The sequence below is a fragment of the Hydrogenophaga sp. NFH-34 genome, from assembly GCF_021401345.1.
GTDB lineage: Bacteria > Pseudomonadota > Gammaproteobacteria > Burkholderiales > Burkholderiaceae_C > Hydrogenophaga > Hydrogenophaga electricum.
Map to the genome: position 1 here is coordinate 110,347 of NZ_JACBGE010000008.1, position 54,179 is coordinate 164,525.

Here is a 54,179-nt window from a genome sequence, read left to right on the forward strand (position 1 = left end):
GGGGCCGACCGGGGATCTGCAGCCGCAGGTATTTGGCGAGTTGGGAAAAGTGGTTGGGAAAGTCACCCGGCAGGAACTCGCTGCCGCGTTCGATCACGAGCACCCGGTACCCTTTGCGGGCCAGCCGGAGCGCGGCCACCGCGCCCCCGTAGCCGGAGCCGACCACCGCCACATCGAACGCCACCGGGTGAACGGATGGCGGGACCGGCAGGGGGGCCGGCAGCGGCAGTTGCTCGATCCATTCCCGCCATGGCACCGAGAGCGGGGCGAGCGGGTTGGGCGGGGGGCGGTGCCGGGGCGGCGGGTCCGGCGGTTCGTCGGAACTGGCGTCCGGCTCAGCGGCCGGCATGGAGCAGTTCCTGCACCGCCCGTGCCAGCGCCGGGGCTGACAGGGGTTTGCGCAGCACCACGCCCTGAACATGGGTCAGCGCAGCCGATCCTTCGCCGGTGACGATGATGCAGGGCAACTGCGGAAAACGCTGCTGCAGCCGCACGGCGACGTCGCCGCCGTTGAGCGCCTCGTCCCCCAGGTTGTAGTCGGCAATCAGCAGGTCGGGGCGGCCGGCCTGGTCGGGGGCGGCCATTGCTTCCTGGTCGGAGGCGACCGCCGTGACCGAGGCGCCGGCCTCGCGCAGCCAGTGCGAGGTGGCTTCGCGCGCCAGTTGGTCGTCTTCGACCAGGAGCACGTTCAGGCCGGCCAGCGAGGCATTGACGGTGGATTCGACCGGCACTTCGGCCGCACGCCGCTCGCGCGACAGGGTCAGCGCGAAGACGCTGCCGTAGCCCGGGGTCGCGTCCACCTGCAGCGTCATGCCCATCAGGGCCACCATGTGGCGCACGATGGCCAGGCCCAGCCCGAGGCCGGGAACGCCCAGCGACTGGGCCTGCCGACCCCGGGAAAAGGGCTTGAACAGGGCGTCGAGCTCGGCCGGTTCGATGCCCGGGCCGGTGTCGGTCACGCTGAGGATGACCGAGTCGCCCCGTTCGGCAACCTCCACCGTGACCCCGCCGGTCGTCGTGAACTTCAAGGCGTTGTCGAGCAGGTTGCCCAGCACCCGCTGCAGCAGCAGCGGGTCGGCACGCACCACGGGGGCGCCGTTCACACGCAGGGCGAACGTCACGCCCTTCTGGGCACACAGTTCCGGGTAGCCGGCCAGCGTGGTCTTGAGCAGGGGCACCAGGTCGACCCCGGTCAGGTGGGCGCGGAGGTTGCCGGCGTCGATCCGCGCCATGTCCATCAGGCCGGAGAACATGGAATCGATCGACCGGCTCGCGTGTTCGATCTCGTGCATGACCTGTTGCCGGCGCGTTTCGTCGGCCGACCGGCGCAACACGTTGACCAGCAGCGACAGGGCGTGCACGGGCTGCTTGAGGTCGTGGCTGGCCGATGCGAGAAAGCGCGAGCGCAACTCGAACGCCTGCCGCGTTTCGTGCAGGGCCTGTTCGAGCTGGCCCGCCAGGGTTTCGCTGCGCATGCCCTCGGCCACGGCTTCGTTGAGCAACTGCCGGATGCCATGGGCCAGGCGGTACATCATCAAGCCGCCCAGGGGCAGGGCCAGCGCCAGCACGTTGATTTCGGTCGGGCCGAAACGCTGCCACAGCGCGAAGGCCACGGTGCTCAGACACGCGATCAGGTAACCGAGGTAGACCCGGGGCTGCACGGCCAGCACCGAGACGGCCCCTGCGATCCAGGCCAGCATCAGCCCCACCAGCAGAATGAATTCGTGGGCCGAGATCCGGGGGCCGAATATCGGCAGCGAGAGCATGACCAGCCAGCCCGTGAAGGCCGAAAGGGTGGTGACCCACGTGACGCGGCGCTCGTCGGGGGTGTCCGGGCGTTTGCGCAACTGCTCGAACCACACCTGGCGCCCGATGAAGCCGACCAGCACCGGTACCCACCAGAGCAGAAACAGCCCGATACCCGCTGCGGGCACGAAGATCGAGCCCAGGGCCGAGGTCATCACCAGCACCGTGAGCAGGCCCAGGCGGCTTTGCTCGATGACGTAGGACAGGCTTCGCGCGCGGATGAGCTGGTCCAGCGATGCCCGGGAAGGGGTTTCCCGGGTGGGCATGGGTTCTAGAGGCGCGAGCGAAGGCATCTCACCAGATTACCCCAGCTTGCCACGGATTTCGATCACCCATTTGGGTGAGTCGGTGCGTGGTGCACCGGCTTTCAGCCCCGTCGCGCGGTCTCGTACAGGCCTTGTACTTTGGGCAGATTGGCCTCGAGCTCGCGAATGCGGTTGGGGCCGCTGGGGTGGGTGGACAGGAACGCCGGGCCACCGCCCTGGGTCGCCTGGGCCATTTTCTGCCACAGGCTGACGCTGGCGCGGGGCAGATAGGCGCCCCGGGCCGCCAGTTCCAGGCCCACCAGGTCGGCCTCGCTTTCGTCTTCGCGGCTGAACTTCAGGGTCAGCAACTGCGAGCCGAGATCGGCCGCCATGGCGCCGAGTCCGCCGAGCCCCAGCAGTTCGGCGCCCAGCCGCAGCCCGAGGCTGGTGGCGCTGCTCTTGGCCAGGCGCTCGCGCGCGTGCTCGCGCAGGGCGTGGGCCATTTCGTGCCCCATGATCATGGCGGCTTCGTCATCGGTCAGCTTCAGCTGCTGCAGGATGCCGGTATAGAACGCGATCTTGCCGCCGGGCAGGCAGAAGGCATTGATCTGGGGGCTGTCGATCAGGGCCACTTCCCAGCGCCAGTTGGCGGCGCGCGGGTTCCACGCGGTGGCGAAGGGGATCAGGCGCCGGGCGATGCCGTGCAGGCGCTGCACCCGCGGGTCGCCGCTGGCGACCAGGGCCTGCTGCTGCCGGGCCTGCTGCACGGTGGCCGTGAACTGCTGCGCCCCGGCCTGCTCGATCTGTTCGGCCGGCACCAGCTTGCGCAGGCTGGAGGATTTGCCCACCGCCACCTGGGCGGTCGCCGGCAGGGCCGCCGCCGAGGCCGCCGCCAGCACAAAAGCCCGTCGCGCCTGCCAGGGGCTGGCGTTGGCGGGCGGGCGTGTCTTCAGGTCGCACAACAAGCACATGGTCCAATAATAGGCAAAGCCCCGCCGCGCTGCCGTCTGGCCGGGACAAACCCTCATGTCCGAAGCCATGACCGAGCCATCCGTCACACCCGTGTCTGCCGACGCCCCGCGAAAACCCACCTGGGGCGAGACGCTGCGGGTCTACCTGGAGCCCGCCAGCCTGCGCATGTTCGCGCTGGGTTTTTCGGCCGGTCTGCCGCTGCTGCTGGTACTGGGCACGCTGAGCTTCCGGCTGCGGGAAGCGGGGCTGGACCGCACCACCATCGGCTACCTGAGCTGGGTCGGCCTGGCCTACGGGTTCAAGTGGGTGTGGTCGCCGCTGGTCGACCGGCTGCCGATTCCGTTGCTCACCCGCTGGCTGGGCCGGCGCCGCAGCTGGCTGCTGCTGTCGCAACTGGCGATCATGGCCGCACTGGCGGGCATGGCGCTGGCCGATCCCCGCAGCGAGCTGACCCTGGTGGTCTGGTGCGCCCTGGCGGTGGCATTCGCCTCCGCCACGCAGGACATCGCGCTCGACGCTTTCCGCATCGAGTCGGCCGATACCGCGCACCAGGGCGCCCTGGCGGCCACCTACCAGACCGGCTACCGCCTGGCCATGATCTGGGCCGGCGCCGGTGTGCTCTGGTTGGCTGCGCGCTCCGAAGTGGCGGTGACCCTGCCGATGGCTGGCGGGCCCGGTGCGCTCTACCAGCAAGGCGCCTGGATGACGGCCTATCTGGTCATGGCCGCGAGCATGGTGGTGGGGGTGGTCACGGTGCTGTTTTCGCGCGAACCGGCACGGATCGAACTGCCGCCCGCGCGCAACGCCGCCGAGTGGCTGCGCGGCGCGCTGATCGAGCCGTTCGCCGATTTCCTGCGCCGCTATGGCCGGCACGCGCTGCTGGTGCTGGCCCTGATCGGCGTGTACCGCATCAGCGACGTGGTGATGGGCATCATGGCCAACCCGTTCTATGTGGACATGGGCTACACCAAGGACGAAGTGGCCGCCGTCACCAAGGTCTACGGCGTCATCATGACCCTGGCCGGCGCCTTCATCGGCGGCGCGCTCTCGCTGCGCCTCGGGGTGATGCGGGTGCTGCTGCTGGGTGCGCTGCTATCGGCCGCCACCAACCTGCTGTTCGCCTGGCTGGCTGGCCACGGGCACGACGTGCCGGCGCTCATCGCCGTGGTGTCGGCCGACAACCTCAGCGCCGGTGTGGCTTCGGCCGCCTTCATCGCCTACCTTTCGGGTCTGACCAATGTGCGCTATTCGGCCACGCAGTACGCGCTGTTCAGCTCCATGATGCTGCTGGCGCCCAAGTGGCTGGCGGGGTATTCCGGGGCGTTCGTCGATGCCTACGGTTACCAGGCGTTTTTTGTCGGCACGGCCCTGCTGGGGCTGCCGGTGCTGCTGCTCATCTTCTGGGCCGCGCGCCTGACCGCCACAGGGCGCTAGCCACGCCTCGGTGGGCGGTGCCCGCCGGCCAGGGTGACAGACCGCCACCGGCTTTACACAAACGATACAAACGCTTGATGGGCGCGTGACGTGGGCCATCGATCATGGCGGCATGGACGTCGCTACACTGGATCACATGAACGCGCGATTGCTGATGATCGAAGACGATGCGCGGCTGGCACAGATGGTGACCGCCTATCTGGGCCAGTCGGGCTTTGAAGTGACCCACGCGGCCGATGGCGAAGCCGGGCTCGAACAGCTGGCCCTGGTGCAGCCCGAGCTGGTGATCCTGGACCTGATGATGCCGGGCATCGACGGGCTGGAAGTGTGCCGGCGCATCCGGGCGCTGCCCAACGGCCAGGCGCGGGTGCCGGTGCTCATGCTCACGGCCAAGGGCGACCCGATGGACCGCATCATCGGGCTTGAGCTCGGCGCCGACGACTACCTGCCCAAACCGTTCGAACCGCGCGAGCTGCTGGCCCGCATCCGCGCGGTGCTGCGCCGTCGCAGCGATGCCGGCACCACCACCGCCGCCACCCGCACCACACCGCTGCTGCGTTTCGGCTCGCTCGACATCGACCGCGACGCCCGCACCGTCACCGTGGCCGAGCAGCCCTGCGAGCTGACCTCCTACCAGTTCGACCTGCTGGTGGCCATGGCCGAGCGCGCCGGTCGCGTGCTCACACGCGACCAGATCATGGAAGCCGTGCGCGGGCGCGAACTCGAAGCCTTCGACCGGTCCATCGACGTGCACATCGGCCGCATCCGCAACGCCATCGAGGCAGACAGCAAGAACCCCAAACGCATCCTCACGGTGCGTGGCGTGGGTTACGTGTTTGCCAAGCAGCAGGAATGAACAGCCGCCTCGGGCAGAAGCTGTACCTGCGCATCTGGGCGGCCATCGTGCTGGCCGTCGCGGTGCTCACGCTGGTGGTGGGCTGGCTCTGGCAGCTCGCGCTGGATCGGGAGCGGCAGCAGAACGAAAGCCGGCTGGCCGAACGCGAGATCATCCTGCGCGACGCGGCGGGTGAGGTGGTGGGCCAGGCGCCGGCGCGCGCGGTCCGCGTCCCCGGGGAAGGCTGGGAATTCCAGGTCATCATGCGCGATGGGCAGACGCTGTATGTGCAGTTGCCCCGGCCACCGCGCCCGGCCGGTGCGCCGCCTTCGAGCCGGCGCACACAGGCCTGGCTGCAGTCGCCCCCGGGTTTTGCCTGGACGCTCGGCCTGGTCGGGCTGGCGGTGGCGCTGGGGGCCTACCCCATCGTGCGGCGCCTGACGAAACGGCTCGAAGGCCTGCAGAAAGGGGTGGAGCGCTGGGGCGATGGCGATCTGTCCACCCGCCTGCCGGTCCAGGGGCACGACGAGGTGGCCTTTCTGGCCGAGCGCTTCAACGCCTCGGCAGAGCGGGTGCAGAGTCTGTTGCTTTCGCACAAGACCTTGCTGGCCAACGCCTCGCACGAATTGCGCTCGCCGCTCGCGCGCATCCGCATGGGGCTGGAACTGCTCGGGCGCGACCCGTCGACGGCCGTCCAGCGGGCCGAGATCTCGCGCAGCATCGAGGAGCTGGACCAACTGATCGACGAAATCCTGCTGGCCAGTCGTCTGGACATGCGCGACGCCAACGACGCGTCGGCGGTCGGGCCCACGGAAGAGATCGATCTGGTCGGGCTGGCGGCGGAAGAGTGCGCCCGGACCGGAGCCGACCTGGAGATCGCCAGCGGTGCCACCCCGGTGCTGGTGCAGGGGCATGCCCGCCTGTTGCGCCGGCTGGTGCGCAACCTGCTGGAGAACGCCCGCCGCTACGGCACCCCGGCCGAGCCGCTGCCCGAAGGGCAGGCGGCGGTGAGCCTGGGCATTCAGGTCGAGCCGCCGGCTGGCGCAGGGGTGGCACACGCCGTGCTGACGGTTGACGACCACGGGCCGGGCGTGCCCCCCGCGCTGCGCAGCCGGATCTTCGAGCCGTTCTACCGCTTGCCCGGTGCCAGCGAGCGCGAAGGTGGGGTGGGTCTGGGTCTGTCTCTGGTGCGCTCGATCGCGCAGCGGCATGGGGGTTCGGTGCGTTGCGAAGCGGCGGCCAGCGGGGGTGCCCGCTTTGTGGTGACCCTGCCCCTGACCTGATCGCTGAGGCGGTGGTGATGCGGCCGCAGGGGCGTTATATGCATCACAAAGTATTCATAAATCCCCCAAATGGGGGATGTTCGCGCCGGCGAAGCCGAAGCACAATGGCTCCGTTGCTGTCACAACGCCCAAGCAGAACAGAACCGGCAAACCTTTCGTGTCGACGACAGCGTTCGTTTGATCAGGTCTCCCAACGACGTCCTTCCAAGGACTTACAGCCACCTTCGGGTGGCTTTTTTTTGCCCCGACGCGGGTACGCGGCCAAAAAAAAGACGCCCGAAGGCGTCTCTGGAGCGATGGCGCAGCCGCCTCAGTGGCCGTGGGCGACCACTTCGCCCGCCTTGAGCCGGTAGACCGTGCCGCAATACGGGCACTTGGCCTGTCCGGTGCGTGCCACATCGAGGAACACGCGCGGATGCCCGTTCCACAACTTCATGTCGGCTTTGGGGTTGGGGCAGAACACGCCACCATGGGCGTTGAGGTCCTGGGCGGTCAGTTCGACGTCGAGCTTGCTCATGGCGGGACTCCGTTTCAGACCTTGGCCAGCCAGTGGGCGTACTGGGGATTGCGGCCGTTGACGATGTCGAAGAACGCGCTCTGGATCTTCTCGGTGATCGGGCCGCGGCTGCCGGTACCCAGTTCGATGCGGTCGAGTTCGCGGATGGGCGTGACTTCGGCGGCAGTGCCGGTGAAGAAGGCTTCGTCGGCGATGTAGACCTCGTCGCGGGTGATGCGCTTCTGGATGATCTCCAGGCCCAGGTCCTTGGCGATGTGGAAGACGGTGTTGCGGGTGATGCCGTTGAGCGCACCGGCCGACAGGTCGGGGGTGTAGATCACGCCGTTCTTGATCACGAACAGGTTCTCGCCCGCGCCTTCGGAGACGAAACCGGCCGAGTCCAGCAGCAGGGCTTCGTCGTAACCCTCGTCGGTGGCTTCCATGTTGGCCAGGATCGAGTTGGTGTAGTTGCTCACCGCCTTGGCCTGCGTCATGGTGATGTTGACGTGGTGGCGGGTGTAGCTGCTGGTCTTGACGCGGATGCCGCGCTTCATGCCTTCCTCGCCGAGGTAGGCGCCCCAGGACCAGGCGGCCACCATCAGGTGGATGGTGTTGCCCTTGGGCGAGACACCCAGCTTCTTGTCGCCGATCCAGGTCAGCGGACGCAGGTAGGCGCTCTCGAGCTTGTTCTCGCGAACCACGGCCTTCTGCGCCTCGTTGACCTGCTCCATGGTGAAGGGGATCTTCATGCGCAGGATCTTGGCGCTGTTGAACAGGCGCTCGGTGTGCTCCTGCAGGCGGAAGATGGCGGTGCCATCGACCGTGTTGTAGGCGCGCACGCCCTCGAAGGCGCCGCAGCCATAGTGCAGGGTGTGGGTCAGCACATGGATCTTGGCGTCGCGCCAGTCGACCATCTGGCCGTCCATCCAGATCTTGCCGTCACGGTCGGACATCGAGGGAATCACGGGGCTCATGGGGGTCCTTGTCTGCTCGGGTGGGTGGCCAGACACCGGCGCGGCGCGGCCAAAACCCCCATTTTAGGGCGGCTGGGCGGGTCTCAGGTGCCGTCGGATTCCGGGGGCTCGGGCGGGCGCACCAGTTCCCAGTCGAGCACCTTGCCCTGGTGCACGCGCACGGTGACCGAAGATTGGCCGTTGTCGGTCCAGCGGTAGCGCTCGGGCTGTTCACCCTCGGCCGAGACCTGTTCGCCCAGCGCACGGGTCAGGCCGATCACGTGCATCAGGCTCATGCCGGGCTTGAGCTTGGCGTTGAGCATGACCGCGCTGGCGACCCAGCCCACCGGCTTTTCCGCGGCGCGCTTCATGACCGACATGAGCCGGGTGAAGTGCAGCAGCAGCCACATCAGCACGCCACCACCGGCGGCGGCCACGCCGGGCCAGCCCCAGTTGTGCCAGGCCATCACGAGCAGGCCGATCACAAGCAAAGGAACCAGAAAACGCTGGAAATTCATGCCGGTATTGTCGTGGCAGCCGGCACGGCCGGGTCTGCGGTTTCTGCTTAGGGATCAGCCCAGGCTGCGCACCAGGTTCATGGCGTCTTCGATGCGCTCGACCGCGTGGATGGTCAGCCCCTCGAAGGCCTTGTCGTTCTTCTTGGGCGCATTGGCCTTGGGCACCACCGCCACGCTGAAGCCGAGTTTGGCCGCTTCCTTCAGGCGCTCCTGACCGCGCGGGGCCGGGCGCACCTCGCCAGCCAGGCCCACTTCGCCGAAGGCGATAAAGCCTTTGGGCAGTGCCTTGCCACGCAGGCTGGAGGTGATGGCCAGCATCACCGCGAGATCTGCCGCTGGCTCGCTGATGCGCACGCCGCCCACGGCGTTGACGAACACGTCCTGGTCCATGCAGGCCACGCCGGCGTGGCGGTGCAGTACTGCCAGCAACATCGCCAGGCGGTCGCGGTCCAGCCCCACCGACAGGCGCCGCGGCGAGGGGCCGCCGCTGTCCACCAGCGCCTGGATTTCCACCAGCATCGGCCGCGTGCCTTCGAGCGTGACCAGCACGCAACTGCCGGGCACCGGCTCGGCGTGTTGCGACAGAAAGATCGCGCTCGGGTTGCTCACGCCCTTGAGACCTTTTTCGGTCATGGCGAACACGCCGATCTCGTTGACCGCGCCGAAGCGGTTCTTGATGGCGCGGATCAGGCGGTAGCTCGAATGCGTGTCGCCCTCGAAGTACAGCACGGTGTCGACCATGTGCTCCAGCACGCGCGGACCGGCCAGCGCACCCTCCTTGGTCACGTGGCCCACGAGCACGATGGCCGTGCCCGAGGCCTTGGCCGCGCGCGTGAGGTGGGCCGCGCATTCGCGCACCTGGGCCACCGAGCCGGGCGCGCTGGTGAGCTGTTCGGAATACACGGTCTGGATCGAGTCGATGACCGCGATGGCCGGTTGCTGGGCCTGCAGCGTGGCCAGGATCTTTTCCAGCTGGATTTCGGCCAGCACCTTCACCTGCGAGCCGTCCAGCCCGAGCCGGCGCGAGCGCAGCGCCACCTGCGCGCCGCTTTCTTCGCCGGTCACATACAAAGTGTCGCCCCCACGCTCCCCCGCTGCGCGTGGTCCGCTGCCCCCCGAGGGGGCTGCCACGCCTTGGGGCGGCCCGGCGGCGTGGCGCGCGCCGAGCGACTGCTTCTGCAGCGCATCCAGCGCCTGCAGCAGCAGGGTCGATTTGCCGATGCCCGGGTCGCCGCCGATCAGCACCACGCCGCCCTCGACCACACCACCGCCGAGCACGCGGTCGAGTTCGCCCAGGCCGGTGGGCGTGCGCTGCACGTCGGTGGCTTCGATGTCGGCCAGGGTGGTCACGGCGCTGGCCGGTGCCAGCGAGGCAAAGCGGTTCTTGCCGGTGCCGGCGCTTTCGGCCACCGATTCCACCAGCGTGTTCCAGGCGCCGCAGGCCGGGCACTTGCCCAGCCAGCGCGGGCTGGTGCCGCCGCACTCGTTGCAGATGAAGGAAGTTTTGTCTTTGGCCATGTGGCCGGCAATATAGTCGACACCCCGCCCGGCCCGATCAGGGGCGGTGCCCTCTTCACGCCAACACTGTGTCCGCTCCTCGTTCCTCTGCCTCGAATGCCCTTGCTCCCGCCACCGCCTTGCAGGCCCTGGCCCCGGGCGAGCGGCCGCTGTCGGCCGCAGCCCGCGCCTTCAATCTGCAACTGACCCGCGTCGACAAGCTGAAGGCGCAACTGGACGAACTGGACGCCCTGGGGCAGTCGCACCGGGTCGAACGGCACCGCTGGCTGGCGCCGCTGCGCCAGCGCCAGCAGGCGCAGCGGCGCGCCCTGGCCCTGGCGCTCGAAGGGCACCTGCAGAGCCAGGCGCTGAGCCGTGCGCAGCAGGCCACGGCCACCGACGCGCTGTGTGCGTTGGCGCAGTCGCTTGCCGACGAGGGGCACGCCGACATGGCCGCGTTGCACGACCGGCACAGCCGCCAGACCCTGGCCCAGAAGCGGCAGGCAGAGGCCGACGCGATGCGTGCGCGCCTGGAGGCGGTGCTGGGCGAGTCGCTCGCAACCGATGGCGATCCGCTGTCGGCGCAGGACGTGGTGCGCGAAGGCCTGGCACGCTGGCGCGCCGCGCGCGAAGAAGCCCAGGCGCGCCGCCAGGCCAAGGCCGAGGCCCGCAAGGCGCGGCAGAAGCCGGGCGCGCGGCAGGTCGAGGCACAGGCCCAGGCGGCCGACGCCGACACCCAGTTGCGCACCCTGTTTCGCCAGCTCGCCAGTGCCTTGCACCCTGACCGCGAGCCCGACGAGACCGAGCGCCTGCGCAAGACGGCGTTGATGAGCGAGGCCAACACCGCCTACGCGCGCAAGGACCTGGTCACGCTGATGCAGATCCAGTTGCGCGCCGAACTGGCCGATCCGGCTGCGGTCTCGCGCCTGGCCGACGACCGCCTGGCCGCACTGACCCTGCTGCTCAAGCAGCAGGTGGCCGGGCTGGAGCGCGAGCGGGCGGCCCGGCAGGGCCAGCTGGCGGCCGAATTCGAACTGCCGCACGGTCAGGTGGCCAATGCGAACACGCTGAGGCAGCACCTGCTGACGCAGGTGGCGGCACTGGAATCGACCGTGGCGCAGCTGGACCAGGATCTGGCGCAGGCTGAAGACACCGCGGGCCTCAAGCGCTGGCTCAACCGCCAGCGCGAGGCGCCGCGCCCGGTGCGGGCGGACCGCGATCCGGACGACTACGCCTGAGCCGGCGCGGGCCGGTGGTAGTGCCGGGTGATGGCGGCGACTTCCACCGAGTAGCCGGCGTACCAGCGCTCGCGGCCGAGTTGCTGCGCCATCAGGTGATCGGCGTGCTGCTTCCAGGCGCGGATGCTCGCCTCGTCGGGCCAGTAGGACAGGGCCACTTCCTGATCGCCTTCGGTCACGGCCACGAAATCCAGGCAGCCGAACCGGGTGAGCGCCAGTTCGCGCAATTGGGCGGCGGTGGCGCTGTATTCGGCATCGAGCGCCCGGGCCGTGGCGCGAAAGATCACCACGTGGCGGGCCACCGCCGGAAAGCCCTGCAGCAGTTCGCGGGTGATGTCGGCGGCCGGTGCGCTGCGGCAACCACGGGCGTTCTGGCCGCTCCACAGCGGTGAAAAATCGCCACTGCCCTGTTTTTCCCCATGCGCGCGCAGCGGCGCGATGGCGGCGGTGGCGGTCGGGAAGGCGGGTGCGGCCGGGTTCAGCGGCCCCAGTTCGCGCATCAAGCGGTTGACGATGCCACGCGCCGGCCGGCCGCTGAACAGCGTGGTCAGCTGGGTGTGGCGGGCCGCCTCGCTTTGCAGCGCGGCGCGGTGGATGGGGGACGTCAGCGCCTCGTCGCTGCACAGGTAGGCCGTGCCCACCTGCACGCCGGCCGCGCCCAGCGCCAGCGCGGCGCGCACGCCGGCCGCGTCGGCGATGCCGCCGGCGGCGATCACCGGCACGTTCACCGCCGCCACGATTTGCGGCAGCAGGGCGAAGGTGCCGACCTGGGTTGTGAGGTCGTCGGTGCGGAACATGCCGCGGTGGCCGCCGGCCTCGATACCCTGTGCGATCACGGCATCGACGCCGTGGGCTTCGAGCCAGAGGGCTTCTTCCACGGTGGTGGCCGACGACAGCACCACGCTGCCCCAGCCCTTGACGCGGGCCAGCAGGTCGGGTGCCGGTAGGCCGAAATGGAAGCTCACGATGGGCGGGCGGAACGGCTCCACCAGATCGGCCACGGTGTGGCTGAAGGGCACGCGGCCCGCGCCCGCCGGCACGGCGTCGATGTCCAGCCCCGCCTCGGCGTAAAAGGGCGCCAGGGTCTCGCGCCAGCGGGCTTCGCGCGCCGCGTCGGGCTCGGGCGGCGTGTGGCAGAAGAAGTTGACGTTCCATGGCCGGTTGGTGCCTTGCGACAGCCGGGTCAGCTCCTGCGTCAGCGCTTCGGGCGCGAGCATCGCGGCGGGCAGCGCGCCGATGCCGCCGGCCTGGCACACCGCCAGGGCCAGCGCCGAACCCTGGGAGCCCGCCATGGGGGCTTGCAGCAGCAGGGGGCCGTGGGTCAGGAGCGTGTGCAGGGGGGTGGGGGCGGTCGATGGCATGGCGGCATTGTCGCGCCCGGCAGCCTTCAGGGTTAACCCGGATGGGTGGGGGTCGGCAATCATTTAATATATTAAATAAATGAGCGAGCCCAACCCATCCTTTGTCCACCGCAACCTGCCGCGCCTGCTGCTCGAAGCGCGCGAGGCCGTGATGCAGCACACCCGCCCCAGTCTGCGCGAGCACGGCCTGTCGGACCAGCAGTGGCGCGTGCTGCGCGTGTTGGGTGAGCACGCGCGCGAGCCGGCCGGCGTCGAAACCGGCCGCGTGGCGCGCGAGGCACTGCTGCTCGGCCCCAGCCTGACCGGCGTGCTCAACCGCATGGAGCGCGACGGCCTGATCGCCCGCAACCGCTGCCCGCAGGACGCGCGCCGCACCGTGGTGCGCGCCACGCCCGCAGGGCTGGAGCTGGTGCGCGCGCTGTCCCAGACCATCGAATCGCACTACCAGTGGATGGAGGCGCAACTGGGCAAGCAGCGCCTGGCGCAGCTGTACGACCTGCTGGACGACGTGATCGCGCTGGAGGCACCGGGGGGTGTCGAGGCCGACCAGATCGAGGAATGAAACCCGCATGAATCCCCAACCCTATCTTCCTGGTGGCACCGTCTACGGCACGCTGCTGAACTTCCGGCGCGAACACGCGCTGTGGGCGCCGCGCATGCACGAGGCGCCCTACAAGTCGCCGCCACAGGCCCCGGTGCTCTACATCAAGACCGCGAACACCTTCACGCGCGCTGGTCAGCCCATCGCGCTGCCCGGGGGCGTGGCCGAAGTCGAGGTCGCGGCCAGCCTGGGGCTGGTGGCCGGCGAGGGCGGTGTGGTGGCGGGTGCGGTGCTGCTGAACGACGTGGCCATTGCGCACGAAAGTTACTACCGCCCGCCGGTCAAGTACCGCTGCGTGGACGGTTTCCTGGGTGTGGGGGGCGCGGTGCGGCCGGTCACGGACCTGGGCGAACTCGCCGCGCTGGTGCTGGAGCTGCGCGTGGATGGCGTGATGCGCCAGCGCACCGCCCTGGCCGACCTGGTGCGCGACGTGGCCACGCTGTGGGCCGACGTGAACGCCTTCCAGTCGATGCGGGCCGGCGACGTGCTGATGGTCGGCACCGACTGCCTGGACGACGGTTCGCGGCCGCGGGTGAAAAGGGGGGATTCGGTCGAGATCACCGCGACGGGCTTCAGCCCGCTGGTCAATGGTTTTGTGGGAGAGAACGCATGAAAAGAGCCCGCATTGCCTGGGCCGGCGCGGTCCACGACGCCGTCGAGAACCGCGGCGAACTCGAACTGCTCACACCCACTTTCCAAGGCCGGCGCGTCGGCTTTGACGAAGTGGTCTGGCTGCCACCGCTGTCGCCGATCAACCGTCCGCGCACCGTGCTGGCACTGGGCCTGAACTACGCCGACCACGCCAAGGAACTCGCCTTCAAGGCGCCCGAAGAACCGCTGGCCTTCGTCAAGGGCGAGGCCTCGCTCATCGGCCACCGCGCCTTCACCGTGCGGCCCGACGGCGTGAACTTCATGCACTACGAATGTGAGCTGGCGGTGGTGATCGGCCGGCCCGCCAAACGCGTGAAGACGGCCGACGCCCTGCAATACGTCGCTGGCTACACGGTGGCCAACGACTACGCGATCCGCGACTATCTGGAAAACTGGTACCGCCCCAACCTCCGGGTCAAGAACCGCGACACCTGCACCCCCATCGGCCCCTGGCTGGTGGACGCGGCCGATGTGCCCGACCCCATGAACCTCGCGCTGCGCACCACCGTCAACGGGAAGCTCACACAGCAGGGGAACACGAAAGACATGATCTTCGACGTCGCCACGCTGATCGAATACTTCAGCGGCTTCATGACGCTCATGCCTGGCGACCTCATCCTGACCGGCACGCCCGACGGCGTGGTCGACTGCCAGCCGGGCGACGTGATCGTCACCGAGATCGATGGCATCGGCTCGCTCACCAACACCATCACCTCCGAAAGCAAGGCATGACGCAACGCATCGATCACCTCATCAACGGCAAAGCGGTTGCCGGCACCGATTACTTCGAAACGATCAACCCCGCCACGCAAGGCGTGCTCGCCGAGGTCGCTTCGGGCACTGAGGCGGAAGTGAATGCCGCGGTGCAGGCGGCCAAGGACGCCTTTCCCGCCTGGGCCGGCCTGCCCGCGACCGAGCGCGCCAAGAAGATCCGCGCGCTGGGCGACCTGATCGCCAAGCACGTGCCCGAGATCGCGAAGACCGAGACCGAAGACACCGGCCAGGTGATCGCGCAGACCGGCAAGCAGTTGATCCCGCGCGCGTCGGACAACTTCTATTACTTCGCCGAGATGTGCACCCGGGTCGACGGCCACACCTACCCCACGCCCACGCACCTGAACTACACGCTGTTCCACCCGGTCGGTGTCTGCGCACTCATCAGCCCGTGGAACGTGCCCTTCATGACCGCCACCTGGAAGGTGGCGCCCTGTCTGGCCTTCGGCAACACGGCGGTGCTGAAGATGAGCGAACTCAGCCCGCTGACCGCCGCGCGCCTGGGCGAGCTGGCGCTGGAGGCCGGCCTCCCGGCCGGGGTGCTCAACGTGGTGCACGGCTTCGGCAAGGAAGCGGGCGAGCCGCTGTGTGCCCACCCCGACGTGCGCGCCATCAGCTTCACCGGCTCCACCGCGACCGGCAACCGCATCGTCAAGGCCGCGGGCCTGAAGAAGTTCAGCATGGAGCTGGGAGGCAAGAGCCCGTTCGTCATCTTCGACGACGCCGACCTGGACCGCGCGCTGGACGCCGCCGTGTTCATGATCTTCAGCAACAACGGCGAGCGCTGCACGGCTGGCTCGCGCATCCTGGTGCAGCAGAGCATCTATGCCGACTTCGTGGCGAAGTTCACCGAGCGCGCCAAGCGCATCGTGGTGGGCGACCCGCTGGATGAGAAGACCACCATCGGCCCGATGATCAGCCCGGCGCATCTGGCCAAGGTGCGCAGCTACATCGAACTGGGCCCGAAGGAAGGCGCGACCCTGCTGTGCGGCGGGATCGACCGGCCGTCGTATGCGACCGAGCTGCCGGCGCATGTGGCGGGCGGCAACTACGTGTGGCCGACCGTGTTTGCCGACGTGGACAACCGCATGAAGATCGCGCAAGACGAGATCTTCGGCCCGGTGGCCTGTCTGATCCCGTTCAAGGACGAGGCGGATGCGATTCGCATCGCCAACGACATCGCCTATGGGCTGTCGAGCTACGTCTGGACTGAGAACATCGGCAAGGCGCACCGGGTTGCGGCCGCCGTGGAAGCGGGCATGTGTTTCGTGAACTCGCAGAACGTGCGCGATCTGCGGCAGCCCTTCGGCGGCACCAAGGCCAGCGGCACCGGGCGCGAAGGCGGCACCTGGAGTTACGAGGTGTTCCTGGAGCCCAAGAACGTCGCTGTCTCTTTGGGTTCGCACCACATTCCGCATTGGGGTGTTTGATTTGCGCTCCTTTGTTTCGCTCACAGACCCGGGCGGAATGGCGATCGCGGGGTACACGACTCCGCGAATGTCCCCCGAAATGGGCTGCGCCCATTTCTCCTCCTTTATTTCGCTGCGTCGTGCACCCCACACTCGCCATTCAGAAACGATGGTGGCGCGCGACGGTCGTGTGCCGATGCGCAGCGAGAAGGCGGCGACGGGTGTGTGCCGCAGCGAAGTAAAGGAGGAGGGTTTTGCGCAGCAAAACCCGGGGGACATGAGCGGAGGCACACACCCGTCGCCGCTTTCTCCGAACACAAGTCAGCCAAGAAACAGCAGCCAACCAACAAAGCAACGGAGACAAGACAAATGGGCAAAGTAGCACTGGTCGGCAAGATCACCCACGTCCCCTCGATGTACCTCAGCGAACTCGACGGCCCGCGCAAAGGTACCCGCCAGGATGCCATCGACGGCCACAAAGAGATTGCGCGCCGCTGCAAGGCACTGGGCGTCGACACCATCGTCGTCTTCGACACCCACTGGCTTGTCAACGCCAACTACCACCTCAACTGCGCGCCCCACTGGTCCGGCACCTACACCAGCAACGAACTGCCGCACTTCATCAGCAACATGGGCTACGCCATCCCCGGCAACCCCGAGCTCGGCCAACTGCTGGCGAAGGTGGCCAATGAACACGGCGTCGAAACCCTGGCCCACCACGCCACCACGCTCGGCCCCGAGTACGGAACCCTCGTGCCCATGCGGTACATGAACGCCGACCAGCACTTCAAGGCGGTCTCGGTCTCGGCCCTGTGTACCTCGCACTACCTCAACGACAGCGCCCGCCTCGGCTGGGCCATGCGCAAGGCTGTCGAAGAGCATTACGACGGCACGGTGGCGTTCCTCGCCAGCGGCAGCCTCAGCCACCGCTTCGCGCAGAACGGCCTCGCGCCCGAGTTCGCGTTCAAGATCTGGAGCCCCTTCCTCGAACACCTGGACCAGGAGGTCATCCGCATGTGGAAGGCTGGCGAGTGGAAGGCCTTCTGCGAGATGCTGCCCGAGTACGCCAGCAAGGGCCACGGTGAAGGCTTCATGCACGACACGGCCATGATGCTCGGCGTGCTGGGCTGGAGCGAATACACCGGGCAGGCGGATGTCGTCACGCCGTACTTCGGCGCCAGCGGTACCGGCCAGATGAATGTGCTGTTCCCGGTGCTGCCGGTCAGCGGCGCGGCCATTCCGCCAGCCGTGGCCTCGCGCGCGGACGGCTACACCTCGGTGGCCACGAGACTCTGAACATGCCCCATCTCGTCATCCTCTACACCCACAACCTCGACCAGCCCCTGGACCAGGGGGGCGCCGACATGCGCGGCCTGTGTCGTGCCCTCGCCGACGCCATGCTGGCGGTGCGCGACGAGCAGGACCAACAGGTCTTCCCCACCGGGGGCACGCGCGTGCTGGCCTACCCGGCCGCGCACTGCGCGGTGTCGGATGGTGGCGCCGCCGGTGAGGCGGCGGGCATGGGGGGCGACTACGCGTTTGTCTACCTGAACCTGCGCATGGGCCGGGGCCGCAGCGCTGCCGTGCACCAGCGGGTGGGCGCAGCGCTGCACGCGGTGGTGAAAACCCGGTTCGCCGAGCAACTCGCCCGCCGTCCCATCGGCATCACCGTGCAGGTGGACGAAGGCCACGAGGTCTTCGACGCCAAGACCAGCTCGCTGCATCCCCTGTTTCCGAAGAAGTGAGTAGTCCCATGTTCGACGACACCCTTGTCCAGCAGCTCGCCGCCGAGCTGCAACACGCCCAGCAGACCCGCACCCAGGTCGAGCACTTCTCCAAGCGCCACCCCGGCATGACCGTCGAAGACGGCTACCGCATCGGCCGCGCCTGGGTGGATCTGGAGAAGGCTGCCGGCAAAAAGGTCATCGGCCACAAGATCGGCCTGACCAGCCGCGCCATGCAGATCAGCAGCCAGATCGACGAGCCCGATTACGGCACCCTGCTCGACTACATGCTCTACACCGCCCAGGCCGGCGAGGTGCTGGAGATTCCGGTGAAGAACTTCATCGCCCCGCGCGTGGAGGTCGAGCTGGCCTTCGTGCTCAAGGCGCCGCTGGCCGGCCCCAACGTGACGGTGGACGACGTGCTGGCCGCCACCGCGTACATCACCCCCGCCATCGAGATCATCGACGCGCGCATCGAGCAGTTCGACCGCCACACGAAAGTGATGCGCAAGGTCTACGACACCATCAGCGACAACGCGGCCAACGCCGGCATCGTCATCGGTGCCGGTAATCCCACCTTCCGTGCCGACCCGCGCGCCACCAACCGCCCCTGGTGCGGTGCCATCCTGCGGCAGAACGGCGCGGTCGAAGAAACGGGCCTGGCCGCCGGCGTGCAGGGCGACCCGGCCATCGGCATCGCCTGGCTGGCCAACAAACTGGCGCCCTGGGGCGAAGGGCTGGCAGTGGGCGAGATCGTGCTGGCCGGCAGCTTCACGCGGCCGGTGGCGGCGAAAGCGGGCGACCTGTTCGAGGCCGACTACGGCCCGCTGGGCTGTTTGAAGTTCAAGTTCATCTGATCGACCGAAGGAGACCCGAATGGCCGACGCTTTCCTCAAACCCGCCCGCTTCAGCGACGCCGAATGGGCCGCGCGCGTGCAGCTCGCCGCCTGCTACCGCATCTTTGCCCACCTGGGCTGGGCCGAGCTGATCTACAACCACATCTCGCTGCGCGTGCCCGGGCCCGACGAGCACTTCCTCATCAACCCCTTCGGCCTGCACTACACCGAGGTCACTGCGTCCAACCTGGTCAAGGTGGACGTGGACGGCAACATCATCGGCAATCACGACTGGCCGATCAACCCGGCCGGCTTCACCTTCCACGGCGCCATCCACGCCACGCTGCCCGACGCGCACTGCGTGATCCATGTGCACACCACGCCGACCATGGCCGTGTGTTGCAGCGAAGAAGGCCTGAGCTTCACCAACTTCTACGCCGCGCAGCTCTGGGAGAAGGTCGCCTACCACGACTTCGAGGGCATCACCGTGCACCTGGAAGAAGGGCAACGCATCCTCGCCAGCGCCAACGGAAAACCGGTGCTGCTGCTGCGCAACCACGGCCCTGTGGTCATCGGTCACACACTGGCGCAGGCCTTCAACCTCATGTGGCTGGTGCAGCGCGCGTGCGAGATCCAGGTGGCCTCGGCCACGCTGGGCCAACAGCGCCAGATTCCGGTGCCGGTGCTCGAAGGCTGTGTGCGAGACTCGCTCAACTTCAATCCGAAATATGGCGCCGGTGAAGATTCCTTCGCCGCCATGCAGCGCCTGATCGACCGCATCGACCCGGGCTACCGCGCATGAGTGATACCCCTGTTTTCCAGAAAGTGGCCATCGTGGGCGTCGGCGCCATCGGCGGCCTGTTCGCCGGCTGGCTCGGCTCGCGCCTGCCGGCCGGGCAGATCCAGCTTTCGGCCGTGGCACGCGGCAACACGCTACGCACCTTGCGCGATCAGGGCCTGACCTGGGTCGATGGCGATGGTGCCGAACACCGCGTGCCGGTGAACGCCAGCGACGACCCGGCCAGCCTGGGCGTGCAGGACCTGGTGATCGTTTCGGTCAAGGGCCCGGCCATGCCCGTGGTCGCGCCCGCCGTGCGCGCGCTCATGGGGCCCAACACCGTGGTGCTGGTCGCCATGAACGGCGTGCCCTGGTGGTTCTTCGACGGCCTGCCGGGCGAAGCCGCGGGCCTGCAATTGAATGCGGTCGATCCCGGTGGCGCGACCGCTGCGCGCGTCCCTACGTCGCAAGTCATCGGCTGCGTGGTGCACGCCAGCGCCGCCGCGCCCCAGCCCGCGCGCATCGAACGCATCAAGAACAACCAGCTCATCATCGGCGAGCCTGCAGGCGGCGTGACCCCGCGCGTGCAGGCCGTGGCCGATCTGCTGGGCGCGGCCGGTTTCGGCGTCACGGTCAGCGACCGGATCCAGCGCGACATCTGGTTCAAGCTCTGGGGCAACATGACCATGAACCCGGTCTCGGCCATCACCGGCGCGCCCTGCGACCGCATCCTCGACGACGAACTCGTGCGCGGCTTCTGCAGCGCCGTGATGCGCGAGGCGCAGGCCATCGGCGCGCGCATCGGCATTCCCATCGACCAGAACCCCGAAGACCGCCACGCCGTCACCCGCAAGCTCGGCTCGTTCAAGACCTCGATGCTGCAGGACGTGGAAGCCGGCCGCCCCATCGAGCTCGACGCCCTGGTCGGCGCCGTGCGCGAGATCGGCCAGCACCTGGGCGAAGCCACGCCGAACATGGACGCGCTCATGGGCCTGACCCGTTTGGCCGGGCAAATGCGCGGCCTCTACCCCGAACCGACCCAGACACCATGAAGATCCCCCAGAACGCCTTCCGCGACGCCCTGAAAGCCGGCCGGCCGCAGATCGGCTGCTGGGTCGGCTTCGCCAGCCCCGACGTGGCCGAGGCCCTGGCCGGCTGCGGTTTTGACTGGTTGCTGATCGATGGCGAGCACGCGCCCAACGATCCGCGCAGCGTGCTCGAACAGCTGCGCGCCGTCGCGCCCTATGCAGCCACACACCCGGTGGTGCGCGCGGTCGAAGGCAACGTGGCCCTGGTCAAACAGTACCTCGACATCGGCGCGCAGACCCTGCTGATCCCGATGATCGACACCGCCGAACAGGCCGCGCTCATGGTCCAGGCCATGCGCTACCCGCCCGAAGGCATCCGCGGCATGGGCGCGGCGCTCGCGCGCGCCTCGCGCTGGAACCAGGTCGACGACTACCTGAACCAGGCGAATGACCAGATGTGCCTGCTGGTGCAGGCCGAGACCGTGACCGCGGTGAACAACCTGAAGGCCATCGCCGAGACCGAGGGTGTGGACGGCGTGTTCTTCGGCCCGGCCGACCTCTCGGCCAGCATGGGCCACCGCGGCCAGCCCGGCCACCCCGCCGTGCAGAAAGTGATTCTGGAAGGCCTTGCCACCGTGCGCGCCGCCGGCAAGGCCGCCGGCATCCTCGCCACCGACCCGGCGCTGGCGCAGCAGTACCTCTACGCGGGCGCGCTGTTCGTGGCGGTGGGGGTGGACACGACGCTGCTGGTGAAGGCGGCGAGCAGCCTTGTTCAGCGGTTCAGCGCGGGCGCCACCAAGGGGCCGGCTTCGCCTTCGGGCGGGTACTGAGCGCCAACTTGGCGCCAAATCTGAAGAAAAAATCTTCGAGGCCTCGGTTTCTGAAGAAAAAATCGGGCGTCTGAAGATTTCTTCTCGCCACTTACTCGGGCAGGTGGCAGACGGCTTCGATGTTGTTGCCCTCGGGGTCGATCACGAAGGCGCCGTAGTAGTTGGGGTGGTAGTCCGGGCGCAGGCCGGGCGCGCCGTTGTCTTTGCCGCCAGCGGCCAGGGCAGCCTTGTAGAAGGCGTCCACTTGTGCGCGGCTGCTGGCGCGCCACGTCAGATGGCAACCCGATGTGGCCGGTGGCCCGCCGTAGGGCGAAGGCCCGTCGATGAACCACACGTCGGCCTTCTTGCCGTCGGGCTCGGCGGCGTCCGGGTAGGCAAAGCCGACCATGTTGGAACCGTAGTTCCCTTCAAAGCAGACGCTGTAGCCCAGCGGCGCCAGGGCCGCGCTGTAGAAGGCCTTGGCCTTGGCGATGTCTGTCACGCGAAACGTCATGTGGTCGAGCATGGTGGGGTCCTTGGGTGGGGGTATTTGGTGTGCAAGATGGCACTACAAAACTGTACATGCATACAGTTATTTGTGGAAGGATCTTGCGCATTCAACCCGGCCATGCCGAAGTGCAGGGGGCCATCCCTGACGGCGTCGCCACTGTGCGCGCTGCCGGCATCTTCGCCACCAACCCCGCGCGGGTGCAGCAGTACCTCTATGCGGGCGCGCTGTTCGCTGCGGTTAGGGGGTGGATACGACGCTATTGGTGAAGGCCGCCAGTGCCTAGGCTCTGCGCTTCAACGGTGCGGTTACCAGCAGCGTGACCTCGGTGTCGGGTGGATATTGGGCGGTTGACGATCTTCCGTTGGCTGCTTGTGCCGAAGCCGCGTCAACTTCGGGCTATTCCTACTGCGCGCTGAGACAGGGGAACAGGCTGACTGCGGCCGGTCAGGTCTTTCATTCGTTTGACAGCAACCGTCACAAGCGGACATTCACTTAGCAGGATCTCAAACAACAGACCTTCTACCCGCGCCAGTCGCCAAAATGAAGCTATGGGTGTACAGATTCGACACACTGTTCTCCTTCAGCACAATGAACTGAAAGATGTCATGGAGGATGCATGGCTCATGCGCACTTGCTCTTACTATCTGTGGCGTTGCACCCGTCAGAACAGCTATTTGGAAACACCCCATGCGGCGCTTCACCATCACCATCGATGACGATCTGGACGATACGTTTGGAGCCCACATGGTATCCCGGGGATACGCCAACCGTTCCGAGGCGGTGCGTGACCTGATCCGCGAGGAGATGAACAAGGAGCATGCCCAGCAGCATCCGGCAGACCCCTGCGTTGCGGTCATGTCCTATCTGTACGTGCCGCAGCAGCGCAGTCTGGCGCTGCGTCTGATCGAGCTGCAGCGAGACAACGCGGGGTTGATCGATTCCTGCACTGCGACGCAGGTGAACGAGGAGCTGCGCATGGAGGTGCAGTTGCTGCGAGGGCGCGTCTCCGAGGTGCGCGCCTACGCCTGGTCGGTGGTCAGCCTGCCAGGCGTCACGCACGGCGAGGTGCAACTGCGGGTGGCACAAGGCGCCTTGCGCGACAACTTCATCCCGGCGGCCAACCTGCCGCTGCCCAGGAAGCGTTGACGAGGCCTCAGGCGCTGCGGCTCAGATGGGCTGCATCCGCGCGCCGATGGCTTTTAGCAAAGCGTCGTCGTGGCTGATGGCGATGATGCCCAGACCCGTGCGGCGCATCAGGTCCAGCAGGGCGTGCCAGATCTGCGCCTGGGTGATGGCGTCGTGCATGGCGGTCAGTTCGTCAGCGATCAACACGCGCAGGCCCGGCACAAAGGCTCGCGCGATCGACAGACGCTGCAGCTCACCTCCTGACAACTCGTGCGGGTAACGCGCCAGCCAGTCGCGCCGCGCCCCCAGGGTGTCCAGCACCGAGCCGTCCACACCGTTCGGAAAGGCGTCACCCAGCTTCACCCGGGGGTTGAAGGCCAGCTCGGCGTTCTGCAGCACCAGTTGCACCGGGTGCGGCCGGCCCCAGCGCAGGGGTTGCAAGGCCTGACCGTCCAGCAATACCTCGCCGCGTTGCAGCGGCAGGTGACCTGCCAGCAGCCGGGCGAGGGTGGACTTGCCGCGCCCTGAGGGCGCACGCACGCCCACCACTTCACCCGGCGCCACATGCAACGACACGCCGTCCAGCGTCGGGGTGGCGCTGCCGGACCAGCAGTGATGAATGTTCCGGGCCTCAAGCATGGAGGGGTTCCTCACGCGGTGCGGCAACCTGCACGGTTGGGTCGCTGGTCCCCGGCAGCTGAAACCCCAGTTGTGGCAGTGCGCGGCGCAGGTCGCGGGTGTAGGCCTCGGTCACGCGCCCGACCATGAAGTCATCGGCTTCGACCGACTCCACACAGCGCCCCGCATCCAGCACGACAAAACGGTCGGCCACCGCCGTCAGCGCCGCCAGGTCGTGGCTGATGACCAGCACCGTGCGACCCTGATCGGCCAGCCCACGCAGGTACTCCAGGCTCTGGCTGCTGGCCTGCGCGTCCAGCCCGGTGGTGGGCTCGTCCGCTATCAGCAACTGTGCCTGTGCGACCGTCGCCATGGCGGTCAGCACCCGGCGCGCCATGCCGCCCGACAGCTCGTGCGGAAAGTTCCGCTGTGCCACCGCGCCCAGTCCGTAGCGTTTCAGTTCCTCCGTCGCCAACGCAGTCGCCGCGGACCGTCCCGCGGCCTGCGCCGCCCAGGCCACCTGGCGCCGCGCCCGCGCGCTCGGGTCCAGGTAGGTCAGTGCCTGCGGCACCAGGGCCACGCTGCGGCCGCGCAGCAGGCGCTGGCGCGCGGCGGTCAGGGGTTCACCCTGCCAGCGCATGGCGCCCGTCACCTGGGCCGTGGGTGGCAGGATGCCCAGCACCGCGTGCGCCAGCAGGCTCTTGCCAGCACCGCTGGCTCCCACCAGCGCCACGACTTCACCCGGGCGGGCGCGCAGGCTCACGTCGCGCAGCGGTTCGCTGGCGATGCGGCGGAACCAGCCCGCGTACCGCACAAAGCCCACCGACAGCTTGTCAATTTCCAGCATGCTTCACTCCTGCGCGCGGCGCGGATCGGTCACCAGGCGCAGGGCCGAGCCCACGCGCTCAAAACTCAGCACCATCAGCATCAGGCACAGGCCGGGCCAAAGACCCAGCCACCAGTAGCCCGCACTGAGCGTGCGCATGGCCTCGGACAGCAGAATGCCGATGGCCGGCAGGTGCGGCTCCAGCCCGAAGCCCAGGAAGCTCAGCCCGGCCTCGTGCAGGATCGCATGCGGGAACAGCAGCACGCCGCCGACCAGCGCCTGCGGCAGCACGTGGGGCAGCAGGTGGCGCCACACGATGTGGGCGCGCGATGCGCCCAGCTGCCGGGTGACAACGATGTAGTCCTGTGCCAGCACCTGGCGCACCTCAGTGCGCACCACACGTGCCAGCGTGGGCCAGTGCGAGAGCACCACCGCAATGATCACGCCTCGTGTACCCCCGCCCAGCGCGAAGGACAGCAGCACCAGCAGCACGAGGTGCGGGATGGCGGTCACCAGATCGATCAGCACGCCCACGGCCGCATCGAGCCGGCGATGCAGCGCGGCCAGCACGCCCAGGCACACCGCCAGCAGGGTCGCCAGCGTGGCCGAAGCCAGGCCCACCTGCAGACTCAGCGCCAGGCCCTTGAGGGTGCGGGTGAACACGTCGCGGCCCAGCGGGTCGGTACCGAACCAATGGCCGGGACCGGGCGGCAGGCTGCGCGCGTCCAGATGGGTGTGCAGACCTTCGTCCGGCCAGAGGGCTGCGCCCACGGCGATGCTGATCAACAGGGCCAGGGCCAGCGCGGTACCGGTGAGCATGGCCCAGCGATGGCCGGTGCGGGACACCGGCACGGCGGCAACCGAGTTCAGCGTGGCGGTGTTCATGTGCGGCGCTCCATGGCGGCGCGCTGGCGCGGATCGATCAGCAGCAACAGTGCGTCGGCCAGTGCGTTGCCGGCGAAGACGAACAAGGCCGCCATCACCGCGATGCCCAGCAGCAACGGCGCGTCGGCTCGCGTGCCAGCCTGCACCACCGCCTGGCCCAGCCCGGGATAGGAGAACACCGTTTCGGCCAGCAGCGAGCCACCGAACAGTTCGCCCAGGTGCGCAAACTGCAGCGTGATGGCCGGCAGGGCCGCGTTGCGCAGCGCATGCCGGCGCGCGGCTTGCCAGCGCGTCGCACCCTGCGCATAGGCCAGGGTCGCGTAGTCGCTGGTCAGCACCTCGCGCACCTTGTCGCGGGTGTGCAGCGTGACCTGCGCCACCCCGAGCAGCCCCAGCGCGATGGCGGGCAGCAACAGGTGCTGAAGCCGTTGGCCCAGTGTGACCTCCTCAGGCAACAGGCCCGGCGGCGCGGCGCAGCAGGTGGGAGCCCAGGCCAGCGCCACGGCAAACACATTGAGCAGCACGATGGCCAGCCAGAAGGTGGGCGCCGAGGCCAGCATGAAGGCGTAGCTGCGGATGGCGCGGTCCAGCCAGCCGCCTTCGTGCACCCCGGCGACCATGCCCAGGCCGAAGCCCAGCGTGCCCGCCAGCAGCCAGGCCATGCCCATCAGCGCCAGCGAGGCGCCGGCCCGTTCCATCAGCACCTCGGCCACCGGCCGCTGGTAGATCATCGACTGGCCCAGATCGCCCTGCAGGGCGTTGCCCGCCCACTTGGCAAAGCGCTCGGGCGCCGGGTCGTTCAGCCCCCACTTGGCCTCGATGGCCGGCCGCTGTTCGGGCGAGACGCGCAGCAGCTCTTCACCGACCAGCGCCCGCACCGGGTCGATGGGCGAGAGCGTGACCAGGGTGAACACGCCCGCGCACACCAGCGGCAACAGCCACAGCAACCGCAGGCCGCGCCAGACCAGCCAGCGCGGCCAGAAGCGGTGTCCGGTGTTCAACGGCAGGTCCACTTCCAGGTTTCCAGGTTCCAGGCGATGGGCAGGCCGTGACCATGGGGTTCGATCTGGCGCGGGCCGATGTCCAGGCAGTTGCTCACGAAGTAGACGTGGTCCAGGTTCACCAGCCAGGCCCAGGCGGCGTCACCGCGCATGCCAAAACCGGTCTTGCCGTCCCACATGGCGTTTTTCCAGTGCGGGATGGAAGCCTCGAACGAGGCCGACTTCTGCGCCGCGTCCAGGTGCTGGTTGACCACCGGGTTGTCGTAGAAGCCGGTGTTGTAGAAGCCCTTGCCGGCGTTGCTGCCGTGGTAGAGCTGCGCGATCTCCAGCGGGTCGTGGCTGCCCCAGCCAAACACCACCGGCATGCTGTGGGCCTGCGGCATGATTTCGTCCCAGCTCTTGCCCGAGGGTTCGATACGGATGCCCAGCGGACGCACCATGTCGGCCACAGCCAGCGCCAGCGCCTGGCGCTCCTGCCGCCCCGCCGGGTACAGCAGGGTGAAGCGGGCCGGCACACCGTTTTTCTCCAGCACGCCGTCGCCATCGCTGTCACGCCATCCGGCCTTGGCCAACAGGGCCTTGGCACCGGCCAGGTCACCGTCGGGCAGGCGCGCGGCGGGGTTGTCCCAGGCCAGGCCGTCGGCCACGCCCCAGGCTGGCGTGGCAAAGCCGTTGAGCGCGCCTTCGGCCAGTTTCTTGCGGTCCACCGCGATGTTGATCGCCTGGCGGATCGCCGGGTCCGAGGTGACCGGGTTGCCGATGGGCGCGCCCTTTTCGGTCTTGCGGCCGGTCACGGGCTGCATCGGGAAGGCCAGTCCGCGGTTGTCTACGGTCTTGGCGGCCAAGCGCTTCATGCCGGCCGGCACCTCCTTGCCCAGGGCGGGCGGCACGGCGGCCACGTCAAGCTGGCCCGAGCGCGCGGCGGCGAAGGTGGCGTCTTCACCGGTGAACAGCCAGGTGATGCGCTCGAACGGTGAGCGGGTGCCGTAGTAGTGCGGGTTGGGCGCCATGATCACCTGCTGTCCGGGCGTCATCGACACGAACTGGAACGGGCCGGAGCCGAGTGGCGCCTTGGCGTAGTTCGCACCGTAGGCGTGCGCCGGCAGGATGCCCAGCGACACCATCATCTGAACGAAGGTGATGCGAGGCGTCTTGAGCACGAAGACCACGGTCTGGTCATCGGGCGTGTCCACACGGTCCATGAATGTCAGGTCCAGCGTGCCAGCGGCGTTCTTGGCGGTGTCGTAGGTGAACTTCACATCCTTGGCCGTCAGGGGGTGGCCATCCGAGAACTTCACACCCGGGCGCAGCTTGACCGTCCAGCGCAGACGGTCAGCAGACACCGACCAGTCGGTGGCCAGGTCGGCCACCAGCTTGAGGTCGGCGTCACGTTTGAGCAGGGTCGACTGGAACAGCAGCGGACCATGTTCGCCCCAGCCCTTGATGGGATCAAAACCGTCTTCCGGCTCGGCGCCCATGGCCAGCACCAGGCTCTTCTTGGCCTGGGCCTCAGCGGGCAGTGACAGCGTGAGGGCAGACACGCCGACAACACCCAGCAGGGCAGCGGCAACGGCGGATCGGATCCGGAAGGCGGGTCGGGACATACGGCGCTCCAGAAAGAAAAGAATGTGAAAAGCAGAACCGAAGTATGACAGATTACATATTCGTAATCTGCATGGCACCCATCAAACAGCTTGAGAGCTGTGGCGTTGCTGGCGTAGGCGGAGTGTGAGAAAGAGCCACCGGTGCGCCAGGTGGTATACCGAGTGAGGGTGATCTCTTCGCCATGGCGACTTGACCCAAAGCAACATGGAGGAATCTCATGGGCGCAAGCTGTCTGTTCCTCAACTCGATGGGAGACCATCATGGGTAGCTTCGTTCGTCGTGAGCCTTGGAACAAAGGGAAGATCGTTGGGCAGAAAGCGCCTTCAAGCTGAAGGACATTTGGGCGCTGCGCGTGCGCCTTCAGATGCAAGGTCGTGTACGGGAGCTGGCGCTGTTCAATCTCGGCATTGACAGCAAACTGTGGGGGTGTGACCTCGTGGCCCTCAAGGTGCGTGACGATTGCCACGGAGATCAGATGGCCACGCGAGCCATCGTCATGCAGCACAAGACGCAGCGACCGGTGCAATGCGAGATCACCGCAGCAACCAGGGATGCGCTGCAGGCATGGATCAAGCAGGCTGCTTTGAGATCGGATGATTTTCTGTCCCCAACAGGTCGCACGAATCGCCCTATCTGGGAGCCCGGCAGTACGCTCGCATTCTTGGGCATTGGGTGGATGAACTGGGGTTGGATCGTGCCGACGATGGTAGGCACTCCATGCGACGGAGAAAGCCGGCCGTTCAGGCGGTTTTCTCGGCTTGGTCGCGGCAGCGACCCGTCTGATTGATCTCCGAGGCAAACTTGGGGCGCCTTTTCACCCTGCAGCGACCGCAGATGGCGCCTCATGCGCCCAGGAGGCGCATCGCTTGTTCAAAGGTGCCCTTTCGCACGGTCATTGCACTGGGCATGCGGTCCAGCCGTTGCTGGGTCTGGTCCAAGACCGCCTCGTGCTCACAACGCCTGATGCGCCGGTACTCACCCGTCGTGCACTGCGCCGTCGTTGAACAGGTGGGGCAGGCACTGGTCCAGTAGAGGCTGATTTGCAGTCCAGCTTCTTCTCGGCTGAAGCGGCGGATCGCTCGCTGACCTGCTGGGCATTGGTACTGATCGTCGCGGGCGATGTAGATGAAGTCGGTCTTGTCGAAGCGGCCTTCGAACCTCGCGTTAGATGTCATGGGCTTGGGAACAGGCGCAGCAACCCCGGCATCCTGGCGAGGCTTGAGCCCAGGGCCGCTGTATTAGCCGCGGTCGGCGATCGCTTTCAGCCGGCGCTTGCCCATCGAATCACGCGCCGCCCGCGCCATCGGGCTCAGTTGCGCGCGGTCACTGCCGTTGTTCGTGACCTCGTGGGCCACGATCAGGGGAGCAGGCCTTGAGAGGGTTTTCACACAGCCTCGCTGCATACCCGCACATCAAACCGAACCCGAACGAAGCATGCGGAAGTCAAGGCGCTGTTGACGTCGTCGACACCCACTCCGCATAAACAAACGAAGCCCGCACATCGTTCACCAGCCGCTCCATGCGCGCCGGGTCTTCGGTGATGGGCGCAGCCGCTTCGCGCAGCAGGGCTTCCCACCGCTGCGCCACCAGCCCTGCGGTGTCGGTCAGCCATTGCATGGCCTCGTCGCGGTCCAGGCCCATGCGGTGCGCGGCGTTGGCAAGCCGCGCGAGGCCGGTGCCGGAGCGGCCGTCGGTGCCGGTGGCGAGCAGCAGCAGGGGGCCTTCTTCGATCGGGTGGAGCGGGCTGATCAGGTGGGGGGTGATGTCGAAGGCGGGTGAGAGGCCCCAGACCATGTTGTCGTAGAGCAGCCCGGTATTGCGGGCGTGGTCGTCGGTGTTGCCGACCAGGGCGTTGAAGGCCACGCGCTTCCACAGCTCGGCCAGTTGTGCGTGCAGGCGTTCGGCGTGGTCGGCTGTGCGGTCGGTCGCCGTGTGGCGGGTCCAGATGCGCAGGCGGTTGGCCAGGGCCAGGTACGAGCGCTCCGGGTCGCCGCGCGTGGCGTCCAGCCGCAGACCCTGACCGGCGTGACCACCGTCGCCGTCATCGGGGTGCCCTCAACCGGCGTTCGGCGTAGGCCAGGGTTTCAGGGTCGTGGCGCGGATCGAGCAGTTGAGCCACCTGACCCAAGAGGCCCAGCGACTGCAGCACCTTGAAGAAGTTGACCATGGCCACGCCCTCGGCGCCGGCTTCCAGCGCGCGGACGGTGGACGTGGAGACATCGGCCAGATGGCCCAGCTGTTCCTGTGTCAGCCCACGCAGCTTGTGGGCCAGGGTGAGCCGCACGCCGAGGTCTTGCAGCGCGCTGCCCCCCACCACGGGGGTGGCGCGGGCAGGCGAGGTGCTGCGGGGGGCAGGGGCGCGCGCTGGGCATTGGAAGATCATGGGCGGAATCGTTGTAATGGCAATGAAATCATTGGCAATAACATTGCCAAAACAACGAAAACACCTATTCACGGCGCGCAGAGCGATGCAGCCAGGATGCCGCGCCCCAAGGCTTCGCCAGCGCTGGCCCCCCGGGCGATCAGCCCCGACTCTGCTGCGCAATCAGCCGCGCCAGCAGGCGCCGCACCCGCACGGGTGCCGCGTCGTTGCTCATCAGCACCGGGTTGAGCGAGAAGAAGTCGCTCGTGTTCATCTCCTTCTGCACGGCTTCGATGATGGGGCCGTCTTCGGTGACGAAGGCGTTGTGCATGGCCTCGATCTTCATCTGGTTGTACTCGCCGTCGTCCACGATGTGGTTGCGCCGTGTGGCAAAGAAGTAGTGGGTTTCGGTGGCGCTGGCGGGGGTGCAGGTGTGCAGGTCGTACTGCCCCACGGTGTCGTTCAGGTCGAGCGCGCCCTCGCCCTGGATCGCCCCCACGCTCAACTGGATGTTGGCCGGCGCGCTCCAGGTGATGTCGAAGAAACCGCGCGCCTCGGCCGCCGGATCGGGCAGGAAGTTGGCGAAGATCATCATGGCCGGGGTCTGGCGCCATTCCCAGCGCACGTTGACGGTGTCGTTCTCTTCCTTGACCGGCGGGATCAGCGGCGAGAGCTGGCCGCGCGTGGTGATGATCTCGCCGTGCACGTGGTCGATGTGGCTCAGGTCCATCACGTTGTCGATGATCAGCTCGTAGTTCGCCTTCATCGGCATGTAGGTGTGCGCCACGCCGGTGGCCGGGCCGTTGTCGAGTTCGGAAAAGTCGGGCAGCTTTGCCGCGTCGGCCGGCCCGTCGCCCATCCAGATCCAGACGAAGCCGTACTTCTCCAGCAGCGGGAAGGTGCGGACCTTGGCGGCGGCGGGAATGCGCCCGGTGCCGTGCGGGTTGTGCGTGCATTGGCCGCTGCAGTCGAAGCGCAGTGCGTGGTACTTGCACACCACGTCGTCGCCGTGGCGCTCGCCCATCGAGAGGGGCACGAAGCGGTGCGGGCAGCGGTCGTGCATGGCCACGGGCGTGCCGTCGGCCTTGCGGTACATCAGCACCGAGGTGTCGAGCAACTGGCGCGTGAGCAGGGCTTCGGCGCCCAGCTCGCGCGACATGGCGGCGACGTACCAGCAGTTCAGCAGATAGGGCGTGTCCGGCTTGCCCACGGGGTTGCCGCTGGGGTGGGTGTAGATGGGGATCGGGGTGGTGGTTCGGGTGGGGGCGTCCATGTTGTCTCCTGTTTGTGCTTGCGGGAATGAAGGCCGTTGCCGGCCGGGTGGGGGAAAGGGGGATGCGGTTTCAGTGGTGCGCCAGCACCAGCAGCGGGCTGCGCGAGCGCGAACAGCAGGGCGTGAAGTGGCCGGGGTCGGCGTGTTCCGCCGCGGTGTAGAACTGGTCGCGGTGGTCGGGCTCGCCGGCCACCAGCCGCACGCTGCAACTGCCGCAGATGCCCTGTTCGCACGACAGCGCCAGCGCAATGCCGGCGGCCTCCAGGGCCTGCGCCACGCTGGTGCCCGGTGGCACCGGCACCCGCTGGCCCGTGGGCTGCCACTCGACGGTGAACGCCCCGTCTGCCGCCTGCGCGCCCGCCGCATGACCGGGCGCCGCGGCAAAGTGTTCGGCGTGCACGCGGTTGGCCGGCCAGCCCAGTGCCTGCGCGCGATCACGCACATGGCCGATGAAGCCCGCCGGGCCGCACACCCAGACCTGGGTGCCGGGCGGTGACTGGCTGAGCAGCGTGTGCGCATCGAGCTTTTGCGGGGGCGGCCCGTCGTCGTGGTGCAGGCGCACGTGTGCGGACCATGGAGCCGCAAGCAAACGCTGGCGGAACGGCAGCCGCGCGGCGGAGCGGGCGCAGACGTGCAGTGCAAAAGACCGCTGCTCTGCCCAGAGCTGTTCGGCCATGGCCAGCAGCGGCGTGAGACCGATGCCACCGGCCAGCAGCAAGGTGTGCGGGCAGGGGGCCAGTGCAAAAGCGTTGCGGGGCCGACTGATGGGCAACGTGGTGCCGGCGTGCAGGGCCTCGTGCACGCAGGCCGAGCCGCCGCGCCCGGCGGGCTCGCGCAGCACGGCGACGAGGTAGTGGCCGCGCTCGTGCGGCGCGTTGCACAGCGAGTACTGGCGCACCAGGCCGTTCGGCAGGTGCAGGTCGATGTGGGCGCCGGCGTCGAAGGCGGGCAACGCATCGGGGGCTTCGTCGGTGGGCACCAGGGTGAGCGCCACCACGTCCTCGGCCTGCACCTCGCGGTGCGACACGCGCACGCGCAGCAGGCCGCTCGCTGCGTCGGCTGTCGGGTTGGTCATGTTGTCTCCGTCGTTGTGATGGCCGCTGCACCACCCGTTGGGCGCGGCCTTTGTGGCCTTGCTGTGCAAACCTTGTGCCATCGCGCGAACGGCGTGGAGGCCATCGGCAAGCCCTTGTCGCGCAACGGTTTTCGGCGAAGCGGGGGTAAACCATGATGGCGTGGGAGAGGGCCGGTCTTCAGGATTTGCGGAAACACCGGCTGACGCCGATTTCGGGAATTGCTGAAACCGATGCGGCGCTCAAGAACGGTTGCCGACCTTTTCGACACCCCACGCCACCATGCTCCAGACCGCTGCCATCGACCCCGCCAAACTGCTGGCGGGTCACCTGCATTTCTCGCCCGACGCCGGCCACATCCAGCTGTTCGACCAGCGCATGCTGCTGATGCAGGCCGAGTCGTTTGCCGAACTGCGGCGCGAACTCATCGTCAGCCTCGGCACCGCGAAAACGCGCGCGCTCATGATGCGGCTGGGCTACCAGCAGGGCTTTGACGACGGCCAGCGGGTGCGCGAACAACTGGGCCGTGCCGACCCCGCCGACGCGTTGGCGCTGGGGCCGCGCTTGCGCGAGATGGAAGGCTTTGTGCGCAACCAGCCGGTCGATGCGATGCAGGTCGACATCGCGCAGGGCCAGTTCTGGGGCGACTACTACTGGAGCGCGAGCTGGGAGGCGCAGGCCCACCTGGCGCATTGCGGCGTGAGCGGTTCACCGGCCTGCTGGACCATGGTGGGCTACGCCGATGGCTATTGCACCGCCGTGACCGGCATGCCCATCCACTGGCGCGAAGTGGAGTGCGTGGCCATGGGGCATGCGCGCTGCCGCGTCATTGGCCGGCCCTTGGTGGAATGGCAATCCGAAGCGCTGCAGGACGGCGAAGACGACACCGACTACCTGCAGGTCGACACCTTCGTGGATCGCGTGGGGCGCCGCCGTTCGTGGTCGGTGCCGGGGGCTCATACTGCCGCCGCGGCATCGGCAGGTCAGCCCCGGGCCGCGCCCGCGGGCGCGGTGGCCGACCCTGGTGAGAATCTGGGCGGCTTCGTCGGCACCTCGGCCGGGTTTCGCGCGGTGGCACACTTGGTGCGCCGCGTGGCGCCCACCCATTCGACCGTGCTGTTTCGGGGCGAGAGCGGCGTGGGCAAGGAATGTTTCGCGCGGGCGCTGCACTCCATCAGCCCGCGCGCCGCGGGGCCGATGATCACCATCAACTGCGCCGCCATTCCCGCCAACCTGGTCGAGGCCGAACTGTTCGGGGTCGAGCGCGGGGCGTATACCGGCGCCGACCGCGCGCGGCCCGGGCGCTTCGAGCGCGCCGATGGCGGCACGCTGTTTCTCGACGAAATCGCCAGCCTGAGCCTGCCCGCACAGGGCAAGGTGCTGCGCGCGATCCAGGAGCGGGAGTTCGAACGGGTGGGTGGTACCGAAGTGCGGCGGGCCGACGTGCGCATCGTCGCCGCCGCCAACGTCGACCTGCGCAAGGAAGTCAGCGAAGGGCGCTTTCGCACCGACCTGTTCTTCCGCCTCAATGTGTTTCCGATCGAGATCCCGCCGCTGCGCGAGCGGCTGGAAGACATCCCGCTGCTGGTGGCGCTGTTCCTGGACCGCAGCGTGCGCCGCTGCGGCAAGGACGTGAAGGGCCTGAGCCCGCAGGCCTATGCCGCGCTGTGGGACTACGACTGGCCGGGCAATGTGCGCGAGCTGGAAAACATGATCGAACGCGGCGTCATCCTCGCGGAAGCGGGCGGCAGCATCGACGTGCAGCACCTCTTTGCCGGCGGCGAGACCTTGCGCGGCACCACCTGGGGCCTGGGGCCGGCGGGCGATCTGGTGCGCGCCGCCGGGCATGGCCACGCCGCGCCCGGCTTCCCGGAGCCTGGCGGCGATTCGGCGGGCGACCTGCCCAGCCTGGTGGATCGGCTGCTGGACCAGCAGGCCGCGTTCACCGACATCGAGGCCATGCTGATCGACCGCGCCATCGATCGCTGCGGCGGCAACGTGTCGGCGGTGGCGCGGCTGCTGCAGCTGCGGCGCGGTCAGGTGGAGTACCGCATCAAGCGGCGTGAAGCCGGGGGCTGAGGCCGGTCACATCGGCTTGATGTTGGCCTGTTTCACGACCTGTTTCCAGCGCACGATTTCCTGCTCGATGTAGGTCTTGAATTGCTCGGGCGAGCTGGGCACCGGTTCGGCACCGAACTTGGCAAGCTGTTCGGTGATCTGCTTGTCCTGCAGACTGGCGTGAATGGCCTTGTTGAGTTTTTCGACCACCGCAGGCGGCAGGCCGGCGGGGCCGACAACGCCGAACCAGGCCGGGCTGTCGATTTCCGGGAAGCCCGCCTCCCGCATGCCCGGGACGTCGGGCAGCAGGGGCGAGCGTTCCTTGCGCGTGAGCGCGATGGCCTTGATCTTGCCGGTGGGCAGGTAGGTCAAGGCGGTGCTCAGCGATGTTTCGATGAACAGCGTCACGCTGCCGGCGAGCAGGTCCTGCGCCGCCGGGGTGGTGCCGCGGTAGGGGACGTGCGTCATGCGGATGCCTGCGGCATGGTTCAGCGATTCGCCCACCATGTGCCCGACCGAGCCGAGGCCCGCAGAAGCGTAGGTGACCTTGCCCGGGTTCGCTTTGGCATAGGCGACCAGGCCTTTGAGGTCGTCGAAGGGGGCATCCTTGGTGGCCAGGATCACGCCCGAGGTGGCCGATGCGTTGGTGATGGGCGTGAAGTCCTGTGGCACACCAAAAGGCATTCGCTCCATCAGGCCCGGGTTGATGCCCAGGCTGGCGATGGTGCCCATGCCGATGGTGTAGCCGTCGGCCGGCGCCTTGGCGATCTGCTCCGTTCCCACCACGCCGCCAGCGCCACTCTTGTTTTCAATCACGACCGGCTGGCCCAGCGTCTCGCTGAGGGTCTTGCCGATCAGCCTGGCCGTCAGATCCACCGGGCCACCGGGAGGAAACGGCACGATCATGCGGATGGGCCGGCTCGGATAGCTGTCCGCCATCGACGAGAGGGCGGGCACCAGAAGTGCCAGGCTGGCGAGAACGTTTCGGCGATGCAACGACATGGTGGTCTCCTTTTGTGGTGTGGGTGATCAGCCCCGGGTGGGGGCGGTGGCTTTCGCTTCTTCGTGCCGGGCAATGTGGGCCAGCGTCTCGGCGCCCTTGTTGGCGGCGGACAGGCCCCGGAACAGGAAGCACAGGCTGACGACGGCCTGCATTTCTTCCCAGGTCGCGCCGGCTCGTCGGGCAGCGATGCCATGCAGCACGGCGGCATCGCTGCCATCCATCAACAGCATCCCGAACAGCATCAGCTGAGAGGTTCGTGTATCGAAACACTTGGGGTACATCGCATGCGCCCGCATGCGCTCCTGCAGGTCGAGCAGCGTGGGGTCGAGGGCGCCGGTCACCGCCATGCGGGCTTCGATGCGCGGCGGCACAAACCCGATCAGTTCCTCGTACACCTTTTCGCGTTCTCCGACCGGATGCTGGTCGTCTGCGTATTCGCCGATGCGATGGCGGACGATGTCTTTGTCGATGCGTGTGGGGATCATGCGGGGGCTCCTGTGTTCACACCTGTTCGTATTCGCTGATGAACTTGACGTTCAGATAGGCCTCGATGCCTTCGCTGCCGCATTCGGAGCCAAAGCCGCTGTCCTTGATGCCGCCGAAAGGGACCTCGGGGGTGCTGGCCGCGTTGGCGGCACCGAAGGCGAACGAGTTGATGGCCACCATGCCCGCTTCCAGCCGCCGGCCGAATCGGTGCGCCCAGGCGGTGGAGTTGGTGAAGGCGTAGGCGGCCAGACCGACCGGCAGCCGGTTGGCCTCGGCAATGGCTTCTTCCACGTCGCTGAACCGGTTGATCGGCACCACCGGCCCGAACGGTTCCTCGTTCATCACGAGCGCCGACGTCGGGACATCGGTCAGCACCGTCGGGGCCCAGAAATAGCCGGGGCGGTCGATTCGCGCCCCGCCACACACGAGCGTGGCACCCCGGTCCAGCGCGTCCTGCACACAGTGCTGCATGGCCGGCAGCCGCCGCGCATGGGCCAGGGGCCCCATGCCGGCGCCGGGCGCGAATCCGTCGTCCACAACGATGGCCCGGGTCGCGGCCACGAAGGCGTCGAGAAACTGGTCGTAGATTTTTTCGTGGACAAAAAACCGGCTCGGGTTGACGCAGCCCTGCGCGGCGTTGCGGAACTTGCGCAGCACCGCGGTGCGGGCCAGTGCCTGTACGTCCTGGATGTCGTCCATCACGATGACGGGCGCATGACCACCCAGCTCCATCACGGTGCGTTTGAGATGGCGGCCGGCCAGTTCGGCCAGTTGCCGCCCGATCACCGTGGAGCCGGTGAAGGAAATGCCCCGGATTTCCGGCAGCGAGACCAGCAGGCTCGAGGTTTGTGCCGGCGCGCCAAGCACCATGTTCAGCACGCCGGGAGGCAATCCGGCATCGACAAAGGCGCGGATGATCTCCATGGTGCTTGCCGGCGTCTCTTCGGCCGGCTTGGCCACGCAGGTGCAGCCCGAGGCCAGGATGGCGCAGATCTTTTTCATGGGGATCATGGCCGGGTAGTTCCAGGTCGTGAACGCGGCGACCGGGCCGATGGGTTCGCGAGCTGAGATCTGGCGGTGTGCGAGGTCGCGGGCCGGGATCGTGCGGCCGTAGATCCGGCGCGCTTCCTCGGCATGCCAGACCAGCATGTCGGGCAGATGGGTCACTTCTTGGCGCGCCTGGTCCAGCGGCTTGCCCTGTTCCAGGGTCATCAGCCGGGCGATGTGCTCCACCCGGCCCCGCAGGATGTCTCCGGCGCGCCACAGGATCTTGGCGCGCTCATAGGCCGAGGTGTCGCGCCAGGCCGGAAAGCTGCGATGTGCCGCAGCCGCGGCGGCCTGGACGTCGGCCTGGGTGGCCACAGGCAAGGTGCCCAGCACCGCTTCCGTGGCGGGGTTGATCACATCCATCGTCTGGCGGCCTCCGCCGTCCAGCCACTGGCCATCGATCAACAACTTGAGCGGGACATAGTCCATGCGATACGTTCCTTTCGGGGTGGGATGTGTGGGGATGCGGCGTTCTGGGTCGCTGGGCATCGGGTGTTTAAATCGATTATTCATGAATAATCGATTTTCCAATCTATGGTTTACACCGAGCCCTAAAATGCGAGGCCGATCCCTCCCCCTCGACTTCCTGCTGAAAGCGCTCATGACAGATGCTCCGACCCCAGGCGAGCGCGATGACCCCGCCGGTCGCCCCCGTGCGACCCTGGCAACAACCTTGGTCGAGAAGCTGCGGAATGAAGTGCTGGCGGGCGACCTGCTGCCCGGTCAGCGTCTGCGGCTGGAGGAGCTGCGGGACCGCTATGGCGTGAGCCTGAGCCCGTTGCGGGAGGCGATTTCCCGTCTGGGGTCCGAGGGGTTGCTGCTGATCGAGGACCAGCGCGGGGTACGGGTGGCGCCGGTGTCGGCGGACAACCTCTCGGAAGTGGTGTCGCTGCGTGCCGACCTGGAGCCCAAGGCGCTGCGGGATTCGATCCAGCACGGCGACGACGCCTGGGAAACCAAGGTGACCACGGCCTATCTCATGCTGTCGCGGCAGGAGAAGACCCAGGAAGGCTCGCAGCGGGTGGAGCGGTGGGAGCGGCTGCACCGCCAGCTCCACATGTCGCTCCTGTCGGCGTGCCGCATGCCGCTGCTCTTGCAGTTCTGCAGCATGCTCAACGACCGCGGCGACCGGTACCGCCGTCTCTTTCTGGCCAACCAGGCGGTGGACCAGAGTGTGCAGGACGAGCACCAGAAAATCGTTGAAGCCAGCGTGGCCAGGGAGGCCGATCTGGCCTGCGATCTGCTGCGCCGGCACATCGAGCGCTCAGCACAATATGTGCGGGACGCTCTGCATCGCCAGCACCTGCTCTAAGCCGGGATCACCCTGAGCGCGCGGGGATGGTCCGCGCGAGGGCGAAGAAAACGGGCAGTCTCTCCAGAGACCTGCCCGCGCCGCATCAGGTCGGCGTTGCGCCAACCCTCACCTCACTGTCCCTGGGCTTTCTCAATCAACTCCTTCGCCGATTGGAGCAGCGCCGCACCGTCCAGCCCGCGCTTGCCGATCTCGGTCACCAGTTCGTCGTCCAGCCGGTCGGTGGCCTTTTTCCAGGTTTGCAGTTCGCTGGCCGAGAGCGTGTAGATCGGGTTGCCGGCCTGTTGCACCAGCTTGCGGCCGGGCACGTCGGCTTCGTGAATCATCTTGCCGACCCAGGCGGAAAACGCCGCGCCGCTGTTGGCGTCGATCACTTTCTTCAGGTCGGCGGGCAGGCTTTCGTAGCGGGCTTTGTTCATGGCCAGCACAAACACCTGCGCATACACCGCGTTGGACTTGGGGTCGCTTTCGGTGGTGAACTTGGTCAGCTCGTGCATCTTGGTGGCCTGCACCACTTCGTAGGGCGTCAGCGCCCCGTCGATCACGCCTTTGGACAGCGCTTCGGTCACGGCGGGCAGGGGCATGCCCACCGGGGTGGCGCCCAGGGCTGCCAGCATCTTGGTGGTCTGGCGCGTGGCACCGCGCATCTTCAAGCCTTTGAAGTCGGCCAGGCTCTGGATGGGTTTGCTGCGGGTGTAGAAGTTGCCGGGGCCGTTCATGTGAAAGGCCAGCGGCTTCACTTCGCGGTATTCGGCCGCGTTGTAGCGGGTCTGGAACTCCCACAGCGCGCGGCTGGTGGCCTCGGGCGTGGTCATCATGAACGGCAGTTCAAAGATTTCGGTCACCAGGAAGCGCCCGGGCGTGTAGCCGGGAATGGTCCAGATCACGTCGACCATGCCATCCTTGACCTGGTCGTACAGCTGTGGCGCCGTCCCGCCCAGTTGCATGGACGGGAAGATCTTGCACTTGATCTGGTCGCCCGATTCCTTGGCGATCTTGGCGCACCAGGGCTCCAGCACCTTGGCCTGGATGGGCGCGCCCGCCGGCAGGAAGTGGTGGACCTTGAGGGTGATCTCTTCGGCCTGTGCGGCCGTGCCCAGCAGGACGGCGGTGGCCAGCGCGCCCAGCAGGCGCAAGGTTGGGGGGATGCGTGGGTTCATGGTTGTCTCCGGTGTTGTCAGAACTTTTTGTGGAAGGGAATCGAGGCCAGGGGAATCAGGGGGGAAGGGGCTCGGGGTCGTTGCGCAGCAGGTATTCCCACACCCGCTCGGCAATGCGGCCGTCCCAGGTGGCGCGTTGGGCGGCCACTTCGGTGCCCAGCACGGGCGCGGTGTCGGCCAGGCCGCTCGACAGGGCGGCCAGCTCCACGCGCGCGGCGTCTTCCAGAAACCAGGCCAGGGCCACGGCGCGCTCGGGCGTTTCGGCCACGGTGACGGCACCGTTCACGTTCAGGACCAGGGCCGGGTGCGGCCCCAGCAAGGCGGCCACCTGTTCGGCCGCGGTGTCGTTGCGCACCAGCGCGGCGTCTGGCCACAGGGGAATGTCGGTCTGGAAGTAGCTGCCAAAACCGTGGCGCGCACGCGGCACGCGGCCCAGCGCGGCGAGCGCGGTGATCTGCGGCGGGATGAAGCGGCAGATGGCCTGCACGTCGGGCCGGCGCCGGTAGATCTGCTGGTGCAACCGCACCTCGCCCAACACACCGGCCGGCAGCGCGCCTTTCACCGGCACCACCGTGCCGGCTTCGCCCACGCCGACCATGGCCATGGGGCGGGCGGCGCACACCAGCAAGTGGTCGGTGTCGAGCCGCACGCTGCAGTGGCCGAACGGCCCGGACAGACCGTTGTTGCCCAGCGCGCGCGCCATGCGGCGCACGGTCAGCTCGGTGGCTTGCGGCGCGGCCATCAATCGCGGAACTCCGCAATGTCGGGCTTGGAGCCCCACATGCAGAACGACGTGGGATGCAGCGGAAACTGGCGGGGGCGGTAGTTCTCCAGGTCGCCGACGATGTGCCGGTCGCTGTTGGAGTACTCGAAGATCACCTCGTCATGGCCTTCGAAGTAGACGAAGTTGCCGCCCGATGTGGGGTGGCGGCCGGGGCCGAAGACGATGCGGATGTCCTGACTCTGGAGGAAGTACCACGACTTCATGATGTCGTCGATCTCGGCGACCTGGAAGTTGATGTGCTGGATGCCTTTGCGCTGCGACGCGAACAGCGCCATCTGGTGGTGCCGCGGGTTGACGCGCAGCAGTGGGCAGGGGCCGATCCAGTCGCTGACCATGGCGTTGAAGTGCTGCAGCCAGAACGCCTGGTCGCGCGCCGGGTCGGTGGTGCACAGGCCCACATGGCCGAGGCCGGTGATCCCGGCATCGCGCGAGGGGAAGTAGCGCTTGCCCGCGTCGTGTGGCCGGGCGACGATTTCGATGCGGTTGCCCGTGGGGTCGTTGAACCAGATGAAGGCCTCCACATGCCGGTCGGCCGCTTCTTCGGCGGTGCCTTGCCCGCAGGGCACGCCGGCCGACTGCAGTTGCGCGAGCGCGGCACCGAGCTGGCTCCAGTCCTTGATGTCGAAGGCCACGGTGTGGTCGCCCGGTTCGCCCTGGAAGTAGCAGACCGCGTGGTGGCTGGCGCTGCTCTTGAGGTAGAGCCGGTCGGCGGTCCGCTCCACGGCCTGCAAGCCCACGATCTCGGTGCAGAATTTTTGCGCAGCATCCAGATCGCGCGTGCCCAGGCGCACGTAGAGAATGTCTCTGAGGTTGATCATCTTGTCTCCTGTTGTTGGCCCGGTGAATCTACCGACGCAAGGGGTTGAGGACCTAACACCTGGGGTGATCCTGGGTATTTGCCCTGAAAATACCGAGGATGAAAACCGACGTGGACCTGAACCTCTTGCGCGTGCTGTGCGCGGTGCACGCCACGCGCAATGTGTCGCGTGCGGCGGACGAGCTGGGCATGACGCAGTCGGGCGTCAGCAACGCCTTGCGCCGGCTGCGCACGGTCTTTGCGGATCCCTTGTTTGTGCGGTGTGCCGACGGCATGCAGGCCACCGCGCGGGCGCAGGACCTGATCGACCTGATCGGGCCGGGCATGGCAGACATTCAGTCCGCATTGGCGACCGAGACCGCGTTCGATCCGGCGCAGTCCACGCGCCTGTTCCGTATCATGGCCAGTGATCTGGCCCAGATGGTGTTGATGCCAGAACTGCTGGCCCGGGTGGCGCCGTTGGCGCCGAACGTGCGCTTCGAAACCGTGGACGCCAGCCCCGAGGACGGACGCCGGGGCATGGAAGGTGGCGCCATCGACCTGGTGTTCGGCAACTGGCCCGCCTTCGGCCTCGACTTTCACCGGCAGGTGCTGTTCAAGGAGGTGTTCCTGGTGCTGATGCGGGAGGACCACCCGCTGTCGCAACGGCGGCTGACGCGAAGTGCCTACCTCAACGCCAAACACGTGGACTACCGGCCCGGCGGCGTGACCTACCAGTCGCTCAAACAGGTGCTGGACAAGGTGCTGAAAACGCAGAACCGGCAGCGCGATGTCACCTTCACGGCGGCACATGCGCTGGGGCTGACCTCGGTGCTGAGCGAGTCCGACCTGCTGCTGACCTTGCCGAGCCGCCTGGTGAGCGCCATCCAGGTCGGGCGCAAGCAACTGGTGGCGCGGCCGCTGCCCGTGGCCAGCCCGGAGATGCCCATCACGCTGCAGTGGCATGCGCGCGTGCACCGCGACCCGAGCGTGATCTGGCTGCGCCGGGTCATCGCGGAACTGTTTGATGAAAGCCGTACCGCCCGGTAACGCGCTGTGCGCGCGCAGCCATCTCAGCGGCGGGCAACGGACACCTGCACCGACCGCGCGTCCGCAAACGAAAACGTGGCAGACAGCTGCCCGCCTGTTGCCAGCGGGCATGCGGCCGTGAGCCCGCCGGTGATCACGAGATCGCCGGCCTCCAGCCGCTGGTCGAAAGCCGCCAGCGCCCGCGCCAGTCGTGCCACCGCGTCCAGCGGGTGGCCGTCGGCGTCGGCGCCCTTGCCCTGGCCCAGTTCGGTGGCCCCATCGGACAGCCGAACCGCCACCGTGTCGAGCGCCATCAGATCGGTAATCGGGAGCCGCGGGCCGATCACGACCTGGCCGGCCGAGGAGTTGTCGGCGGTGTTCTGTTCGAGGTTGAAGCGGTAGCCGGTCCAGGTCGAGTGCACGACTTCGAGGCAGGCGTAGGCGCCTTCCACGGCGGCGGCCACGGTGTGGCGGTCGACCGGGCCTCGCCGGGCGTCGAGCGCGGTGCCCAGGCGCACGCCGATTTCGGGCTCGACGCGCGGTTGCACCAGGTGCTCGGCCACCGCGTCGCCTGATGCGAGGCACATGCGGTCGGTCAGCGGCCCGATGTTGGGTCGGTCGATGCCCATCTGCCGACGCATCACTGCCGAGGTGTAGCCGAGCTTCCAGCCGATGACCCGTTCGCCGACGGCCAGACGCAGGGCGACCAGCGCACGCTGGATGGCGTAGGCGGTGGCGAGGTCGGGCGAGCCGATGGTGGCTTCGGCGTCCAGCGTGCGCCCGGCCCGGCGAGCGGCCCAGATGCGCTCGGCCGCCTGCGCCACGGCAGATGTGTCAACGCCCCGGCGATCTGGGTGCGGGTCGCCGGCTCCGGGTGCCATCAACCCGCCTTGATGTTCAGCTTGCGGATCAGGTCGCCCCAGCGCTGGTTCTCGGCCTTGATGAAGGCGCCGAACTCCTGCGGCGTGGTGACGCGCAGGTTGCCCGAGATGTTGTCGAACGCGGCCTGGGCCTCGGCGGTCTTGGCGCCCTTGGCCCAGGCGTCGTGCAGTTTCTGCACCACGGCAGGTGGGGTGGCGGCCGGGGCGATCAGGCCGAACCAGGTCTCCACGGCGAAGCCGGGGTAGCCGGACTCGGCCACCGTGGGCACGTCCGGCAGGGCCTTGGCGCGCGCCGGCGAGGTGACGGCCAGGGCCTTGAGCTTGCCGCTGCGGATGTGCTGCAACGTGGTGGCCAGCGAGCTTTCCATGCTCATGATCACGGTGCCCGAGAGCAGGTCCGGAACGATCTGGCTGGAACCCTTGTAGGGCACGTTCAGGAGCTCGATGCTGGCGACCGACTGCAGCAGCTCGGCGGCCAGGTGGTTGCTGGTGCCGATGCCCGAGGTCGCGTAGCCGAGCTTGCCCGGGTTGGCCTTGGCATAGGCGACCAGGCCCTTGAGGTCGGTGAAGGGCGCGCTGGGGTGCACCACGACCACGCAGGGAGTGGTGCCGACGAGCGAAATGGGAGCAAAGTCCTTCTCTACCTGGAACGGCAGCTTGTCGTACAGATGGGGCGCGATGGCCAGGCTGCTGATGGCCGACAGGCCGATGGTGTGGCCGTCTGGCGCGGCCTTGGCCACCGCGTCGGTGCCGATGTTGCCGCCCGCGCCGGCCTTGTTCTCGACCACGAAGGACTGGCCGAGAACGTCGCCCATGGCCTTGGCCGCGGTGCGCCCCATGATGTCGGTCGGCCCGCCGGGCGGGAAGGGCACGACCAGCTTGACCGGGCGGTTGGGGTAGGCGTCCTGCGACCAGCCGGTGGCGGGCGCGAGGGTGAGGCCCGTGACGGCGGTGGCGGCGATGAACTGTCGGCGATCGATCATGGGTTTTGTCTCTTCTTGGGGTGTTTTCAGGCGGCTTTTTTCTGGGCCTGGGCGTCGCGTGCGCGGGCCATGGTGATCGCGGTGTCTTCGATCATGTCTTCCTGGCCACCGACCATCTTCTTGCGGCCGAGTTCGACCAGGATGTCGCGCGCCGACAGGCCGTACTTGACCGCCGCGCGCTTGGCGAACAGCAGGAAGCTGCCGTACACGCCGGCGTAGCCCAGCGTGAGCGCGTCGCGGTCGATGCGGATCGGGAAGTCCATGATGGGGGTGACGAGGTCTTCGGCCACGTCCTGGATCTTCCAGACGTCCACACCCGTCTGCACGCCCATGCGGTCGAGCACGGCGACCAGCACTTCCATCGGCGTGTTGCCCGCGCCCGCGCCCAGGCCGGCGGCGGCGGCGTCGATGCGGTTGGCGCCGCACTCGATGGCAGCGACCGAGTTGGCCACGCCCATGGCCAGGTTGTGATGGCCGTGAAAGCCGAGTTCGGTTTCGGGCTTGAGCGCGTCGCGTACCGCCTGCAGGCGGGCCTTCACGTCGGCGGGCAGCATGTAGCCGGCCGAGTCGGTGATGTAGATGCAGTTGGCGCCGTAGCTCTCCATCAGCTTGGCCTGCGTGACCAGGCCCTCGGGGCTGTTCATGTGGGCCATCATCAGAAAGCCGACGGTGTCCATGTCGAGCTTGCGCGCGTAGGTGATGTGCTGCTCGCTGACGTCGGCCTCGGTGCAGTGCGTGGCCACGCGGATGGTGTGCACGCCCAGGCCGTGCGCCATCTTCAGGTGGTCGACGGTGCCGATGCCGGGCAGCAGCAGGGCCGAGACTTTGGCCTGCTTCATCAGCGGGATCACGGTGCCCAGGTATTCCTCGTCGCTGTGGGCCGGGAAGCCGTAGTTGACGCTGGAGCCGCCCAGGCCGTCGCCGTGCGTGACTTCGATCAGCGGCACACCGGCGGCGTCCAGGCCGCAGGCGATGCTCTTCATCTGATCGAGCGTCATCAGGTGGCGCTTGGGGTGCATCCCGTCGCGCAGGGTCATGTCGTGCAGGGTGATCTTTTTGGGGCTCATGGTGGGTTTCTCCTTCAGGCGGCCACGGCTTCGAGCGTGAGCTTGCCGGCCAGGATTTCTTCGGCAAACATTTCCGCGGTGCGCGCGGCGGCGGCGGTCATGATGTCCAGGTTGCCGGCGTACTTGGGCAGGTAGTCGCCCAGGCCTTCGACCTCCAGGAAGATCGAGACGCGCTGGCCGTCGAACACCGGGCCGTTGACCAGCTGGTAGCCCGGCACGTACTTCTGCACTTCCTTGATCATGTCGTGCACCGATTTCGTGATCGCGGCCTCGTCGGGCGTGCCTTCGACCAGGCAGTGCACCGTGTCGCGCATGATCAGCGGCGGCTCGGCCGGGTTGATGATGATGATGGCCTTGCCCTTCTTGGCGCCGCCGACCTTCTCGACCGCGCCGGCCGTGGTGCGGGTGAACTCGTCGATGTTCTTGCGCGTGCCGGGGCCCACCGATTTGGACGACACCGTGGCGACGATCTCGCCGTAGGCTACTGGCTGAACCCGCGACACGGCGTACACCATCGGGATCGTGGCCTGGCCACCGCAGGTGACCATGTTCACGTTCATTTCGCGCTGGCCGACGTGCTGCTTGAGGTTCACGGGCGGCACGCAGTAGGGGCCAATGGCGGCGGGCGTGAGGTCGATCATCATCGCGCCCTGTTCATTGACCTTGCGCGAGTTCTCGGCGTGCACGTAGGCGCTGGTGGCGTCGAAAACGATCTGCACACCGTCGGCCTTCATGTGCGGGATCAGCCCGTCCACGCCCTCGGCAGTGGTCTTGATGCCCATCTCGCGGGCGCGCTTGAGGCCGTCGGAATTCGGGTCGATACCGACCATCCACACCGGTTCGAGCACCGGGCTTCGTTGCAGCTTGGCCAGCAGGTCGGTGCCGATGTTGCCGGGCCCGATGAGGGCGCATTTGATCTTTCGCTGAGTCATGTGATGGCTACCTGTAGGAGGGGGACGTTGTCCAGGGGCACCGAGGAACCGGCTTTGCCGGGCCTCTGGTGCCGCCCCCCTTTCAAGGGGGGTGACGCGAAGCGGCGCGCGGGGTGTTTCTTTATCGCCCCAGGTCTTTGGCGGTGACGCCGGCGATGCCCCAGTTGGTGTTGGGCACTTCGGTGATCCAGACGCGCACCGTTTCCTTGGGCGCGTTGGTGGCTTCGACCAGCGCGGCGCTGACCTTCTCGATCACGGCGCGCTTCATGTCTTCGGTGCGGCCTTCGATCATGTAAATCTGGGCAAATGGCATGGCGGTTCTCCTCGGGGTTCAGATGAAGCGCAGTCCGGTGCTGCCCATGCCCTGCACCTTCAGGGTCACAGAGTCGCCCGCAGCGACGGACACCGCCTCGGTGATGCCGCCGGACAGGATCAGCGTGCCGGCGGGGATTTCTTCGCCGCGCGCGCCCAGGTGGTTGGCCAGCATGGCGATCGCGGTGGCCGGATGGCCGAGCACGGCGGCGCCGGCGCCGAAGGCCACGGGCTGGCCGTTCTTCTCCATCACGATGCCGACGGTGCGCAGGTCCTGGCCATCCACCTTCATGGGCTGGCCGCCGACCACGAAGCGCGCGGCCGAGGTGTTGTCGGCGATCACGCTCTTGAGGTCGAACTTGAAGTCGCGGTAGCGGCTGTCAATCACCTCGATGCCGGGCAGCACGAAGTCGGTCGCGGCCAGCACGGTGCCGATGTGGCAGCCCGGGCCGCTGAGCGGTTTCTTGAGCACGAAGGCGATCTCGGGCTCCACCTTGGGGTGGATGAGTTCGCTGGTTTTCACCTCACCGCCGTGCGGCACGGCGTAGTCCTCGGTCATCCAGCCGAACACGGGCGAGCTCACACCCATCTGCTTCATCTTGGCGAACGAGGTCAGGCCTGCTTTGAGGCCCGCGATTTTGAGGCCGCGCGATTGCTTGCGCGCGAGGAGGGCGGCCTGGATCGCGTAGGCGTCTTCCCAATCCATCGCTGGGTGGTCGTCGGTGATCTTGGTGGTGTCCTTGGCCTGCAGCTGGCAGTTCTCCAGGTGCTCGGCCAGGGCGTCGATGGTGGCTTTGTCGAGTTTCATGGTGCGTGCGGAATGGGTTCAGTGAAAGCGCACCGAGCACTCGCCCAGCCCGCCGATGGTCACGCGGAAGCAGTCGCCCTTGGCGGCCGGGAACATGGCGGCCAGCGCGCCCGAGAGCACGACCTCACCGGCCTTGAGCGGAATGCCCAGGCTGCCCATGGTGTTGGCCAGCCAAGCCACGGCGTTGAGCGGTGAGCCCAGGGCCGCGGCGCCTGCACCGGTGGCGATCACCTCGCCGTTTTTCTCCAGCACCATGCCGCAGGTCTGCAGGTCCAGCGCCAGCGGGCTGACCGCGCGGTCGCCGAGCACGAACACGCCGCAGGAGGCGTTGTCGGCCACGGTGTCGGTGATCTTGATCTTCCAGTCGCGGATGCGCGAGTCGACGATCTCGAAGCAGGGCATCACGCATTCGGTGGCGGCCAGCACGTCGGCCACACCCACCCCGGGGCCCATCAGGTCGCGCTTGAGCAGAAAGGCGATCTCGCCCTCGGCCTTGGGTTGTATCAGGGTCGAGATGTCGATCGCCTCGCCCTGGTTGACGATCATCGCGTCGGTCAGGTAGCCGAAGTCGGGCTGGTGCACGCCGAGCATGTTCATCACGGCGGCCGAGGTCACGCCGATCTTCTTGCCGACGATGCGCTCACCGTCCTGCAGGCGGCGCTGCAGCATGCGCTCCTGGATGCGGTAGGCCTGCTCGATGCTGATGTCGGGGAAGCGGTTGGACAGCGGTTCGACGACCTGCCGGTCGCGCAATGCGGTGTAGAGCTCGTCGCCCAGGGTTTCGATGGAGATCATGGTGTCAGGCTTGGGTAGGGGTGTTGTCGGCTTCTTGCAGGAAGTTGGCGACCAGTTGCGCGAAGCGCGCGGCGTGCTCGATCTGCGTCCAGTGGCCGCAGTGGCCGAAAACGTGCAACTGGCTGTGGGGGATCCACTGGCTCAGCGTGAGCGAGTTCTGCAGCGGGATCACTTGGTCTTCGCGGCCGTGCACGATCAGGGTCTCGTGCGGCAGCGCGCGGATGGCGGCTTCGGGGCTGGCCATGGCGTCGACCCAGCGCTGGCGCGGGGCTGGGAACATGGCCGAAAACGACTCCTGGAACCCGGGGCGGATGCTGGCCTGGTAGCGCAACTCGGCCAGCTCGTCGGTCACCAGCGCGCGGCTGTGCGCGAAGATGTCCAGCAACTGCTTCATGGTGGCCAGCGAGGGCTCGTAGCCCCAGACCGCATCAAGCCCCGGTGTGATCGGGAACGGCACACCGACCGAACCCATCAGCACCAGCCGGCGCACGCGCTGCGGCGCGCGGATCGCCAGCGCCAGCGAGAGCGCGCCACCGAAGCTGTTGCCGACCACGTCGGCTTGCGCCACGCCCAGCGCGTCCATCAGGTCCAGCGCCTGCTGAACCCAGGTGTCCATGTTGTAGGCGATGCCGGCCGGGCGGTCGGTGTAGCCGAAGCCCACCATGTCGGGCGCGATCACGCGGCGGTCTCGTGCAATCACCGGCATGGCGAGGCGCCAGTTGGCCCAGGCGCTCACACCCGGACCGGATCCGTGGATGAACAGCACCGGAGGCTGTCCTGGCTTGGAGCTGCCGAGGTCGTGCACGTTGGTGTTGAACGCGCCCGTGCGGACGCTGCGGGCGACTTCGGGGTTGTGAGGGGCGTTCATGGATGGCTGCTTTCTTTCGGACTCTTTTGCGGGCCGTTGTGGCGTGTCTTCGTTGGCGGGGCGGCGCGGAAACCGGGGTGACCGGCTCCGTTCATGTCCCCCGGTTGGCGCTGCGCGCCAACCTCCGCCTTGACTTCACTGCGCCGGCCACCCCGATTCCCGCGCTGTGGGCACGCGAGGCGCAAGGCGGAGAGGCCCGGTCTCCGGAGTGCGTGCCTGTGTCCAGGGCAGCCGTGGAACCGGCTTTGCCGGGCCACAGGCTGCGTCCCCCCTCGAAGCGTCGAAGACGCGCCACAGAGGGGGGACGCCGCGCAGCGGCGCAGGGGGGAGATCACAGTTTCACCATCACGTTGCGGAGTTCCGTGTAGAACTCCAGCGAGTGCACGCCGCCTTCGCGGCCGATGCCCGAGGCCTTGCTGCCGCCGAAGGCGGTGCGCAGGTCGCGCAGGAACCAGCTGTTGATCCAGCACAGGCCGACCTCGATGGCCGCGGCCATGCGGTGGGCCTTGCCCAGGTCCTGGGTCCAGACGGTGGTGGCCAGGCCGTAGTCGGTGGCGTTGGCGAGCGCGACCGCTTCCTCTTCGGTGTCGAAGGGCGCGATGTGGCAGCAGGGGCCGAAGATCTCTTCGCGGATCACGCTGGCGCTTTCGGGCAGGCCGGTCCAGATGGTCGGTTGCACGAAGTGGCCGTTGGCGTACTCGCCCGTCATGGCCGGTTCACCGCCGCCAGTGATCACGGTGGCGCCTTCGGCCTTGGCCTTGGCGTAGTAGCCCATGACCTTCTGCTTGTGCTCCGCCGAAATCAGCGGGCCGATGCCCACGCCTGGCATGTCCGGGCCGCCGATCTTCAGGCCTTCGGCCTTGGCTTTCAGGGCCGCGACGAACTTGTCGAAGATCGGGCGCTGCACGTACACGCGCTCGGTGCCCAGGCAGACCTGGCCGCAGTTCTCGAAGGCGCTGCGGGTGATGCCGGCGATGGCCTTGTCGAAGTCGGCGTCGGCGAACACGATGCCGGCGTTCTTGCCGCCCAGCTCGAAGCTGACCGGACGCACGCCCTTGGCGGCGGCGGCCATGATGGCCTCGCCGGTGCGGGTTTCGCCGGTGAAGGTGATGCCGTTGACGCCGGGGTGTTTGGTGATGAACTCGCCCGCCGAGCCGGGGCCGAAGCCGTGCAGCACCTGGTACACGCCCTTGGGAATGCCCACCGCGTTCATCACCTCGCCCAGCAGGGTCGCGGTGGCGGGGGTTTCTTCCGAGGGCTTGACGATCACGGTGTTGCCGCAGGCCAGGGCCGGGCCGACCTTCCAGGTCATCAGCAGCAGCGGCAGGTTCCAGGGACAGATCACGCCGACCACGCCCAGGGGCGTGCGCAGGCCGTAGCTGATGGCCGTGCCGCCGTCGGGCGTGGTCATCTGGAAGCTCTCGGTCGGCACGTTCTTGACGATGTCCGCGAAGATCTTGAAGTTGGCGGCGCCGCGCGGGATGTCGATGTGCGAAGCCAGCGAGCGCGGCTTGCCGGTGTCGGCCAGTTCGGCGGCGAGGAAGTCGTCGAAGCGGCGGTTGATCTCATCGGCCACTGCGTGCAGCAGCTCGGCGCGCTTGACCACGCTCATCTGGCCCCACTCACCCTTGAGCGCGGCGCGGCCCGCGGCCACGGCCGCGTCGACCTCGGCCTGGCCGGCCTCGTGCACCTGGCCAACGACTTCATTGGTGGCCGGGTTGCGGTTTTCGAAGGTCTTGGCGGTGGCGACGAAATCGCCGTTGATGAAGTTCAGGAACTGTTTCATGGTGTGTGGATGAAATGAAAAATCAATCGAGCCCCAGGGCCTGCAGGCCGGCGCGGGCGCAGGCTTCGTCCTGCTCTGCCGAGCCGCCGGAGACACCGATACCGCCAATGCGCTGGCCGTCGGTCACGACCGGCAGGCCGCCGCCGAACAGCACCAGGCGCTGGCGCTGGTTCAGGCCGATGCGCAGCAGCTCGTCGTCACCGATGACGCCGCCCCATTGCGAGGTGGGAAAGCCGAAGCTTGCGGCGGTGTAGGCCTTGTCGATCGCGATGTCGATCGAATGCAGGAAGGCATTGGGCATGCGCAGAAAAGCGGCCAGCGTGCCCGAGGCATCGGTCACGGCCACATTGATGCGAATGCCCAATGCCTCCGCGTGCGCCACCGCCGCCTGACAGGCCAGCGAAGCGGCCGAGGTGGTGATCACGGAAGAGGGAACAGCAAGATCAGGTTTCATGAAGGACACAACGTGGTGGATGAGAAGGGTCTTCAACCAGGGGCACCGTGGAACTGGCTCCGCCAGGCCACAGGTGCCGTCCCCCCTCCCAGCGCCCTGCGGGCGCGCCAGAGAGGGGGGCGCCGCGTCAGCGGCGCAGGGGGGTGATCACGTGTACACCTCGGTGAAAGACGGCACCAGATCGCCCGTGTGATAGAAGATCCCGCTGCCCAGCTGGTCTTCGGTCCAGGTCGTCACCGGCCGGTCGCGCTGGGCCAGATAGCCCAGGCCGGCGAAGGTCTCGTTGCGGTTGCCGCTGGGATCGAAGAAGTAGATGGTTTCGCCGCGCGTGATGCCGTGGCGGGTGGGGGCCACGTCGATGCGCGTCTTGGTCTTGGCCATCACGTCGGCGGCCTTGAGCACGTCGTGCCACGAGTCCAGGAAGAAGGCGATGTGGTGCAGGCCGCTGCGCGGCCCACCGACGAAGGCGATGTCGTGCGGCGTGGTGGTGCGGGCCATCCAGGTCGCCGCCTGCATGTTGCCTTCGGGTCCGACCAGCACCTGCTCGGTCAGGAAGAAGTCCAGCGCCTCGGTCATGAAGCGGGTGTTGTCGGCCACGGTGTTGATGCCGGCCTCGGGATTCATCTCGCACATCAGCAGGCAGTGGTCCAGCCAGTGGGCGCCCGCGCCCTTGAGGCCGTCGGGCCAGGGGTCGGGATTGGTGCTGCCCACGTCGGTGCCGACAAACTCCTTGCTGGCATACAGGCGCATTTCGTGCCCGCTGGGCAGCTTGAACTGCAGCATGCGACCGGTCGAGGGCAGGGTGCCTTCGTCGAGCATGGTGGTCTTCACGCCCCAGGCCTCGATCTTCTGCTGCAGCGCTTCAAGGTCGGCTTCCTTCTCGACCTTGTAGGCCAGGTGGTTCATGCCGGCCTGGTCCGACGGGGTCAGGATGACCGAGTACTTGTCCCATTCGTCCCAGCACTTGAGGTAGACGTTGCCCGCCTTGTCCTTCATGGTGGTCTTCATGCCCAGCACGTTCTCGTAGTGCCGGACGGCCGCGTCGATGTCCATCACTTTCAGGCTGGCGTGCCCGATGCGCATTACACCCATGTTGTGTCTCCTTGGGGTTGGTTACTGCTGTTGAGAGGAAGGGGCGGCGGTCGCAGATTCCGCCCGCCCTTTTGAAAACGGCTTGTTCAATTTGCCCGCCACTTCGAGTTGCACGGGGGTCTGGGGGACCACCCGGCAGGCCAGGGTGTAGCCCCGGTCTTCTTCGTCCATCGTCACGTGGGCCCGGCTGATCGGGCCCAGGGCTTTGATCTCGCCGCCGAGGATGCGAACCTTGCAGACCCCGCAGCCGCCGTTGACGCAGCCCACCGGAATGCCCTTGCGGCCGAGCCGGACCATGCCCGTCAGCAGGCTTTCGTTGCCGGCACAGGGATAGGTCTCGTCCGTCTGGGCGACGTGCACGGCGAACTTGGGGCGGGAGTCGAAAAGGGACATGTCTCGTTCAGTTCTGGGTATTCGCAGCAGTCACCGCTGTCGAAGATAGGGAAGTTGTTTCATACCGTCCAATACCAAATATCGCCATGTCTATACTGATTGGGTATTGCAAGCCGGAGAGCGAGACCCCATGGACCTGAAAGACATGCGCCAGTTTCTGGCGGTGGCGGAAGAGCGCAACTTCACGCGGGCGGCCGAGCGGCTGCACATGGCGCAGCCGCCGCTGTCGCGCCAGATCAAGGCGCTGGAAGAAGAAATGGGGGCGCCGCTGTTTCTGCGCACGCCCGCAGGGGTGGAGCTGACCGAGGCCGGCCAGACCCTGCTGGACGAGGTGCCCAACCTGTTGCGCATGGCCCAGCGCGCCACCGAACGCACGCGCCGCGCCGCACAGGGGCTCACCGGCCAGCTCGATGTGGGGTTGTTCGGGTCCGGCGTGCTCGATGTGATCCCGCGCCTGCTGGCGCACTTTCACCAGCAGCGGCCGCAGGTGCGCATCGTGCTGCACAACCTGACCAAGGCCGAGCAGTTGCAGGCGCTGCGCGAGCGCCGCATCAGTGTCGGCTTCAACCGGCTGGTGCCCCCGGAGCCCGACCTGGCGGTCGAGACCGTGCTGCGCGAGCCCCTGGTGGTGGCCATGCTGGCGTCGCACCGGCTGGCCGGCCGCAAGGTCATCGGTGTGGCCGACCTCGATGGCGAGCCCATGATCCTCTACCCCAACGTGCCGCTGCACGGCCTGGCGCAGGAAGTGGCCGAGGCCTTCCGGCAGGAAGGGGCCGCGCTGGCGGTGGAGCAGGAGGTGGAAGACGTGGTGACGGCGGTGGCCCTGGTGGCCAGCGGTTTCGGTCTGACCATCACCACGCGATCGGCCAGCAGCCTGCGCCTGCCGGGCGTGGTGTTCGTGCCGTTCAGAAGCCGCAGCCTCCGGGACCTGGAGCTCAGCTGCCTCTACCGGCGGGCGGACCCGTCGCCGGTGCTGCGCATGTTTCTGGAGGTGGTGCACGAGCATGCCCGTTTGGCCAGACAGGGGGTCAGACCCGTTTGAACAGCGGGCTGCGCGCGTTCTGCGCATCGGCGGCCGAGAGGAATTTCTCGGTGTAGATGTCGCGCTCGAACAGGCGCCCCTGCATCAGGGTGGCGATGCAGGCTTCGATCATGGCCGGCGGCCCGCACAGGTAGGCTTTCTGGCCGGCGAAGTTGCCGTTGAAATGCGCCTTGGCCGCTTCGTGCACGAAGCCGCGCGCACCGGACCAGTCGGCATCGCCCGCGGGCTCCGACAGCGCCGGCACGTAGTGGAAGTTCGGGTGCTGCTCGGCGAGCGCGCGAAATTCCGCGTCGTAGTACAGCTCGGCCTGCGTGCGCTGGCCGTAGATCAGCGTGATGGGCGTGGTGCAGCCAGCGGCCAGCAGCTCGCCGATCATCGAGCGCGGGCTCGACAATCCCGAGCCGCCGGCCATGAAGACCATGGGCAGGCTCGACGATTTGCGCACGAAGAAGCGCCCATAAGGCCCGGCCAGGCGCACGCGATCGCCCACCTGTGCCTGCTCGTGCAGCCAGGTGGTGCCCTGGCCGCCGGGCACGCGGCGCACGTTGAGTTCGATGCACTGCG

The 54,179-nt window shown here is 67.6% G+C and carries 56 protein-coding genes and 3 pseudogenes (2 of these 59 only partly in view); 21 read left to right on the top strand and 38 right to left on the bottom strand.

The features are described from left to right. The 3 genes from L0977_RS09550 to L0977_RS09560 form a co-directional block, all read right to left on the bottom strand. A protein-coding gene (locus tag L0977_RS09550; RefSeq protein ID WP_234264633.1) for a GMC oxidoreductase crosses the window boundary here: on the bottom strand, positions 1–349 show its beginning. Its footprint begins 5,642 nt before the window's first position; only the first 349 of its 5,991 coding nucleotides appear in the window; the start codon lies at positions 347–349; its stop codon lies beyond the left edge, outside the window. Then, positions 336–2,072 carry a hybrid sensor histidine kinase/response regulator gene (locus tag L0977_RS09555; protein WP_234264634.1) on the bottom strand — a complete coding sequence of 579 codons (1,737 nt, stop codon included), beginning with the start codon at positions 2,070–2,072 and terminating at the stop codon, positions 336–338. The genes L0977_RS09550 and L0977_RS09555 overlap by 14 nt, the downstream gene beginning before the upstream one ends. A gap of 101 nt (positions 2,073–2,173) precedes the next feature. Then, positions 2,174–3,022, bottom strand: a complete 849-nt coding sequence (locus L0977_RS09560) for a M48 family metallopeptidase (protein WP_234264635.1) — start codon at positions 3,020–3,022, stop codon at positions 2,174–2,176. Positions 3,023–3,089: 67 nt separating this feature from the next. On the opposite strand from L0977_RS09560, the gene L0977_RS09565 reads away from it, so the two are divergent. The 3 genes from L0977_RS09565 (at position 3,090) to L0977_RS09575 (ending at position 6,575) form a co-directional block, all read left to right on the top strand. After that, positions 3,090–4,457, top strand: a complete 1,368-nt coding sequence (locus L0977_RS09565) for an AmpG family muropeptide MFS transporter (protein ID WP_440589177.1) — start codon at positions 3,090–3,092, stop codon at positions 4,455–4,457. A 136-nt stretch (positions 4,458–4,593) separates the two neighbouring features. Continuing rightward, on the top strand, positions 4,594–5,313 hold the full coding sequence (locus L0977_RS09570) for a response regulator (protein ID WP_234264712.1): 720 nt from the start codon (positions 4,594–4,596) through the stop codon (positions 5,311–5,313). After that, complete coding sequence (locus L0977_RS09575) at positions 5,310–6,575, top strand: ATP-binding protein (protein WP_234264637.1); 1,266 nt, start codon at positions 5,310–5,312, stop codon at positions 6,573–6,575. The genes L0977_RS09570 and L0977_RS09575 overlap by 4 nt, the downstream gene beginning before the upstream one ends. Positions 6,576–6,885: 310 nt before the next feature. On the opposite strand, the gene L0977_RS09580 is transcribed toward L0977_RS09575, so the two are convergent. The 4 genes from L0977_RS09580 to radA all read right to left on the bottom strand — a co-directional run bounded on the left by L0977_RS09580 (position 6,886) and on the right by radA (position 10,060). After that, positions 6,886–7,092: a zinc-finger domain-containing protein gene (locus L0977_RS09580; RefSeq protein WP_234264638.1), complete on the bottom strand. Its 207-nt coding sequence runs from the start codon at positions 7,090–7,092 to the stop codon at positions 6,886–6,888. 14 nt (positions 7,093–7,106) lie between these two features. After that, on the bottom strand, positions 7,107–8,045 hold the full coding sequence (locus L0977_RS09585) for a branched-chain amino acid transaminase (protein ID WP_234264639.1): 939 nt from the start codon (positions 8,043–8,045) through the stop codon (positions 7,107–7,109). Positions 8,046–8,128: 83 nt separating this feature from the next. Beyond that, positions 8,129–8,542: a glycerate kinase gene (locus L0977_RS09590; protein ID WP_234264640.1), complete on the bottom strand. Its 414-nt coding sequence runs from the start codon at positions 8,540–8,542 to the stop codon at positions 8,129–8,131. A gap of 54 nt (positions 8,543–8,596) precedes the next feature. After that, the gene (gene radA, locus L0977_RS09595; protein WP_234264641.1) at positions 8,597–10,060 is read right to left on the bottom strand and encodes a DNA repair protein RadA; all 1,464 of its coding nucleotides are present in this window, start codon (positions 10,058–10,060) and stop codon (positions 8,597–8,599) included. Between the two features lie 68 nt (positions 10,061–10,128). Here radA and L0977_RS09600 point away from each other — a divergent pair, with 68 nt between their 5' ends. Next, positions 10,129–11,277: a hypothetical protein gene (locus L0977_RS09600; protein WP_234264642.1), complete on the top strand. Its 1,149-nt coding sequence runs from the start codon at positions 10,129–10,131 to the stop codon at positions 11,275–11,277. A 299-nt stretch (positions 11,278–11,576) separates the two neighbouring features. Here the strand turns inward: L0977_RS09600 and L0977_RS09605 are convergent. Continuing rightward, a pseudogene (locus L0977_RS09605) lies at positions 11,577–12,638 on the bottom strand (NAD(P)H-dependent flavin oxidoreductase); the annotation flags it as partial. Positions 12,639–12,717: 79 nt separating this feature from the next. Here L0977_RS09605 and hpaR point away from each other — a divergent pair. From hpaR to hpaI, 10 genes are all read left to right on the top strand, one after another. Then, entirely contained in the window at positions 12,718–13,200 is a 483-nt protein-coding gene (gene hpaR, locus L0977_RS09610) for a homoprotocatechuate degradation operon regulator HpaR (protein ID WP_234264643.1), read from the top strand. A gap of 7 nt (positions 13,201–13,207) precedes the next feature. Continuing rightward, positions 13,208–13,852 (top strand): fumarylacetoacetate hydrolase family protein, encoded by a 645-nt coding sequence (locus L0977_RS09615; protein WP_234264644.1) that lies wholly within the window; start codon positions 13,208–13,210, stop codon positions 13,850–13,852. Continuing rightward, entirely contained in the window at positions 13,849–14,622 is a 774-nt protein-coding gene (locus L0977_RS09620; RefSeq protein ID WP_234264645.1) for a fumarylacetoacetate hydrolase family protein, read from the top strand. The genes L0977_RS09615 and L0977_RS09620 overlap by 4 nt, the downstream gene beginning before the upstream one ends. Next, entirely contained in the window at positions 14,619–16,094 is a 1,476-nt protein-coding gene (hpaE, locus tag L0977_RS09625) for a 5-carboxymethyl-2-hydroxymuconate semialdehyde dehydrogenase (protein ID WP_234264646.1), read from the top strand. Before L0977_RS09620 ends, hpaE begins: the two co-directional genes overlap by 4 nt. A gap of 348 nt (positions 16,095–16,442) precedes the next feature. Continuing rightward, entirely contained in the window at positions 16,443–17,369 is a 927-nt protein-coding gene (gene hpaD, locus L0977_RS09630) for a 3,4-dihydroxyphenylacetate 2,3-dioxygenase (RefSeq protein WP_234264647.1), read from the top strand. 2 nt (positions 17,370–17,371) lie between these two features. Continuing rightward, positions 17,372–17,818 carry a 5-carboxymethyl-2-hydroxymuconate Delta-isomerase gene (locus tag L0977_RS09635; RefSeq protein ID WP_234264648.1) on the top strand — a complete coding sequence of 149 codons (447 nt, stop codon included), beginning with the start codon at positions 17,372–17,374 and terminating at the stop codon, positions 17,816–17,818. An 8-nt stretch (positions 17,819–17,826) separates the two neighbouring features. Then, a complete protein-coding gene (gene hpaH, locus L0977_RS09640; RefSeq protein WP_234264649.1) occupies positions 17,827–18,654 on the top strand; it encodes a 2-oxo-hept-4-ene-1,7-dioate hydratase in 828 nt (275 codons plus the stop codon). A gap of 19 nt (positions 18,655–18,673) precedes the next feature. Then, complete coding sequence (locus tag L0977_RS09645; RefSeq protein ID WP_234264650.1) at positions 18,674–19,435, top strand: class II aldolase/adducin family protein; 762 nt, start codon at positions 18,674–18,676, stop codon at positions 19,433–19,435. Continuing rightward, positions 19,432–20,463, top strand: coding sequence for a 2-dehydropantoate 2-reductase (locus tag L0977_RS09650; protein ID WP_234264651.1), 1,032 nt, complete (start codon positions 19,432–19,434; stop codon positions 20,461–20,463). The genes L0977_RS09645 and L0977_RS09650 overlap by 4 nt, the downstream gene beginning before the upstream one ends. After that, a complete protein-coding gene (gene hpaI, locus L0977_RS09655; RefSeq protein ID WP_234264652.1) occupies positions 20,460–21,269 on the top strand; it encodes a 4-hydroxy-2-oxoheptanedioate aldolase in 810 nt (269 codons plus the stop codon). The genes L0977_RS09650 and hpaI overlap by 4 nt, the downstream gene beginning before the upstream one ends. Before the next feature lie 91 nt (positions 21,270–21,360). Here hpaI and L0977_RS09660 read toward each other — a convergent pair whose 3' ends face one another. After that, entirely contained in the window at positions 21,361–21,774 is a 414-nt protein-coding gene (locus L0977_RS09660) for a VOC family protein (RefSeq protein WP_234264653.1), read from the bottom strand. A gap of 83 nt (positions 21,775–21,857) precedes the next feature. Here L0977_RS09660 and L0977_RS09665 point away from each other — a divergent pair, with 83 nt between their 5' ends. Together L0977_RS09665 and nikR are read left to right on the top strand one after the other, a co-directional pair. Beyond that, entirely contained in the window at positions 21,858–22,025 is a 168-nt protein-coding gene (locus L0977_RS09665; protein ID WP_234264654.1) for a hypothetical protein, read from the top strand. 421 nt (positions 22,026–22,446) lie between these two features. Next, on the top strand, positions 22,447–22,905 hold the full coding sequence (gene nikR / locus L0977_RS09670) for a nickel-responsive transcriptional regulator NikR (protein ID WP_234264655.1): 459 nt from the start codon (positions 22,447–22,449) through the stop codon (positions 22,903–22,905). 21 nt (positions 22,906–22,926) lie between these two features. On the opposite strand, the gene L0977_RS09675 is transcribed toward nikR, so the two are convergent. The 5 genes from L0977_RS09675 to L0977_RS09695 are packed head-to-tail and all read right to left on the bottom strand — an operon-like array spanning position 22,927 to position 27,818. Then, positions 22,927–23,523, bottom strand: coding sequence for an ATP-binding cassette domain-containing protein (locus L0977_RS09675; protein ID WP_234264656.1), 597 nt, complete (start codon positions 23,521–23,523; stop codon positions 22,927–22,929). Next, positions 23,516–24,349, bottom strand: a complete 834-nt coding sequence (locus L0977_RS09680) for an ATP-binding cassette domain-containing protein (RefSeq protein WP_234264657.1) — start codon at positions 24,347–24,349, stop codon at positions 23,516–23,518. The genes L0977_RS09675 and L0977_RS09680 overlap by 8 nt, the downstream gene beginning before the upstream one ends. Before the next feature lie 3 nt (positions 24,350–24,352). Next, complete coding sequence (locus L0977_RS09685; RefSeq protein ID WP_234264658.1) at positions 24,353–25,213, bottom strand: ABC transporter permease; 861 nt, start codon at positions 25,211–25,213, stop codon at positions 24,353–24,355. Further along, a complete protein-coding gene (locus L0977_RS09690; protein ID WP_234264659.1) occupies positions 25,210–26,226 on the bottom strand; it encodes an ABC transporter permease in 1,017 nt (338 codons plus the stop codon). The genes L0977_RS09685 and L0977_RS09690 overlap by 4 nt, the downstream gene beginning before the upstream one ends. After that, positions 26,211–27,818: an ABC transporter substrate-binding protein gene (locus tag L0977_RS09695; RefSeq protein ID WP_234264660.1), complete on the bottom strand. Its 1,608-nt coding sequence runs from the start codon at positions 27,816–27,818 to the stop codon at positions 26,211–26,213. Before L0977_RS09695 ends, L0977_RS09690 begins: the two co-directional genes overlap by 16 nt. A gap of 261 nt (positions 27,819–28,079) precedes the next feature. On the opposite strand from L0977_RS09695, the pseudogene L0977_RS09700 reads away from it, so the two are divergent. Then, positions 28,080–28,551, top strand: a pseudogene (locus tag L0977_RS09700) (integrase); the annotation flags it as partial. Between the two features lie 119 nt (positions 28,552–28,670). Here the strand turns inward: L0977_RS09700 and L0977_RS09705 are convergent. The 5 genes and pseudogenes from L0977_RS09705 to L0977_RS09725 form a co-directional block, all read right to left on the bottom strand. Beyond that, positions 28,671–29,180 (bottom strand): annotated as a pseudogene (locus L0977_RS09705) (IS5/IS1182 family transposase); the annotation flags it as partial. An 82-nt stretch (positions 29,181–29,262) separates the two neighbouring features. Next, the gene (locus L0977_RS09710; protein ID WP_326491060.1) at positions 29,263–29,832 is read right to left on the bottom strand and encodes a HipA domain-containing protein; all 570 of its coding nucleotides are present in this window, start codon (positions 29,830–29,832) and stop codon (positions 29,263–29,265) included. A 28-nt stretch (positions 29,833–29,860) separates the two neighbouring features. Beyond that, positions 29,861–30,202 carry a helix-turn-helix domain-containing protein gene (locus L0977_RS09715; RefSeq protein ID WP_234264662.1) on the bottom strand — a complete coding sequence of 114 codons (342 nt, stop codon included), beginning with the start codon at positions 30,200–30,202 and terminating at the stop codon, positions 29,861–29,863. 139 nt (positions 30,203–30,341) lie between these two features. Beyond that, a complete protein-coding gene (locus L0977_RS09720) occupies positions 30,342–31,454 on the bottom strand; it encodes an aromatic ring-hydroxylating dioxygenase subunit alpha (RefSeq protein WP_234264663.1) in 1,113 nt (370 codons plus the stop codon). A gap of 70 nt (positions 31,455–31,524) precedes the next feature. Further along, positions 31,525–32,529 (bottom strand): PDR/VanB family oxidoreductase, encoded by a 1,005-nt coding sequence (locus tag L0977_RS09725; RefSeq protein WP_234264664.1) that lies wholly within the window; start codon positions 32,527–32,529, stop codon positions 31,525–31,527. A 280-nt stretch (positions 32,530–32,809) separates the two neighbouring features. Here L0977_RS09725 and L0977_RS09730 point away from each other — a divergent pair, with 280 nt between their 5' ends. Beyond that, a complete protein-coding gene (locus tag L0977_RS09730; RefSeq protein ID WP_234264665.1) occupies positions 32,810–34,606 on the top strand; it encodes a sigma-54-dependent Fis family transcriptional regulator in 1,797 nt (598 codons plus the stop codon). A 6-nt stretch (positions 34,607–34,612) separates the two neighbouring features. Here L0977_RS09730 and L0977_RS09735 read toward each other — a convergent pair whose 3' ends face one another. From L0977_RS09735 to L0977_RS09745, 3 genes are read right to left on the bottom strand one after another with little or no spacing between them, the layout of a single operon-like run. After that, on the bottom strand, positions 34,613–35,587 hold the full coding sequence (locus tag L0977_RS09735) for a Bug family tripartite tricarboxylate transporter substrate binding protein (RefSeq protein ID WP_234264666.1): 975 nt from the start codon (positions 35,585–35,587) through the stop codon (positions 34,613–34,615). Positions 35,588–35,614: 27 nt separating this feature from the next. After that, complete coding sequence (locus tag L0977_RS09740) at positions 35,615–36,073, bottom strand: carboxymuconolactone decarboxylase family protein (RefSeq protein WP_234264667.1); 459 nt, start codon at positions 36,071–36,073, stop codon at positions 35,615–35,617. A gap of 16 nt (positions 36,074–36,089) precedes the next feature. Continuing rightward, complete coding sequence (locus L0977_RS09745) at positions 36,090–37,550, bottom strand: NAD-dependent succinate-semialdehyde dehydrogenase (protein ID WP_234264668.1); 1,461 nt, start codon at positions 37,548–37,550, stop codon at positions 36,090–36,092. Positions 37,551–37,722: 172 nt separating this feature from the next. Here L0977_RS09745 and L0977_RS09750 point away from each other — a divergent pair, with 172 nt between their 5' ends. Further along, positions 37,723–38,433 carry a GntR family transcriptional regulator gene (locus L0977_RS09750; RefSeq protein WP_234264669.1) on the top strand — a complete coding sequence of 237 codons (711 nt, stop codon included), beginning with the start codon at positions 37,723–37,725 and terminating at the stop codon, positions 38,431–38,433. Positions 38,434–38,546: 113 nt separating this feature from the next. On the opposite strand, the gene L0977_RS09755 is transcribed toward L0977_RS09750, so the two are convergent. Genes L0977_RS09755 through L0977_RS09765 form a run of 3 tightly spaced genes read right to left on the bottom strand, consistent with a single transcriptional unit; the run spans position 38,547 to position 41,195 of the window. Beyond that, positions 38,547–39,593: a TRAP transporter substrate-binding protein gene (locus L0977_RS09755; RefSeq protein ID WP_234264670.1), complete on the bottom strand. Its 1,047-nt coding sequence runs from the start codon at positions 39,591–39,593 to the stop codon at positions 38,547–38,549. Between the two features lie 55 nt (positions 39,594–39,648). Beyond that, the gene (locus L0977_RS09760) at positions 39,649–40,335 is read right to left on the bottom strand and encodes a class II aldolase/adducin family protein (protein WP_234264671.1); all 687 of its coding nucleotides are present in this window, start codon (positions 40,333–40,335) and stop codon (positions 39,649–39,651) included. Continuing rightward, positions 40,335–41,195 carry a VOC family protein gene (locus L0977_RS09765; protein ID WP_234264672.1) on the bottom strand — a complete coding sequence of 287 codons (861 nt, stop codon included), beginning with the start codon at positions 41,193–41,195 and terminating at the stop codon, positions 40,335–40,337. The genes L0977_RS09760 and L0977_RS09765 overlap by 1 nt, the downstream gene beginning before the upstream one ends. Before the next feature lie 98 nt (positions 41,196–41,293). Here L0977_RS09765 and L0977_RS09770 point away from each other — a divergent pair, with 98 nt between their 5' ends. Then, the gene (locus L0977_RS09770; RefSeq protein ID WP_234264673.1) at positions 41,294–42,223 is read left to right on the top strand and encodes a LysR family transcriptional regulator; all 930 of its coding nucleotides are present in this window, start codon (positions 41,294–41,296) and stop codon (positions 42,221–42,223) included. Between the two features lie 23 nt (positions 42,224–42,246). Here the strand turns inward: L0977_RS09770 and L0977_RS09775 are convergent, their stop codons facing one another. The 12 genes from L0977_RS09775 to L0977_RS09830 form a co-directional block, all read right to left on the bottom strand. Continuing rightward, a complete protein-coding gene (locus L0977_RS09775) occupies positions 42,247–43,083 on the bottom strand; it encodes a 2-keto-4-pentenoate hydratase (protein ID WP_234264674.1) in 837 nt (278 codons plus the stop codon). Continuing rightward, the gene (locus L0977_RS09780) at positions 43,083–44,063 is read right to left on the bottom strand and encodes a Bug family tripartite tricarboxylate transporter substrate binding protein (protein ID WP_326491061.1); all 981 of its coding nucleotides are present in this window, start codon (positions 44,061–44,063) and stop codon (positions 43,083–43,085) included. The genes L0977_RS09775 and L0977_RS09780 overlap by 1 nt, the downstream gene beginning before the upstream one ends. Before the next feature lie 29 nt (positions 44,064–44,092). Beyond that, entirely contained in the window at positions 44,093–45,133 is a 1,041-nt protein-coding gene (gene dmpG / locus L0977_RS09785) for a 4-hydroxy-2-oxovalerate aldolase (RefSeq protein ID WP_234264676.1), read from the bottom strand. A 14-nt stretch (positions 45,134–45,147) separates the two neighbouring features. Further along, entirely contained in the window at positions 45,148–46,065 is a 918-nt protein-coding gene (locus L0977_RS09790; protein WP_234264677.1) for an acetaldehyde dehydrogenase (acetylating), read from the bottom strand. A 121-nt stretch (positions 46,066–46,186) separates the two neighbouring features. Beyond that, entirely contained in the window at positions 46,187–46,378 is a 192-nt protein-coding gene (locus L0977_RS09795; protein ID WP_234264678.1) for a 2-hydroxymuconate tautomerase, read from the bottom strand. Positions 46,379–46,396: 18 nt separating this feature from the next. Then, positions 46,397–47,185 carry a 2-oxo-3-hexenedioate decarboxylase gene (dmpH, locus tag L0977_RS09800; RefSeq protein ID WP_234264679.1) on the bottom strand — a complete coding sequence of 263 codons (789 nt, stop codon included), beginning with the start codon at positions 47,183–47,185 and terminating at the stop codon, positions 46,397–46,399. An 18-nt stretch (positions 47,186–47,203) separates the two neighbouring features. Then, positions 47,204–47,980: a 2-oxopent-4-enoate hydratase gene (gene dmpE, locus L0977_RS09805; protein WP_234264680.1), complete on the bottom strand. Its 777-nt coding sequence runs from the start codon at positions 47,978–47,980 to the stop codon at positions 47,204–47,206. 4 nt (positions 47,981–47,984) lie between these two features. Continuing rightward, positions 47,985–48,848, bottom strand: a complete 864-nt coding sequence (locus tag L0977_RS09810) for an alpha/beta fold hydrolase (protein WP_234264681.1) — start codon at positions 48,846–48,848, stop codon at positions 47,985–47,987. A gap of 331 nt (positions 48,849–49,179) precedes the next feature. Next, positions 49,180–50,634, bottom strand: coding sequence for a 2-hydroxymuconic semialdehyde dehydrogenase (locus tag L0977_RS09815; RefSeq protein WP_234264682.1), 1,455 nt, complete (start codon positions 50,632–50,634; stop codon positions 49,180–49,182). Between the two features lie 22 nt (positions 50,635–50,656). After that, positions 50,657–51,088 carry a GlcG/HbpS family heme-binding protein gene (locus L0977_RS09820; protein ID WP_234264683.1) on the bottom strand — a complete coding sequence of 144 codons (432 nt, stop codon included), beginning with the start codon at positions 51,086–51,088 and terminating at the stop codon, positions 50,657–50,659. Positions 51,089–51,235: 147 nt separating this feature from the next. Continuing rightward, positions 51,236–52,180: a catechol 2,3-dioxygenase gene (locus tag L0977_RS09825; protein ID WP_234264684.1), complete on the bottom strand. Its 945-nt coding sequence runs from the start codon at positions 52,178–52,180 to the stop codon at positions 51,236–51,238. A gap of 21 nt (positions 52,181–52,201) precedes the next feature. Next, entirely contained in the window at positions 52,202–52,573 is a 372-nt protein-coding gene (locus L0977_RS09830; protein WP_234264685.1) for a 2Fe-2S iron-sulfur cluster binding domain-containing protein, read from the bottom strand. Between the two features lie 130 nt (positions 52,574–52,703). On the opposite strand from L0977_RS09830, the gene L0977_RS09835 reads away from it, so the two are divergent. Beyond that, the gene (locus L0977_RS09835; protein ID WP_234264686.1) at positions 52,704–53,615 is read left to right on the top strand and encodes a LysR substrate-binding domain-containing protein; all 912 of its coding nucleotides are present in this window, start codon (positions 52,704–52,706) and stop codon (positions 53,613–53,615) included. Here the strand turns inward: L0977_RS09835 and L0977_RS09840 are convergent. After that, positions 53,602–54,179, bottom strand: the 3' portion of a protein-coding gene (locus L0977_RS09840) for an NADH:ubiquinone reductase (Na(+)-transporting) subunit F (protein ID WP_234264687.1). Its footprint extends 562 nt past the window's final position; 578 of the gene's 1,140 nt are visible here — the last part of the coding sequence; the start codon falls outside the window, past its right edge; its stop codon occupies positions 53,602–53,604. The two genes, L0977_RS09835 and L0977_RS09840, sit on opposite strands and share 14 nt — an antisense overlap.

Excerpts from the sequence above, each read along its gene's own strand:
- hpaH (WP_234264649.1), top strand. The coding sequence starts at position 17,827 with ATGTTCGACGACACCCTTGTCCAGCAGCTCGCCGCCGAGCTGCAACAC.
- L0977_RS09660 (WP_234264653.1), bottom strand. The coding sequence starts at position 21,774 with ATGCTCGACCACATGACGTTTCGCGTGACAGACATCGCCAAGGCCAAG.
- L0977_RS09725 (WP_234264664.1), bottom strand. The coding sequence starts at position 32,529 with ATGACCAACCCGACAGCCGACGCAGCGAGCGGCCTGCTGCGCGTGCGC.
- dmpH (WP_234264679.1), bottom strand. The coding sequence starts at position 47,185 with ATGAAACTCGACAAAGCCACCATCGACGCCCTGGCCGAGCACCTGGAG.
- L0977_RS09635 (WP_234264648.1), top strand. The coding sequence starts at position 17,372 with ATGCCCCATCTCGTCATCCTCTACACCCACAACCTCGACCAGCCCCTG.
- hpaR (WP_234264643.1), top strand. The coding sequence starts at position 12,718 with ATGAGCGAGCCCAACCCATCCTTTGTCCACCGCAACCTGCCGCGCCTG.
- L0977_RS09715 (WP_234264662.1), bottom strand. The coding sequence starts at position 30,202 with ATGATCTTCCAATGCCCAGCGCGCGCCCCTGCCCCCCGCAGCACCTCG.
- dmpG (WP_234264676.1), bottom strand. The coding sequence starts at position 45,133 with ATGAGCCCCAAAAAGATCACCCTGCACGACATGACCCTGCGCGACGGG.
- L0977_RS09650 (WP_234264651.1), top strand. The coding sequence starts at position 19,432 with ATGAGTGATACCCCTGTTTTCCAGAAAGTGGCCATCGTGGGCGTCGGC.
- L0977_RS09675 (WP_234264656.1), bottom strand. The coding sequence starts at position 23,523 with ATGCTTGAGGCCCGGAACATTCATCACTGCTGGTCCGGCAGCGCCACC.
- L0977_RS09770 (WP_234264673.1), top strand. The coding sequence starts at position 41,294 with ATGAAAACCGACGTGGACCTGAACCTCTTGCGCGTGCTGTGCGCGGTG.
- L0977_RS09580 (WP_234264638.1), bottom strand. The coding sequence starts at position 7,092 with ATGAGCAAGCTCGACGTCGAACTGACCGCCCAGGACCTCAACGCCCAT.
- L0977_RS09590 (WP_234264640.1), bottom strand. The coding sequence starts at position 8,542 with ATGAATTTCCAGCGTTTTCTGGTTCCTTTGCTTGTGATCGGCCTGCTC.
- L0977_RS09570 (WP_234264712.1), top strand. The coding sequence starts at position 4,594 with ATGAACGCGCGATTGCTGATGATCGAAGACGATGCGCGGCTGGCACAG.
- L0977_RS09830 (WP_234264685.1), bottom strand. The coding sequence starts at position 52,573 with ATGTCCCTTTTCGACTCCCGCCCCAAGTTCGCCGTGCACGTCGCCCAG.
- L0977_RS09790 (WP_234264677.1), bottom strand. The coding sequence starts at position 46,065 with ATGACTCAGCGAAAGATCAAATGCGCCCTCATCGGGCCCGGCAACATC.
- L0977_RS09615 (WP_234264644.1), top strand. The coding sequence starts at position 13,208 with ATGAATCCCCAACCCTATCTTCCTGGTGGCACCGTCTACGGCACGCTG.
- L0977_RS09815 (WP_234264682.1), bottom strand. The coding sequence starts at position 50,634 with ATGAAACAGTTCCTGAACTTCATCAACGGCGATTTCGTCGCCACCGCC.
- L0977_RS09565 (WP_440589177.1), top strand. The coding sequence starts at position 3,090 with ATGACCGAGCCATCCGTCACACCCGTGTCTGCCGACGCCCCGCGAAAA.
- L0977_RS09730 (WP_234264665.1), top strand. The coding sequence starts at position 32,810 with ATGCTCCAGACCGCTGCCATCGACCCCGCCAAACTGCTGGCGGGTCAC.
- L0977_RS09820 (WP_234264683.1), bottom strand. The coding sequence starts at position 51,088 with ATGAAACCTGATCTTGCTGTTCCCTCTTCCGTGATCACCACCTCGGCC.
- hpaD (WP_234264647.1), top strand. The coding sequence starts at position 16,443 with ATGGGCAAAGTAGCACTGGTCGGCAAGATCACCCACGTCCCCTCGATG.
- L0977_RS09825 (WP_234264684.1), bottom strand. The coding sequence starts at position 52,180 with ATGGGTGTAATGCGCATCGGGCACGCCAGCCTGAAAGTGATGGACATC.
- L0977_RS09735 (WP_234264666.1), bottom strand. The coding sequence starts at position 35,587 with ATGTCGTTGCATCGCCGAAACGTTCTCGCCAGCCTGGCACTTCTGGTG.
- L0977_RS09585 (WP_234264639.1), bottom strand. The coding sequence starts at position 8,045 with ATGAGCCCCGTGATTCCCTCGATGTCCGACCGTGACGGCAAGATCTGG.
- L0977_RS09810 (WP_234264681.1), bottom strand. The coding sequence starts at position 48,848 with ATGAACGCCCCTCACAACCCCGAAGTCGCCCGCAGCGTCCGCACGGGC.
- L0977_RS09775 (WP_234264674.1), bottom strand. The coding sequence starts at position 43,083 with ATGGCACCCGGAGCCGGCGACCCGCACCCAGATCGCCGGGGCGTTGAC.
- L0977_RS09795 (WP_234264678.1), bottom strand. The coding sequence starts at position 46,378 with ATGCCATTTGCCCAGATTTACATGATCGAAGGCCGCACCGAAGACATG.
- L0977_RS09685 (WP_234264658.1), bottom strand. The coding sequence starts at position 25,213 with ATGAACACCGCCACGCTGAACTCGGTTGCCGCCGTGCCGGTGTCCCGC.
- L0977_RS09720 (WP_234264663.1), bottom strand. The coding sequence starts at position 31,454 with ATGGACGCCCCCACCCGAACCACCACCCCGATCCCCATCTACACCCAC.
- L0977_RS09750 (WP_234264669.1), top strand. The coding sequence starts at position 37,723 with ATGACAGATGCTCCGACCCCAGGCGAGCGCGATGACCCCGCCGGTCGC.
- hpaI (WP_234264652.1), top strand. The coding sequence starts at position 20,460 with ATGAAGATCCCCCAGAACGCCTTCCGCGACGCCCTGAAAGCCGGCCGG.
- L0977_RS09745 (WP_234264668.1), bottom strand. The coding sequence starts at position 37,550 with ATGGACTATGTCCCGCTCAAGTTGTTGATCGATGGCCAGTGGCTGGAC.
- L0977_RS09555 (WP_234264634.1), bottom strand. The coding sequence starts at position 2,072 with ATGCCCACCCGGGAAACCCCTTCCCGGGCATCGCTGGACCAGCTCATC.
- L0977_RS09575 (WP_234264637.1), top strand. The coding sequence starts at position 5,310 with ATGAACAGCCGCCTCGGGCAGAAGCTGTACCTGCGCATCTGGGCGGCC.
- L0977_RS09760 (WP_234264671.1), bottom strand. The coding sequence starts at position 40,335 with ATGGCCGCGCCGCAAGCCACCGAGCTGACCGTGCGCCGCATGGCGCGC.
- L0977_RS09755 (WP_234264670.1), bottom strand. The coding sequence starts at position 39,593 with ATGAACCCACGCATCCCCCCAACCTTGCGCCTGCTGGGCGCGCTGGCC.
- radA (WP_234264641.1), bottom strand. The coding sequence starts at position 10,060 with ATGGCCAAAGACAAAACTTCCTTCATCTGCAACGAGTGCGGCGGCACC.
- L0977_RS09645 (WP_234264650.1), top strand. The coding sequence starts at position 18,674 with ATGGCCGACGCTTTCCTCAAACCCGCCCGCTTCAGCGACGCCGAATGG.
- L0977_RS09835 (WP_234264686.1), top strand. The coding sequence starts at position 52,704 with ATGGACCTGAAAGACATGCGCCAGTTTCTGGCGGTGGCGGAAGAGCGC.
- nikR (WP_234264655.1), top strand. The coding sequence starts at position 22,447 with ATGCGGCGCTTCACCATCACCATCGATGACGATCTGGACGATACGTTT.
- hpaE (WP_234264646.1), top strand. The coding sequence starts at position 14,619 with ATGACGCAACGCATCGATCACCTCATCAACGGCAAAGCGGTTGCCGGC.
- L0977_RS09740 (WP_234264667.1), bottom strand. The coding sequence starts at position 36,073 with ATGATCCCCACACGCATCGACAAAGACATCGTCCGCCATCGCATCGGC.
- dmpE (WP_234264680.1), bottom strand. The coding sequence starts at position 47,980 with ATGATCTCCATCGAAACCCTGGGCGACGAGCTCTACACCGCATTGCGC.
- L0977_RS09680 (WP_234264657.1), bottom strand. The coding sequence starts at position 24,349 with ATGCTGGAAATTGACAAGCTGTCGGTGGGCTTTGTGCGGTACGCGGGC.
- L0977_RS09695 (WP_234264660.1), bottom strand. The coding sequence starts at position 27,818 with ATGTCCCGACCCGCCTTCCGGATCCGATCCGCCGTTGCCGCTGCCCTG.
- L0977_RS09560 (WP_234264635.1), bottom strand. The coding sequence starts at position 3,022 with ATGTGCTTGTTGTGCGACCTGAAGACACGCCCGCCCGCCAACGCCAGC.
- L0977_RS09620 (WP_234264645.1), top strand. The coding sequence starts at position 13,849 with ATGAAAAGAGCCCGCATTGCCTGGGCCGGCGCGGTCCACGACGCCGTC.
- L0977_RS09765 (WP_234264672.1), bottom strand. The coding sequence starts at position 41,195 with ATGATCAACCTCAGAGACATTCTCTACGTGCGCCTGGGCACGCGCGAT.